The sequence below is a fragment of the Marinobacterium sp. xm-m-312 genome, assembly GCF_013283295.1.
Taxonomy (GTDB): domain Bacteria; phylum Pseudomonadota; class Gammaproteobacteria; order Pseudomonadales; family Balneatricaceae; genus Marinobacterium_E.
The window spans coordinates 173015-230303 of record NZ_WBYS01000004.1 but is presented as its reverse complement, the minus strand read 5'-3'; the positions used below and the strand labels follow the sequence as shown (position 1 = coordinate 230303).

Here is a 57289-nt window from a genome sequence, read left to right as displayed (position 1 = left end):
TAAACGCGATCAGCAGTGGGATTCGAGTATCCTTGTATCCGCGCAGTGCGCCATTCGCGGTCAGCTGGAGCGCATCGGAGAATTGGTAGAGTGCAGCGTAGCTAAGCAGGGTTGAGGCGATGGCGATGAGTTCAGCATCTTTAGAGAAGAGTGCAGCAATGCCATCGGACAGGATAAACAGAATCGTTGAGCTGAAGCAGGCTATCAAAAGGGCGATGCGCAGTCCCAGGAATCCTACTTGCTGGGCTTCAGCAAAGCGTTTAGCGCCATTGAGCTGGCCAACCCTAATGGTGACGGCCAAGCAGAGTGAGAGCGGCATCATAAAGATCAGGCTCGATATCGAGAGTGTGATCTGGTGAGCAGAGATCACCGTTGCACCGTAATCGGCCAAAAAGAGCGCAATCAGGCAGAACATGGTGGTCTCAACACCAAGGCTCGCGGCAATCGGTATGCCAATAGAGAGCTGATGTTTGATCTTCTCTCTGTTCGGTTTGAGCGTCTGTTTGAAGAGGTTCAACGGTTTGAAATAGCGGCTGTAGATCAGATAAGCAGCACCGGCTATGAACATGTACCAGAATACAATTGTTGTCGCCCATCCACAGCCTACACCGCCCATTTCAGGCATTCCCAGTTTGCCGAAGATGAAAATATAGTTAAGAGGTAGATTGAGCAGTACAGCGCTGATGCCTATTTTCATGACGATCTTTGTCTGCCCATGTCCCTCAGCAAAAGCCCTGATCGATTGATAGAGCAGCATGCCTGGTATGCCCCAGCTGATCGCAAACAGATAGTCATTGGCTGTGGATTTCAGAGCCGGTTCTACAGACAGTAGGGTAAGAATCCAGTCAGAGGCGCCATTGATGAAAAGCCAGCTGAGCACGCCGATCGCAAGTGTGATCAGAAGATTGTTAAACAATTCTGAGGCGGTCTCCTGTTCACGTTTTCCACCAACATGATGTGCCACGATCGGAGTCAATGCCATCATAGCGCCTGCTAAGGATAGCGAGAGTGGCGTCCATATACTGGAGCCCAGAGCGATAGCTGCCAGCTCTTCAGCGCCCGCCCAAGAGGCCATCAGAGTATCGGATAGACTCATCGCTGTTTGCGAGGACTGAGCCAGCAGCATGGGCCAGGCAAGGTGGAGTAGCTGCTTGATCTCTACTCTGGAGTTGGGCGGAAAAAATGACATGCTATTTCTTGTATCAGGGGCGCTTAAAGCTCTCCTGCCTCCTCAAGCACTGTCCGTGCAATACGAAAGCACTCAACGGCTGCAGGCACACCTGCATAGATGCCGACGGCATGAATAGCTGCTCGAATCTCGTCAACACTGCAACCATTATTCAATGCGCCCTTGCAGTGGGTTGCCCATTCGTGACTTTTGCCCATGGCGCCAAGCATCGCTAGATTCATTAACGAACGTGTTTTGGGATCAATGGCATCATCGCCCCAACCAAATCCCCAGCACCAAGCGGTCATCGCCTCCTGAAAGGGGCGGTTAAAGTCATCAGCAGCGGCTAGGTTTTTATCAACGTATTCAGCACCCAGTGTGCTGCGACGCATCTCTAAACCCTTATCAAAAAAGTTATCCATGTTGATCTCCTGATCGTTTCAGTCACACATAAAAAAACCGGGCACACAGTGTCCGGTTTTTTACATCGATTTGGAAGATTAATCGATACGAACTTTTACATAGCTACCAGGTGCGGCTTCAAGCGGTTTGTTCTCTTTGCTACCCAGAGTTTTCGGTGCATCCACTTTTTTACCAGCACGACGACGAACCCACTCAGCCCAGTTTGGCCACCAAGAACCTTCAACTTTTTCAGAGGTTTCAAACCAGTGGTCAGCGCCTTGGCCCTGCTCACCTTTAACCCAGTAGTTGCGACGGTTTTTAGAAGCTGGGTTGATTACGCCGGCAACGTGACCGCTTGCGCCAAGGACGAACTCGATCTCTGAACCAAAGGTCTCTGTCGCTTTGAAGGTCGCTTTCCAAGGTGCAATGTGGTCTTCAATGGTCGATAGGAAGTAACAAGGGATCTTGATCTCGCCAAGATCGATCTTCTCACCACAGATCTCCAGTGCATTCGGCTCAACCAGTTTGTTCTCTAGGTACATCTTATTGATGTAGTAGGTGTACATGGCCGCTGGCAGATTGGTGCTGTCCGAGTTCCAGTAGAGGATATCAAACGGCGGTGGTGTCTGACCTTTCAGGTAGTTATTAACAACGTAAGACCAGATGAGATCGTTCGAGCGCAACATGTTGAACGACGTCGCCAGTTCGCGTCCGTTTAGGAAGCCTGCTTGGCTCACTTTCTGCTCCAGCTGTTTGACTTGGTAGTCATCAATGAAGACGCAGAGATCACCTGGATCAGAGAAGTCAGTCAGCGTAGTTAAGAAGGTCGCGCTTGCGATACTGGTGTCTTTACGCTTCGCCATTACTGCTAGTGCAGTTGCTGTTAATGTGCCACCGACACACCAGCTCACCGTGTTGATCTTATCGCTGCCAGAGACCTCTTTGGTCACACGAACGGCTTCGAAGATACCCTCTGATACAAGATCATCCCAGCTGAGGTTTGACTGTTCGGAGGTTGGGTTGCGCCAAGAGACTAGGAACGTATTTTGGCCCTGTTCAACACAGTACTTAACGAATGAGTTGTGTGGCTGAAGATCAAGGATGTAGAACTTGTTGATGCTCGGTGGAATGATCAGCGTCGGGCGAGTGTAAACCTGTTCACCCTCTGGCTTGTAGTGAATCAGCTGAATGACATCGTTCTGGAAGATAACAGAGCCTTCGGTTGTCGCAAGGTTTTCGCCCAGCGTAAACGCGCTCTCATCAGTCATTGAGATGCGACCTTTCTCAAAGTCGGCTAGTAGATTTTTCATACCATCGAGCAGTGACTGACCCTTAGTATCAAGCGCCTGTTGCAGAACTTCAGGGTTAGTTGCTGCAAAGTTAGTTGGCGACATCGCATCGATGAACTGGCGAGTGTAGAACTCCAATTTGTTCTGATCTTGATCCGATAGGTTCGCGCTCTCAGCCATCTGAGTCAGCATCTTAGAGCTCAGTAGGTAAGACTGCTTGATGTAGTCGTAAATAGGATTAGTTGACCACTCTTCAGCCTGGAAACGACGATCGCCACGCTCTGGCTCAGCAACCGGTGCTTCAGTAGTATTACCGGTTAACAAGTTGCGCCATAGGTTAAACTGCGCGGTTTGGTAATCGGCGATTGCACGCATCCACAAGGTTGGATCTTGCAGTGAACGCGTCGCAAGTTCTGTCCATGACTTGGTGAATTGAGAGAACATATCCTCAGCACCCTTGCCAGAGAAGTTTTCAAGCATCTTGCTTGTCTCTTGGCTTACGTAATTGATGAACTCTTGAGGATCGGTCGGTCCGTTACCTTTAGTCGCCATGGTAAAACTCCAGTGTGAATGACGTTTAATGCAGTCAATGTTGCACCGCAAAATATTATCGTAGAATAACCCCAAGATTCGTAGGGAACAAGTTAGAGGTTAGTCTTACTCTATGGCTTTAATGTTAAGGGATTTTTAAATCGTGAAATTGTTGGAATTAATGACGACAGAGGGTTGCCATCTGTGTGATCAAGCACTCCCTCTGTTGGTCTCTGGTATTGATCCGTCAAAGTATGAAGTGGATCTGGTCGATATAGCCTTTGATGACGAGTTGATGAATCAATATGCCACCCGGATACCGGTCTTGGTCGATCCTCAATCTAAGCAGTCACTGGATTGGCCGTTTGATGCTGAGCAGTTGGCACAGTTTATCAGATCAGTTGAGGGCCAGTAGGGCCTGTTCGGTCGGTGTTAGCATCTGTCGTGTTTGGCCCTTACGCTGTGCGTAGATTACAGAGAAGCTGAGAACATTCTGCACATAGGTACGGGTCTCATCAAAGGGGATGAGCTCTATGAATATCTCCAACGGCAAATTCTCACGGCCCTTCAGCCAACGGCTGACACGGTGAGGCCCCGCATTATAGGCCGCCGTTGCATAGATTCGATTTTTATCAAATTGACGATACATCTGCGCTAGGTAAGCTGTACCTAGCTGTACATTGAAATCAGGATCGTAGAGGCGGTTACTACTTTTATACTTCACCTTGATAGATTTGGCAGTTCGCTTAGCTGTTCTGGGCATCAGCTGCATGAGCCCTCTAGCACCAACACTGGATCGAGCCCAGGGGAATAGGGCGCTCTCCTGTCTAGCAAGAGCCTGTGCCCAGATAGGGTCTATATTTCGCTTATTGGCATGTTTGATAAACAGATTCTCAAAGCCTTCTGGGAAGCGAAGGTCCATATCATTCCAAAACTCATGGTAAGCGGCGGCTAGAATTCCCTGTTGGTACCAACCTAGCTCATTCATCAAGTGCGCGGCGTGCTGGATCTCATTCGAAGACATCGTCTCTATCCAACGATTAAATTCAGATCGTGAGACTGTATAGCGATCAAGCGCTGTCAGCTCTTTAATGCGCAGGTAGTGTTTGGAGTCTCTTAATTTAGCTAGCAGGGTTGGATCAAGCGTGATCGGTTCATGATTCAAATCAGCGGGTTGCCCAAGATGATCAGCTGCTAGAAATCCGTAAAAACTGCGTTTGGTACGAAGTGTATCTAATATCTCTGTTCGCATTGGATTATTGGGGAGTGCGGCTAGCCAATATTGCCAACGAGGGGAGTCTTGCAGCTCTTTAGGGAGCTTGGCAATCAGGGTGGCGACCTCCTGCCAGTCCTGTTCAAGCAGGGCTAAGCGTATGCGCCATTCAGTGAGTTCAGCACTGGCAAAGGTTGGATCAAGCTTGGCGAGTTTGATTCGATCATGTGCATCAAGCTCCTTAGCGACCCTTACACCAACACGCGTGAGCTCTTGTAAATTATCCGCCAGACTCAGATCAAATCCTTTGCCCAGTTTTAGCAACAGATTTAACGCTTCATATGGGTCGTGACGATACGCACGTTCAATCGCAATGCGTTGAATTTTGGCGAGCTGCTTAGCTGAGTAACCGCTGCCCATTCGAAGGACTTTAAAGGGTGATCGATAGACCGATCGAGCCGCATCAGCAATGCGACGATCAGACTCTGACTTAACAAAGCGCAGCGCATAACCCGACAGTCCCCATTGGTTGGCATCCAACGCATTGAGAACCCGTTTGAGTGCGACATCGCTGGTCAGATCACCATTGGCTCTAAACAGTCTGAATAGATCATCACAACTGTCTGGCTGAGAGCGGCCCACACTCCAGAGTGATGCCGCAAGTTTAGAGGCTTCAGTTGTGCGCTTTTGTCGATAGAGAGCTTCGGCATAGCGACACTGCATCTCAGTATTAGGGGAATCGATCTCAGTGTAGTGGCTGAGGAATGCCCCCCAATCTCTCTTTTCCCCTAGATGCTCTGTGTAGTTGAAACGCAATAGCCCCTCTAAGTGTGAATCAGGGTACTGGTTGGTAAACTGTTGAATATCCTCTGGCTTGAGTCGATTCAGTTCGGCACTGTACTGATTGAAGACTAGGTAGGGGTAGAGGGGGTAAGACTCGAGCTGTTTAGCGGCGGGGTCATCAAGATCTAAGCGACCCAGTTTGGCGAGTCTCTCGGCTTTTAGAAATGCGAGTTGCTCTGCACTCTCTTTACCTTTGGCCATTGATTCTATGCTGATGGCAAAAGTGCTAAAGAGAATGGGGGCTAAGTATTTGTTCAATTTATTCGTTGTTAACAAAGCTCGCACTCAAATAAGTCTCTGCACTAACTATGGTTTAAATCTGCAAAAATTTCACCCCTTGTCAGGTTAATTTTTAGCAACTGAGTTAAACTACGCGACCAGTTTTACAATTAAGCGACTCACATGGCATTTATTCGATTTGATCAGGTCTCTCTGGCCTTTGGTACCCGAGCAATTTTAGACAACGCAAACCTGCAAATTGAGGCGGGTGAGCGAGTAGCGCTGGTCGGTATTAACGGTACGGGTAAATCAACCCTACTAAAAATCGTTTCGGGTGAAATGGACGTTGATAGCGGTGTCATTTGGCGCAGCCCAACCGCTCGAATTGCTCAGTTACCACAGAGCCTACCCGCGGCCGATGAACGATCGGTTCGCAGTGTTGTAGAAGCAGGTTTGGCTGATCTGGTTGAGTTGCGAGATCGCTACGAGACATTACTGGCTAACAGTAATGCTTCGCTCGATGAGTTGGAGCGTCTTCAGCATGATCTGGAAGCCCGTGATGCTTGGTCACTTGAGACGCGTGTGGATCGCATTCTTAGTCAACTTCAGCTACCTGGCGAAAAGCTGATGTCTGAACTCTCAGGTGGCTGGCGCCGTCGAGCTGCCTTAGGGGCTGCACTGGTTCAAAGCCCTGATCTGTTGCTGCTGGATGAGCCAACCAACCACTTGGATATTGAGACCATCGAGTGGTTAGAAGAGGTATTAGCCGCTTACAAAGGCGGGCTTCTATTTATCTCGCACGACCGTGCTCTAGTCGAGCGTTTAGCAACCCGTATTATTGAGTTAGACCGAGGTCAGTTGGTCGACTTTCCAGGCAGTTATGCAACCTACCTTACGCAAAAAGAGAAATTGCTCGAGGAGGAGGCCAAGCAGGCTGCTCTGTTTGATAAAAAATTGGCGCAGGAAGAGGCGTGGATACGTCAAGGTATCAAAGCTCGTCGTACCCGTAACGAGGGACGTGTTCGTGCTCTGAAGCAGCTGCGTGTTGAGCGATCCGAACGCCGTGAACGTCAGGGTAAAGCCAAGTTCGATGTGGAAGAGGCGGTTCGCTCGGGTAAGTTGGTGGCCGAGCTGCAGAATGTCTCGCTGAGTTATGCGGGACAGCCAGTCGTTAAGGATCTGTCAGTGCGTATTCAGCGAGGCGATCGCATCGGTCTGATTGGTCCGAACGGTATTGGTAAGAGTTCGCTGCTTAAGTTGATTTTAGGGGAGCAGGCTCCGGATCAGGGGGATGTGCGCCTTGGTAGCCAACTGGTGGTGGGTTATTTCGATCAGCTGCGTGGCCAAGTGGACCCCGAGAAGAGCATCATCGATAACGTCTCAGGCGGTCGTGAAAGTATCGATATTAACGGTCGATCACGTCATATCATCAGTTATCTTCAAGATTTCCTGTTCACACCAGAGCGTGCGCGCACACCGGTTAAAGCCCTGTCCGGCGGCGAGACTAACCGCGTGATGTTGGCTAAGTTGTTCAGTCAGCCCTCGAACCTGTTGGTGCTCGATGAGCCGACCAATGACTTGGATGTCGAGACACTGGAGCTGCTCGAAGAGATTCTGCTCGACTATCAAGGGACTCTTTTGTTGGTGAGCCATGATCGTCAATTCCTCGATAACATCGTCACCAGCACGCTTGCGTTTGAGGGTGAGGGTGTCATTCGTGAATATGTGGGCGGTTACAACGACTGGTTACGTCAGCGACCTAAAAATGTAGTGACTCAGAGTGTTGTACCAAAATCTGAGCCAGCTAAACCGGGTAAAAAGGAAGCTGCAGAGGCTAAAAAGCCCGTTAAACTCTCCTATAAACTGCAGCGAGAGTTGGACATGCTTCCAGAACAGATGGAGCAGACTGAAGCGGCCGTTGAAGCGCAGCAGGCCGTTTGTGGTTCAGCGGACTTTTATCAGCGACCTCATGAAGAGGTCACCGCTGAACTTGAAAAGTTAAGCACTCTAGAAGCCCAGCTGGAGACGCAGATGGAGCGCTGGATGGAGTTAGAGGCGATGGCTGAGGGTTAATGCCCCAATCGTACGGCCAGAATATCGCACTCTGCGCCGTGCAGAACGCCATTGGAGGTGGACCCAAGTAACAGCGATAGACCATGGCGACCGTGAGAGCCAATCACGATGAGATCCGTTTTAAGATCTTTCGCGACGGCATGAATCTCTGAACCCGTGTTGCCCGTTGCGACAATCGCTTTATTAACAGGGTAGCCAAGGCTGGTGGCAAGGGCGCTCAGTTTAGACTCGGCGTGGTTCTCAATTTGAGTTTGGATGTCGGCAATGTCGACAGGGATCTCACCGCCATAGGCGTAGCTGACAATCTCGACCACATGAATCAGATTGAGCTCAGCTTGATTCTGTTCGGCTAGCAGTTTGGCTCTTTCAAGCACAACACCAGACTCTTCAGAAAGGTCGATGGCAACAAGAATACGATTGTAGTGACTCATGGTGATTCTCCCTGTTTAGTCCCTACTACTATTAATAGCAGACAAGAAGGTTTTTAACATATGAAGTGGGCAATTATTGTTCTGATCATGCTCTCTTTGATCGGTTCTATGATGTGGGTCATGCCAAGTCCTCGTCAGCGCTTCCAATCTAAGCTCAGACTAGAGGCACGCAAGCTCGGTTTTCAGGTGCAGCTATCGCGTCTAGAGATACCCAGAGCCAAGGGCGAGATGGAGTCAGAAATTATCAACATGGCGGCTTACCGTATGCTGCGTGGCAAATTGGATCGATCAGCAAAAGAGCAGTGGGTTGAGTGGATGGTGGCTCGAGTCGACGCCATGGCCGCTGATGGCCTTCCTGAGGGCTGGTCCTGGGCAAAGGGTGAAAGATCTTTGAGTCCTACTAAGCTGAAAGCGCTCAGTGATTGGCTTGATCAGTTGCCTGAAGAGGTCGTTGCGGTTGAATCAACCGCCATTCACCTGACGCTCTATTGGCGCGAACCCGAGCGGGCTGGCGCACTGGATGAGCTAGGTGAAAAGGCCAATCAACTGTTAACGGAGATGATTTAATGAGCGGCGAGTTAACCCCAGGGATTTACAGACACTATAAAGGCAATGACTACGAAGTGATTGGAACCGCCAGACACTCAGAGACAGAAGAGTTGATGGTGGTCTATCGAACACTCTATGGCAACTTCGATCTCTGGGTGCGTCCCTATGAGATGTTTGTTGAAAAAGTGCGTTTAGAGTCTGGGGAAGAGGTTGATCGATTTTCACTGATCTAAACAGCTCTCTTAGCACTTATTATTAAGGCGTTTATTTGCATTTATTTTTTAGCGCTGTATTGTTGCGCCGATAAATTTTTTGCAATGCTCACTTGACGCTGAAGTCAGTTTCCACGTATTTGTAAAAAAAGACAGAGTTTTGAATAGGTAGATAAAAATGGGTAAAACCCTGGTAATTGTGGAGTCACCAGCCAAGGCCAAGACGATCAATAAGTATCTTGGTAACCAGTACGTGGTTAAGTCCAGTGTTGGTCACATCCGTGATCTGCCGACCAGTGGTAGTGCCCAGAAGTCTGATCCTAAAGAGCGCGCTAAACAGGCTGCTTTGACACGCAAACTCTCGCCAGAGCAGAAGGTTGAGCATAAAAAGCGCAAACAGAAAGAGCAGCTTATTGCCCGTATGGGGATTGATCCCAACAAGGATTGGGCAGCTCATTATGAGATCCTTCCCGGTAAAGAGAAGGTCGTTGATGAACTGCGCAAACTAGCTAAGAGCGCTGATCAGATCTATCTCGCAACCGATTTGGACCGTGAAGGGGAGGCCATTGCATGGCACCTTCGCGAAGCGATTGGCGGTGACGATTCACGCTACCGTCGTGTTGTCTTTAACGAGATTACCAAGAAAGCGATCAATGAAGCGTTCGAAAAACCGAGCGATCTAGACCTAAACCGCGTTAATGCGCAGCAAGCGCGCCGTTTTCTTGACCGCGTTGTTGGTTATATGGTCTCTCCACTTCTTTGGGAGAAGGTCGCTCGTGGTCTGTCGGCGGGTCGTGTTCAATCCGTTGCAGTACGCCTGGTCGTTGAGCGTGAACGTGAAATTCGTGCCTTTATTCCCGATGAGTATTGGGAGTTGCATGCGGATGCGCAGACCCAAGGTGATAAGGCGGTTCGTCTAGAGGTCGTTAAACAGGCCGGTGCGGCATTTAAACCGACCAATGAAGATCAGGCGATGGCTGCAGTCAAAGCGCTGCAAAGTGCCTCTTATGAGGTTGTTAATCGTGAAGATCGTCCAACCAGTAGCAAGCCCTCTGCGCCGTTTATCACCTCTACCTTGCAACAGGCCGCCAGCACCCGTCTAGGCTTCGGTGTTAAGAAGACCATGATGCTCGCTCAGCGTCTCTATGAAGCGGGTTACATTACCTACATGCGTACCGACTCGACCAACTTGAGTAACGAGGCGGTTGAAGCGGCACGAGAGTTTATTGGTTCTCAGTTTGGTGGTGAATACCTGCCACCTCAGCCGATTCGTTATAGCTCTAAAGAGGGCGCACAAGAGGCGCACGAGGCGATCCGTCCATCTGATGTCAATGTTACCTCTGACTCATTGAACGGTGTCGATGCCGACGCAGTTCGACTCTACGACCTGATTCGTAACCAATTCCTAGCCTGTCAAATGACACCCGCTCGTTACCTAAGTACCCGTGTCACAGTGAAAGCGGGTGCCTATGAGCTGACCACTAAGGGTCGTGTCTTGCAGTTCGACGGTTACACCCGTGTGATGAACTTCCGCGGTAAATCGGATGAAGATCAGATCCTACCTGACATGCAGGTGGGTGAATCACTAACACTTAAAGCCTTGGACCCTAGCCAGCACTTTACGAAACCGGCACCGCGCTACACAGAAGCGAGTTTGGTTAAAGAGCTTGAGAAGCGCGGTATTGGTCGTCCGTCCACCTACGCAGCGATTATCTCGACAATTCAAGATCGTGGTTACGTCGAAGTTCAAAACCGTCGCTTCTATGCACAAAAAATGGGCGATATCGTTACGGATCGTCTGGCTGAAAGTTTCCCAGACCTTATGGACTTCAGCTTTACCGCGCGTATGGAAGAGAAGCTGGATGATGTGGCAGATGGTGACATCAACTGGAAGGATCTTCTTAACAACTTCTACACACAGTTCGAAGGCGAACTGGAAGCGGCTCAATCAGCGGATGGTGGCATGCGTGCCAATGATCCAACCGAGACCGATATCAGCTGTCCAGCATGTCAGCGCCCAATGATGATTCGTACGGCAACGACGGGCGTCTTCTTGGGTTGCTCTGGTTATGCTTTGCCACCTAAAGAGCGTTGTAAAACGACCATCAACCTGATTCCTGGTGATGAGGTTGTCGCAGTGGATGCAGACGATGAGGCAGAGTCACGTCTGCTTCTAGAGAAGCACCGTTGTGGTAAATGTGGCTCCTCTATGGACTCCTACTTGATCGATGAGAAGCGCAAGTTACACATCTGTGGTAACAACCCAGATTGTGACGGCTTTGAGGTCGAAGAGGGTAACTACCGTATCAAGGGCTATGAAGGCCCTGTAGTCGAGTGTGATAAGTGTAGCGCTGAGATGCACCTTAAAACGGGCCGTTTCGGTAAGTTCTTTGGTTGTACCAACACAGAGTGTAAAAACACACGTAAGCTGCTCAAGAATGGTGAAGTGGCTCCGCCTAAGATGGATCCAGTTCCGATGCCGGAGCTTAAGTGTCAGAAGGTTGACGATACCTACATCCTGCGTGATGGAGCCAGTGGTCTATTCCTGGCAGCAAGCCAATTCCCACGTAATCGTGAGACCCGTGCACCTCTGGTCAAAGAGTTGATTCCACATAAAAATGCGATTGACCCTAAATATCACTTCTTAATGGAAGGACCTCAGCAAGATGAGCAGGGTAACCCCGCTCAAATACGTTACAGCCGCAAAACCAAAGAGCAGTACCTTATGACGGAAGTTGACGGTAAGGCGACTGGTTGGAGAGCTTACTTCACCAATGGTATGTGGCAAATTGAAGCAGCCAAAGCTAAGAAGCGTTAATGGCTGACCTATACTCCCAGCGTGTGAATCAAACACTCGCGTTTGCACAATACGCGCTGGTGGGTATCAACACTGAGTTGACCGGTGAATCGACCAATCGTATGAAGCTTCGTGGCCTGCAAGAGGCTGCGCTGTTTCATTTAGACAGCGCCTATAAAGCCTATCTTAATGAGTTGGCTGAACGTGAGCGTGTCCTGCTGACCCAGTCGACACCCTCTGAATTGAGCAAGGCTTTTAAGCAACAGGGAATCCATTCCAGTGAGTTGGATGAGATGGAGCTGCTCTGTCAGGATTCCGGTAGTTGGTTGTCTAAGTTGATCAGTGCCATCAAAGCTATTCATAAACCCCTACCTCCCTCGCAAGAGAGCGCTAGCCAATCTGACATAGCAATTATAGATTTGGCCAAAGAATCGAGCCTTGAGGAGCAACTGGAGACTGAGTTGCAGGGGTGGTTTGAGCAGTTACGAGCGATGATCCTAAGACATCGCTCTAACGCGCAAGAGTGGTAAACTCAGTTCATTCCTTTCGTTTCAACACCCTTCACAAAAAGATGATCATTTAGATAGTGTCCTGTTGCATCACCAAGAGGGGCTGATTTGCGACTGCTCACATCCATCTGAACAATGGTCGTCTCTGCCGTCGCGACACAGACATCATCTTGGAATAGCACCTGGTAGAGTCCAAATGAGCTGGTACCCACGCGAGTTACACCGGTGCCAATATCCAGACGTCCTGGCCAAGTGATCTCACCTAGAAAGTTCAAATGCAGACTGGCAATGACAAATTCGCAATTGTCATTGGCGAGTGGGTCTTTTGGATCGTAGAGAAATTCGACACGGCCTGTCTCTAGGTAGGTACTGAATGCGGCATTGTTCACGTGGCCCTGACGATCGGTATCGGCATAACGGATCTTATCAAATGTTTGGATAGGGAAGTCGGTTAACTGATACGGCTGCTGATTTGGCTTGTGCGATCCCACACTATTCTCCTTGTAAGTGGTACTCCTCTATTGAGCCTATGATGGTTCAGGGTCTGATTCAAGCTAAATAAAAAAGCCGCTCAAAGAGCGGCTATGGGGGTCTTTGCTACAACGCAGCAAAGGGGGAGGCTAAATTTTTTTACGTACCAATAGACACTCTGTTTCGCTAGAGATCTGAGTGCGTTTCAGTTGGCTGACTAACGCGTCATCGGCAGGGTCATTGTGCCAGCAGATCAGTGTGTGACAGGTTCCCGCTTGCAGTGCGCGCTGAGCAAGTTTGTCTAAACCATGGCGCTTATCACGACGAAGTATCCACACTTTTTTGAGGTCGACACCTGCATCCGCCAGCACCTGCTTAGTCAAAGATTTTGGCGGCTCTAACATAACCAGCCAGCTCTCTTTTTGACTTAATGCGGCAAGCATCGGCAGAAGCATGGTGTTCAGATTTACCTGTGAGGTGTGCTGAACCAGCTCAGTCAAAACCAGTGGTTTAAGACCCGCATCATTCTGTGCAAATTGATTGTAAGCAATCATGGTGATTACCTTTAAAAGTCATTCTGTTGACGAATTACGCCAACACCCAAGCCTTCGATGGTTAACTGCTCTTCACGAAGATCAACTTTAATCGGGTCGAACTCTTCGTTCTCTGCTATCAAGTAGACCATGTGACCATCGCGGTGGAATCGTTTTACCGTGACATCTTCACCGACACGAGCAACGACTATCTGACCCTCACGTGCTTCACGTGTTTGGTGAACTGCTAAAAGATCACCATCCATAATGCCGATGTCTTTCATACTCATGCCGCGGACACGGAGTAGGTAGTCTGCTCTTGGGCGAAAGAAGTCTGAACTGATGGTGCAGTAATCATCGATGTGTTGTTCTGCGAGGATGGGTTCACCTGCGGCAACTTGACCGATGATCGCTAGGCCCTCTTGCTCCTCCTCTTCACCGACGATACGGATACCGCGAGAGGTGCCAGGGATCATCTCAATGGCCCCTTTACGTGCTAAGGCCTTTAGGTGCTCCTCTGCTGCATTGGCAGATTTAAACCCTAGATCGCGAGCAATATCGACGCGTGTAGGTGGAAATCCTGTTTCATCAATATGGCGACGGATGCAATCAAGCACCTCTTCTTGACGATTTGTAAGCTTCATAAACGCCCCCTATGACAGTACTGATTGGAATTTAAATGACTGTCTGTTTATTCAGTATTTGTATTTTTATACAGTATTTTAAATGTCGTCAAGTTTTTTCTGTTTGTATATCCAGTATTTTTGTATGATGGCCAACTAATTCGGAGGCGATGTGCTTAACAAAGAGACCCAAACCACCATACAGACAGCTTATCGCGCATTTCTAAATGCTCGCGATTTAAAGGCTCGTTATGCACAAAAGCATATGATTGCAGCGGTCGCACGGCAGTTGGGTGGTATCTTGTCGGACGATGCGGGTCAGCGTCTGGGTGAAAATCATCTGGTCGCCGTAGAGGCTGGAACGGGCACCGGTAAAACCATTGCTTACCTGCTGGCCGCACTTCCAATAGCGCAGGCTAAAGGTAAAACGCTGATCATTTCCACTGCTACCGTTGCACTTCAGGAACAGCTCTTATTGAAAGATCTTCCTGAGTTGGCTGAGCACGCTGGTATTGAATTTAAGTACGAAATTGCCAAAGGGCGTCGGCGCTACCTCTGTGTTAGCCGATTAGAGTCTCTTCTTAGTAATCAGCAGGATCTTTCACAGTCAGCCCTGTTTGAAGATGAGTTGGCCCAAGTGTTGGGGCCTGAACAGATCAAAGAGTACAGCGGCCTGTTGGATGAGTTTGCCAGTGGTCGTTGGAAGGGTGATCGTGATGAGCTAGAGCGCAACCTGGATGATGAGACCTGGATGCCGCTTACCTCAGACCATATGCAGTGTACCAATCGTCGCTGTGCGCATTTCAACGCCTGTCCGTTTTATCGTGCTAGGGCCGATATTGAGACAACCGATCTCTTGGTGGTCAACCACGATCTTGTACTGGCTGACTTGGCGTTAGGCGGTGGTGCGATTCTTCCTGAACCGGCCGATTCAATCTACATATTTGATGAGGCGCATCATCTGGGTGATAAGGCGACTAACCACTTCGCGCTCTCTATGCGAGTTAAAGCGAGTGAAAAGGCCTTCAAAACCCTGGAGCGTCAGTTAAAAGGGCTGTTGGATGAAGCGGATTCTGCATTGGTTTTGCAAGATCCAATCAGTCGTATTCAATCCAGTCTCAATGTGGTTCAGGGGCATTTGCAGCGTCTGGACGATCTAGTCTCTGAACAGTTTTTGCCACTCCCGGTGGATGAGCGCAGGTTGCGCTACCCGCAAGGCAGGGTACCCGACAGTTTGGCTAGCCTGACACGTGAATTGGCTCAGTTTTTATCACAGGTTGATCCTCAGTTAGAGAAGATTATTAATGCCCTTAAAGGGGCGATGGAAGATGAAGAGTCTGCACTCGATAAGGGTGTAGGGGAGCGCTGGTTGCCACCGCTAAGTACCCAGTTTAGCCGTGTCCAGAAGATGATGTGGCTGTGTAGAAGTTTTTCGCAAGATATTGAAAATGAAGAGGATAAAGTTGCAAGGTGGTTGGTTCGTCATGAGTCTGAAGCGGGTCGCGATATTGAACTTCACAGCGCCCCTGTCTCCGCTCAAAACCATCTTCAAGATCTGCTCTGGGATCAGTGTTACGGTGCGGTTTTAACCTCAGCAACGCTAACGGCCCTTGGGCGGTTTGATTCCCTCTTTACTCAATTGGGTCTCCCTTTGGATACGCCAGCACTGCGAATGCCTAGTCCTTTTGACTACGCCAATAAGGCCGTTTTGCATGTCCCGAAAATGAAGTTCGATCCTTCAAAAGCGGATCTTCATACCGAAGAGGTTGCTGATTGGCTTAACCGAGAGTTACCCAATTTAACCTCTGTATTGGTTCTGTTTACCTCTTGGCGCCAAATGCGTCGAGTCGAGGAGTTAATCGATACCAAGCTGCTGTCACGGTTAACCGTTCAAGGTGAGCTCAGTAAGCAAGCGATGCTGGTAGAGCACAAAGCAAGAATTGATCGTGACGAACCCAGTGTTATTTTTGGTTTGGCGTCGTTTGCAGAGGGTGTAGATCTACCCGGTCACTACCTAAAAGATGTTATCATTACCAAGTTGCCTTTTAGTGTTCCAGATGATCCTGTGGATGCGACCTTGGCTGAGTGGATAGAAGCCCGCGGTGGTAACCCTTTCATGGAGATAAGTGTACCCGCAGCCTCTATCAAACTAACTCAAGCGGCAGGCAGATTACTGCGTACGGAGAATGATTCCGGTCGTGTTGTTTTACTTGATAGGCGTGTCGTGACACGTCGTTATGGACAGCAGTTGATCGATGCGCTTCCTCCTTTTGCGCGCCATTTTGAATGATCTATTGATTGAGAGATCCCGGTTTTGACTACAGATACCAACCCAGAACAGCAACAAGATAACCAAGATTCAAATGATAAGCGCCGTCGCACCCAGCGTCGTCGTCCCCGCAAAAGCCGTGACGACAAACCTCGTCGCTCACAAGAGTGGAACCTTGATCAGTTTGTTGTAGAGCCTCAAGAGGGTAAGGATCGTTTCCACGATTTCTACCTGCCAGATTCATTGATGCGTGGTATTCATGAACTTGGCTTTGAGTACGCAACTCCGATTCAAGCGGCAACGATTAAGCCTGCACTGCAAGGCCGTGACATCATTGGTAAGGCTCAGACCGGTACCGGTAAAACTGCGGCTTTTCTAATCGGGATCATTACCGATCTTCTCGACTTCAAGTTGGATGTTGAACCGCGCAAGGGTGAACCCCGTGCATTGATTATTGCACCGACACGAGAGTTGGCTCTGCAAATTGCAGCCGATGCTGAAGGTCTATGTAAATACACCGGTTTAAGCATCGTCTCGCTGGTAGGTGGCATGGATTATGACGTGCAGCGCGCAGCACTCGCCAAAGCGCCTGTCGATATTTTGGTCGCGACACCGGGTCGCTTAATCGACTTCGTCAGAAATCAGGATATTGATCTCTACAACGTAGAGGTGTTGGTGCTGGATGAGGCTGATCGTATGTTGAGCATGGGCTTCATCCCAGATGTACGTACCATCATTCGTTCAACACCGCGTAAGGGCGCTGAGCGTCAAACGCTGCTCTACAGTGCGACCTTTACCGATGAGATTATGCGTTTGGCGGCGCAGTGGACGCGTGATCCGGTCACGATTGAGATCGAATCAGAGCATCAAACTACGGATAACGTTTCTCAAACGGTATTTCTTGTCTCCAGTGATGAGAAGTACAACTTGCTGCGTAACTACTTACGTATCAATGGCGTCGAGAAAGCGATCGTATTCTGTAACCGTCGTCATGAGACGCGTAAGTTGGCAGAGCGTCTAGAGAAAGACGGTGTCAAAGCGGCCATGATGTCGGGTGAGATCCCACAGAACAAACGCATCAAAACCCTAGAGGGTTTCCGCAGTGGCAAGATCGAAGTCCTAGTGGCTACCGACGTTGCTGGTCGCGGTATACACATTGATGGTGTGAGCCATGTTGTGAACTATCAGCTTCCTGAAGATGCGGATGACTATGTTCACCGTATTGGTCGAACCGGCCGTGCAGGCGCTACCGGTGAATCAATCTGTTTTGCCTGTGAAGACGATTCGTTCCTTATCCCAGACATTGAGTCGATGACCGGTGTTAAATTGAACTGTATCCACCCTGATGCTGAATTGCTGGTTGATCCAAACAGTGTTGTAGTGGAAGAGGCTGTTGAAACAGAGTCGACCGAATTGGAAGCGACAGAGACTGAAACTGAAACCGTTGTTGACGCGCCAGTGGCGGAAGAGCCTCTAGCAAATGAGTCAGTCGACCTAACGGAAGTCTCATCAGAAGAGACGGCTGGCGAGATTGATGTGCTACCCCTTGAAACAGCTGCTGAGACAAGCGAAGAGCAGTTAGATTTAGAGATCACTGAAGAGAACGACGATAAGGAGTCTCGCAGTTAATGAGTGGTGATCGTCACGGCCTAGCGGGTATTCAAAAAATAGTGGCCATGATTGTCAGTGCGTTTTTCGCAGTGATTGGCTTGCTAGGCTTTAGCAATAGTGGAGATCCGGTTCAACTGATCCTCTTTCTCGTTGCAGCGATCATCTCTTGGTATGTGATTGCGATGTTGTTCAAGTTGGTTGAACGAATTTTAGACTCCTTAGGTTAGGTTGAGTTAGGTAAAGGTAATGCAGACAGTGACTAAGGTTGCCGTGTTAGGCGGTGGGAGTTTCGGTACCGTCATCGCCAATATGACGGCTGAAAAAGGTATCCCGACCTCCTTGTGGGTACGTCGAGCTGAACTGGCTAATGATATTAACCAGCAGCGTTGTAACGATCGCTATGTGCCCAACTACCCATTAGCCGACTCCTTGGTTGCGACTGATGATATCGAGTCCGCATTAAAAGACGCTCAGGTTGTCTTTATTGCGATTCCAAGCAGTGGCTTTCGAGCGGTTCTGAATCAAGCTAAACCCTACCTCAACGATGAACAATTGATCGTTAGCACGACCAAAGGCATCGAAGCTGTTAGCTTCAGTCTGATGAGTCAAATCATGGAGCAGGAGTGCCCAGCGCATCGATCGGGTGTGATCAGTGGCCCTAACCTGGCTAAAGAGATCGCCAAGCGTGAACTGACCGCTACGGTCATTGCCAGTACCGATGAGAATCTTCGAGAGACGGTTCAAGAGCTTCTTCAGTCTAGCTATTTCCGTGTCTATGCCAGCGCTGATACCTTCGGTGTGGAGCTCGGTGGCACCTTGAAGAACATCTACGCCATTGCGTCCGGCATGAGTGCTGCGTTGGGTATGGGTGAAAACACTAAAAGCATGCTGATCACGCGCTCTCTAGCAGAGATGAGTCGTCTTGCGGTGAGCATGGGCGCTAATCCATTGACCTTCCTTGGATTAGCGGGTGTGGGAGATCTGGTCGTGACCTGTCTATCACCTCTGTCACGTAACTACCGAGTTGGTTATGCGTTGGGGCAGGGTAAGTCGTTGGATCAAGCAGTGGCTGAGCTGGGAGAGGTCGCTGAGGGTGTCAATACACTGAAGTTGGTGAGCGAGCACGCAGAGCAGCAAGATGTCTACATGCCTCTTGTGCGTGGCCTCTACGAGGTAGTCTTTAATCAGGCGCCCGTCAAAGTGGTCATCGGTAAGATGATGGAAGGTGCCCACAGTGCCGATGTTGAGTTTACACTGTCGGGTTCCTGAACATGCGAATCCTATTGATGCGTCATGCGGAGGCTGCCCCTGGCTTCCCAGACGAATCACGTCGCTTAACCCCTTATGGGGAGGCGTCACTGCAAAATCGCCCTGAAGGTCTACAACCTTTCTTAGATGAAGTGACCCACATCTTTGTCAGCCCCTATCAGCGTACTCAGCAGACATTAGCTAACCTTCTGCCCAATCGGGAGGCTCTGCTTCTTGATCTGATTACCCCTGAGGGTGAGCCTGAAGCCGTGTTTAACTATCTGCAATCTCTGCCCGATGAGAGCAGGGTTCTATTAGTGACACACATGCCCTTGGTGGGTCGTCTATTCAGCTCGCTCGTTGAGGGTGAAAGTCGCTTTGGCGTTGGGTTTATGCCCGCTCAAATCGAGGTGGTCGATTGTGATCTGCCTGCAGCGGGGCTGGGTCGCTCCATTGCTCAGTTTACTCATTACCCCTGAACCTACCGCTTACATTTGATAGAAAACAGCATGATTCATCCAAGAGAGATTAGGTTTACCGTTCACAGTCGAACCATTACTGCACTGCAGTGGGGTGAGGATGACCAACCGTTGATTTTGGCACTACACGGTTGGCTAGATAATGCCGAGAGTTACTACAAATTAGCGCCTCACTTGGCGGGTTTTCGTGTTGTCGCTATCGATATGGCAGGGCATGGTCAGTCAGATTGGCGCAGTGCGGATTCGGGCTATCCTGTTTGGGGTTATGTAGAAGATCTTCATGCGGTTAAGCGCCAACTTCAACCCGATGGGGCAATTCGAATACTGGCTCACTCGTTAGGTGCTGGTGTGGCGTCTCTCTACGCCGGGACATTTCCGGATCAGGTGTTAACACTTGGCTTGATAGAGAACCTAGCTCCGTTTACAAACGCCCCCGATCAATTTGCTGAGAATTTAAGCCAGTCGATAACGGATAACTTGTCGATTCAAAAACAGGCTTCTGCTAAATCCAAAGCATTGCTGACCAAGTTAAGAGCAACGGGTCGCTTCCCTGTGCCAGTGGATGCGGCTGAGCGCTTAGTGGTGCGCAGTAGTGAACAACTGCCCAATGGAGAGCTCAGAATACGAGTGGATCCCAGACTCAAATTGCGCTCTTCAGTGCGTTTAACAGAAGAGCAGGTTCGTACTACTCTTGCTCGGATAGAGTCGCCCGTTTTGGTGATTGCGGGTCAGTCAGGTTTGAGTCAGGAGCTGACCCAAGCACGCTTACCCTTCGTAAAAAATATTGAATTTATATGGATGCCGGGTGGGCATCATCTACACTTAGAGGATGAGGTCGTGCCACAGATGGCTGCGGCATTTAATGAGTTTTTTGGTTGAGCGAGTGTGTTGAATGATTAGGCTAGAGTTACAGCGACTGTTACCCCTGTTTCTATTCTCCTCCATGGCGTTTGCGAATGGGGCTGCTCCTCTGCCCAATGGCATCACTATTGACCCATCCGCTGAGCTAGATAAACAGACCACGCAAACCGTTCGAGATTATCGCTTTCCTTTAGGCGCTGTCGTTAAGATCAATCGAGATGTTCGCATCGATAAAGAGCAGCAACTGTCGGGCCGACTCACGCGTTCAACCTGGGAGATGCCAAAATCATTTGATCCCCATGAACTGCTGCAGGTGCTTCGTGATCAAGTAATCACCCAAAAAGGTGAGATCCTGTTTGAGTGTGATGGTAGAGATTGCGGAACCAGTAATATCTGGGCGAATGACCTATTTAATAATGCCGATCTCTATGGTCGTGATGACTACCAACGCTATTTTGCTGCCAAGCTGGGCGACCAATACCTTGCGGCTTACGCGGTAAGGCGGGGTAACCGACGTGTCTATCTTCACCTCGATCAGATCACTGAAGCGGAACAGGCGGTGCCTTGGTTGGTGCTACTAGAAGATCGTGGCTGGGTTAAACTACCCAACATCGAAGAGCCAACCCTTAAGCTGTTAGCTGATCATCTAAAGCAAAACAGTTTGCCCATTCGATTGGTCGGTCATCAGCAGGGCAGTGATCAAGGAATTGCTGAACAGGAATCAATGCGCTTAGTTGAACAGGTGAGGGCTTATCTGGATAGGGCAGGCGTAGCCACTGGCCAACTCGAAGTACACGGATTAGGGGCATTAGCACCCAGTGTGCTGGGTGCCGACCAATCTGCTGTGGTCGTGATCGCTAAATAGAAGATCCGATTGGGTGTCAGACTGGAAGTCAGACACCAAACAGCTGAGGTGATTAGTTTACCAGTGACAGGAATTCTGCACGTGTTGCGGGGTTAGATCGGAAGCTACCCAGCATCATCGATGTCTTCATCATCGCGTTTTGCTTCTCGACACCGCGCATCATCATGCACATGTGTTGCGCTTCAATCACCACGCCTACACCCAGAGCACCGGTAACCTCTTGAAGTGCTTCGGCAATCTCTTTGGTCATGTTCTCTTGGATCTGAAGACGGCGTGCGTACATGTCGACGATACGCGCTATTTTCGACAGACCAATCACTTTACCCTGTGGAATGTATGCAACGTGGGCTTTGCCAATGAAAGGGAGTAGGTGGTGTTCACACATTGAGTAGATCTCAATATTTTTCACGAGCACCATCTCAGAGTTGTCTGATGGGAAAAGCGCACCGTTTACCACCTCTTCAAGCGACTGGTCGTAGCCTTTGGTCAGAAACTTCATCGCTTTTGCAGCGCGTTTAGGCGTATCTAACAAACCTTCGCGGTTAAGATCTTCGCCAATCGCTTCAATGATGTTTTCGTAGGCTTTTTCCATGACTCTATTCCTTTCTCGGGCCCTTTTATGCCCGTTAACAACTAAGCGGGCAAACATACGCCAATGTCTCCCTTGGGTAAAGGTTTACCGGTTGGATTTATGACGCTCATCCGATTTAAGAAGCACGTAGAGTGCTCCGGTTCCGCCATCTTTTGGCTGAGCAGAGCAGAACGCTAGCACGCCCTCTGTCTGTTGCAGCCACTCGCTGACGTAAGTCTTCAAAAGGGCAGGTTTGTTAGGGTCAGTATAGGATTTGCCATGGACGATCAGTATCGATTTGAGGCCCTGCTTGCGACAATCCCTAATAAACAGATGCAACTCGTTGCGTGCTTCATCAACAGTAAATCCGTGCAGATCAAGACCAGCATCCCAACCTAAATGACCCGATTGCATCCGTTTGATCAACTTCAGTTGAACACCGGGTACGGCAAAAAGAATGCTCTCTTCGGCACTGAGTAATTCGTGATGGATAGAGTTTAGCCCGTCGACGATGAGCTCCTCTTTTTCGGCGGCCGCCAGTCGACGATATTCAATCGATCCCTCATCGGGTTTGTTGACGGGGCGTTGAATATCAGCGCGATTCTGCTCAATCGGCGTCACATCCTTAAAAAGCTCCTTTAGAGAAGCGAAATCACTGATCTTATCACTCTTATCAGACATGTTGATTACAGGTAAACTATGGCAACTTTTGATTCGGATATTATCAGGTTAGCCATGAGCTCAGATCAAGCAGTGATCGAACAACTTCTCACTCTTCGCGATTACGTTCGCTGGACCCTCAGTGAGATGAACCGTCACCAAGTCTATTTTGGTCATGGCCATGTAGACGCTTGGGATGAGGCGCTGCAGTTAGTTTTTAATGCGGTTGACCTTCCGTGGGATAGTTCAGCAGAACTGTTAGACGCAAAACTTCTGCCCTCAGAAAGAGAGCGTGTCATCGATTTTGTGCAGCAGCGCTGCCAGCAACGTAAACCACTACCGTACATCACCGGTGAGGCTTGGTTTATGGGACTGCCATTCACTGTTGATGAGCGTGTCTTGGTTCCGCGCTCGCCGATCGCACAGTTGATCGAGCAGCAGTTCCAGCCTTGGCTTGGCGATGTGGATGTTGAGCGCGTTCTGGATCTTTGCACCGGCAGTGGTTGTATCGGTATCGCTTGCGCCTATGCGTTTGATCAAGCTGAGGTGGATCTTGCGGATCTATCAGATGACGCACTTGCGGTGGCTAATATCAATGTGGCACGTCATGAGATGGAAGAGCGTGTCCGCGTTGTCCACAGTGATCTGTTTAACAATTTAGAAGGTGAGGTTTACGATCTAATCGTCACCAATCCCCCGTACGTTGATGCTCCCGATGTAGCGTCAATGCCTGCTGAATATCAGCATGAGCCTGAAATGGCGTTAGGCTCAGGTGATGATGGTTTGGATATTACTCGCCGCATTTTGAAAGAGGCGGGTCGTCATCTGAGTGAACAGGGGCTACTGGTGGTGGAAGTGGGCAATTCAGAGGTGCATCTGATGCAGGCTTACCCTGAGCTTCCACTGATATGGGTTGAGCTCGATCAGGGCGGCAATGGTGTCTTTGTTATTGATGCGCCCAGTCTTCGTGCACACCAAGAATTTATTTAATGACTGAGCCGAGGCTCAAACAGAAGGATTAGGACCATGTCCGGTAATACATACGGAAAGCTTTTCACAATCACCACCTTTGGCGAGAGCCATGGCCCAGCACTGGGGGCCATTGTCGATGGTTGTCCTCCTGGGATTGAGTTGTGTGAAGAGGATCTGCAGCTGGATCTTGATCGTCGTAAACCAGGAACATCACGTCACACGACGCAGCGTCGCGAACCGGACCAAGTGAAGATTCTGTCTGGGGTTTTTGAAGGTAAGACAACCGGTACATCCATTGGTTTGCTGATCGAGAATACTGATCAACGTTCAAAAGATTACGGCAACATCAAAGATCAATTCCGTCCTGCTCACGCCGACTACACCTATCATCACAAGTACGGTATCCGTGACTACCGTGGTGGTGGTCGATCTTCTGCTCGTGAGACTGCGATGCGTGTAGCAGCCGGTGCTATTGCGAAGAAAGTACTGGCGAAGCAGGGCATTGAAATTCGTGGATACCTGTCACAACTCGGTCCTATTGCTATTGATCACACTCAGTTTGATTGGAATGAAGTGGGTAATAACCCCTTTTTCTCACCTGATGCTGATGCTGCAGCAAAAATGGAAGTCTACATGGACGAGTTACGCAAAGAGGGTAACTCAGTGGGCGCTAAGATCTCTGTCGTTGCTTCGGGTGTTCCTGTCGGGCTGGGTGAACCTATTTTCGATCGCTTGGATGCCGATCTTGCCCACTCACTGATGAGTATCAATGCCGTGAAAGGGGTAGAGATTGGTGATGGTTTTGCATCGGTTGCGCAAAAAGGGACTGAGCATCGCGATGAGATGACGAAAGAGGGCTTCCTTTCGAATCACGCGGGTGGAATCTTAGGCGGTATCTCCAGTGGCCAAGATATCATTGCGCACATCGCGCTTAAGCCAACCTCAAGCATGCGCCTGCCTGGACGCAGTATTGATAAGTTTGGTAATGAAGTGGAGGTGGTTACCAAAGGCCGTCATGACCCCTGTGTCGGTATTCGTGCCACACCCATTGCAGAAGCGATGATGGCTCTGACTTTGGTTGATCATCTGCTGCGTCATCGCGGCCAAAATGCGGATGTATCGGTTGATACGCCGGTGCTGGGTCAGCTTTAAGATGTTAAAGACCCCTTACTACCTTATCGATCGATCGAAACTCCAAAAGAACCTGGAGAAGATCGCCTACGTACGTGAGCATTCGGGTGCTAAATCACTGCTTGCACTGAAATGCTTCGCGACCTGGTCCGTGTTTGATCAAATGTCGCAGTATATGGACGGTACTACATCATCCTCACTCTATGAAGTTAAATTAGGTCATGACAAGTTTCCAGGTGAAACACACGCCTACTCGGTCGCCTATGACGATCATGAGATTGAGGAGGTGCTCGCTAACTGTGACAAGATCATCTTCAACACCATCAATCAGTTTGAACGCTTTGAAGAGCAGAGCCGTGACAAGACGCGTGGCTTGCGCGTGAATCCGGGTATTTCAACCTCTGAGTTCATCATTGCCGATCCAGCACGTCCGTATAGCCGCCTGGGTGAATGGGACCCTGAGCGTATCGAAACGGTAGTCGATAAAATTTCCGGTTTCATGTTCCACAACAATTGTGAAAATGGCGATTTTGAGCGTTTCAGTGCCATGCTCAGTGATATCGAAGCGCGCTTTGGCCACCTGATTGCCAAAATGAAATGGATCAGTCTAGGGGGTGGTATCCACTTTACCGGGGATGATTATCCGCTTGATCAATTCTGTCAGCGTTTGAAGTCCTTCTCTGAAACCTATGGTGTTCAGGTCTATTTAGAGCCTGGTGAAGCGGCCATTACCAAGAGCACAACGCTCGAAGTATCGGTATTAGATACACTCTACAACGGTAAGCACCTAGCGATTGTTGATAGCTCGATTGAAGCGCATATGCTCGATCTTTTGATCTATCGAGAGGACGCTCGTATGTCACCTTGTGATGGTGAGTACAGCTATCAACTGTGCGGTAAGTCTTGCTTGGCAGGCGATATTTTTGGTGAGTTTAATTTTAATCATGAGCTTAAAGCCGGTGATCGACTCTCAATAGAGGATGCGGGTGGCTACACCATGGTTAAGAAAAACTGGTTCAATGGTGTGAAAATGCCCTCTATAGCCATTAAAGAGTTTGATGGTTCGATCAAACTTGTTCGTGAATTTGGTTATCAGGACTTTGTCGATAACCTCTCTTAATAGTGTTAAGTAACGCATCGGAGTGCGCGATCTTATGAAAAAGAATGTACTAATTATTGGCGGCGGTGGTGTTGCCCAGGTGGTGGCGCATAAATGCGCCCAACACAACGATATCCTCGGTGATATAGCGATCGCTTCAAGAACCAAATCGAAGTGTGACGCGATCATCGACAGCATCCACGAGAAGGGTGCAATGAAGGTGGATGGCAAGTTAACGGCTCATGCACTGGATGCAATGGATACAGCCGCGACGGTTGCATTGATCAAAGCGACGGGCTCTGAGATCGTGCTTAATGTCGGTTCAGCCTTCGTCAATATGTCGGTACTTGAAGCCTGTATTGAAACGGGTGTCGCTTACCTAGACACCGCTATTCACGAAGACCCACTTAAGATTTGTGAAAACCCACCTTGGTACGGTAACTACGAGTGGAAACGTCGCGAGCGCTGTAAAGAGACAGGCACCACGGCTATTTTGGGCTGTGGCTTTGATCCAGGTGTCGTAAACGCTTATGCGGCACTGGCTAAAAATGAGTACTTCGATACGCTCGAGTCAGTCGACATTATCGACATCAATGCGGGCGATCACGGTCACTGGTTCGCCACCAACTTCGACCCTGAGATCAACTTCCGTGAGTTTACCGGACGTGTCTACTCTTGGCAGAACAATCAGTGGCAAACCAACCAGATGTTTGAGATCAGTCGTACTGACGATCTGCCTGTGGTGGGTGAGCGCACAAGCTACATGACGGGTCACGATGAGATCCACTCTCTATCAGCCAACCTAGGTTGTCCTAATGTACGTTTCTGGATGGGCTTTGGGGAACGTTACATCACCGTATTCACGGTTCTAAAGAATCTGGGTCTTCTCTCTGAGCAGCCAATCGAAACGGCTGAAGGGCAGAGTGTTGTCCCTCTTAAAGTGGTTAAAGCTTGTCTTCCAGATCCTGCGTCACTTGCACCCAACTACACCGGTAAGACCTGTATAGGTGATCAGGTGAAAGGAACTAAAGATGGTCAAGAGCGTGAAGTGTTCATCTACAACGTTGCTGACCATAAAGATGCCTACAATGAGGTCGGTAGCCAGGGTATCTCCTACACCGCTGGTGTTCCACCGGTTGCAGCTGCGTTATTGATTGCGACGGGTGAATGGGATTGTAAAACGATGGTTAACGTAGAGGAGTTGGATCCACGTCCATTCCTGAATCATCTTAACCACATGGGTCTGCCAACATGGATCCGTGACGAAAATGGAGAGCGTCCGCTCGATTTCTCTTAATATCGACTAGCTCCCATCAAGCCCAGATGTTATAACGAAAACTTGTTATCGCACTGGGCTTTTTTAATGCTTGAACTCTTCCCTTGGGCCGCGTTTCTGGTGGCCATTACCCTATTAACACTGACCCCCGGTGTCGATACGATGATGGTATTGCGACGCTCTGTAGGCAGTCGAAGCCAGGGGTTTTTAGCCAGTCTTGGTATCTGCTTGGGGCTGTTTGTGCACGGAACATTGAGTGCATTAGGCGTGGCTGCCATTCTGGCCAGTTCAGAAACACTGTTCTTTTACATGCAGATGTTAGGAGCAGGCTATTTGATCTATCTTGCACTGCAAGCGTTTAAAGATCTGTTCAGAGGACGCGCATTGATTTTGGAAACTGCTACTAATGAAAGCGCTCTACGCTCGGCCTTCTACCAAGGTTTTCTCAACAATCTGTTAAACCCGAAAACCTTACTCTTCTATATGGCTCTGTTACCGCAATTTCTGGTATCGGGCTATTCACCATTACTGCAGTCTCTGATGATGGCGTTAATCCATTTTTGTATTGCCATGGTCTGGCAGGGTGGTTTGGTATTAGGTGTCGATCGAGCCCGTCATCTTCTGTTCAATAGAGGTGTGATCAGAGCCTTAGATGGCTTAAGTGGAACTGTTTATCTGATGTTCGGACTACGCCTCTTACTTGGTGAGCGTAGTTAACGATGCGCCTTGAGCTGAGACTTTCGCTTTTCTACTACACCTTCTTCTCGCTGTTAGGGGTGGTGATGCCCTTTTGGGCTCCCTACCTGAGTCATGAAGGTTTCAATGCTGAGGAGATTGGACTCCTGTTGGGCGCGTTTCACCTCTCTAGGCTTTATGCTCCCAGCATTTGGGGCTATGTGGCCGATCGTCATATGGAGCGCATGCGGGTTGTTAAACTGGGTGCGCTGCTGGCTGTATTAGCCTTTATTCCGGTGCTGTTCATTGAGGGGTTTTGGCCGCTGCTGCTTGCGATGCTCTGCTTCTCATTTTTCTGGAATGCGATTTTGCCGCAATTTGAAGTAGTGACCTTAAGTCATCTAGGTGAGAAGCGAGATCGCTATGGGAAAATTCGTTTGTGGGGCTCCGTTGGGTTCATAGCGGCTACCTTGATCGGTGGTGAGTTGTTCATAGACGATCAGATCGAGTGGGTGCCTATTGGGTTGTTGGTGGTATTAATTGCTATCTACTTTGCAACCTGGACGGTTCCCAAGCCGGCTGCCGCACCGATCAATTCAGCCAAATCTGTCTCTGTTGCAAAGGTGATGAGACGTCCTGAAGTGATGCAGTTCTTTGCGCTGATCTTTTTTGCACAATTGGCTCACGGCCCCTACAACGGTTTTTACACGCTCTTGCTGCAACAAGAGGGGTACAGCGGCTTATCCATAGGTTTATTGTGGTCTTTAGGTGTTCTGGCTGAGATAGCGATGTTCGCTGTGTTGCACAAATTGTGGCAACGCTTTTCGCTCGTAAGTGTCTTTATGGCGAGTTTAATGCTGGCAGTGCTGCGCTGGTTAATGATGGCAACCCTGTCTGACTCACTGTTAATGATCATACTCTCTCAACTGCTACATGCGGCCAGTTTTGCGGTGCTGCATGCCAGTGGTATTCGTATTGTGCAGCAGCTCTTTCCCGCTGGAAGCGAGGGCAGGGCGCAGGCTCTGCACTCTAGTCTCGGCTTTGGTTTGGGTGGTCTGTTTGGTTCCATCATTGCCGGCTACCTTTGGCACCACTTCGGTTCTGGCGTTAGTTTCATCTTTGCGGCGGCGGCCAGTCTCGTAGCTCTGTTGTTGATATCCTTCGGAAAGTTGCCGGCAAAAGTGCAGCAAAATAGCTAAAAAGGTTTTTTTGCAGTGCGAAAATAAACGCGTTATGCTCAAGCCTACAGGCTTCTTAAAAGTGCTGCATGGAGATCGTTATGAAAATCAGTGTAGATGTTGATTTAACCCCAGAAGAGTTTCGCCGCACCCTAGGTCTACCCGATGTGTCCGAAATTCAAAAAGAGTTAGTTGAACAGTTTAGACAGCAGATGCTTAATGGCGCAGATGGTTATGACGCTCTCTCTTTAATGCAGCCCTATCTAAATTCAGGCCTAAATTCGATGGAGGCCATGCAAAAGGCTTTCTTCGGAATGATGACCAGCAACACTAGCGATAAGAACGATAAATAATTGTTGAGGTACTTTTGTGCGCATTCTTCGTAAATATACAAACCGCCGTCTCTACGACACATCTCGCAGCTGCTACGTTACCCTAGAAGATGTAAAGCAGCTGGTAATGAACGGTGAGACCTTTCAGGTTCAGGATTCTAAAACAGGCCAAGATTTAACGCGCAACATTCTCCTGCAAATCATCTCTGAGCAAGAGGCTGATGGGGGTGGTACCTTGCTAACCAATCAGGTGCTTCAGCAACTCATCCGCTTTTACGGTGATAGCATGCAGGGCATGATGAGCCAGTACCTAGAACAGAGCATCAGCGCCTTCCTAGAGCACCAAGATCGTATCCGTGATCAGATGGAGACGATGATGGGCGCAGCCAATCCATTAACGATGATGAACAAATTGACGGATCAGAACATGGCCTTCTGGAATATGTTCAATCCAACGGCTAAACAAGAGGGTGAGAAAGAGGAGAAATAGCTCTTTTCTTGGTTTCTCATTCGACAAAAAAGAGAGCTTTTGCTCTCTTTTTGTTACTTAAGTGCCTGTTCTATCTGATCCAATGAGATCGGCTTGGGGATAACCTCTTTGGCGCCTTTAATTATCATCTGCTCTGTCTCATTACCCGTAATCGCTGCCGTGCATCCCAAAATCGTCCCTTTGAAATCTTGTTTCGTGAGTTGCTCGATCAGTTCTAAGCCATTCATTTCTGGCATGTTCAGATCCGTAATCACCAGATCAAAACTATCTCTTTTTACAAGCTGCAACGCATCACGACCGTTATCAGCAACCTCTACATGTGCACCAACTTTACTTAACATCTTTTGGGTCAGTAGCTGAAGCGTCTTATTATCCTCTGCTATCAGAATTCGCATGTCTGAAAAGTTGATTGAATCTCTTATCTGCGATGAATTTTTAATCTCAGGTTCATTAACGGCAAATTCCAGTATGAATTTTGCACCCCCTAGTTCTGAAGTGCTGTAGTCCAATTTAGCCTCAATAGCATTGGCAATCTCTTTTACGATGTACAACCCAAGTCCTGTACCGTCCGCGTCTGTTTTGCCTCGATTAAATGGCTTTAATAGATCCTCTAATGCTTCTTTAGGGATGCCTACGCCGTCATCTTCAACAACGATTTGCAACAGGTTTTGATCGCTTGCATGTGTCAGAGAGACAGCAATCTGGTTACCCCCGCTGTGAATCGATGCATTCTTGATTAGGTTTGTGCAGATTTGTCGAATGGCTTGTACAGGCAGTACAAATTGACCGCTCTCTTGTAAGCTGAGAGTCAATTGCTGTTGGCGTTGAAGCAGAAGTCCATGAAGCGATCCGCAAACACCATTGAATAATGGATTCCGGAGTTGCTGTTTTAAATTGAACTACTCGTTTTTCTGGTTCGCCAATAAAGCGAAGATCTTCTAAAACATCGAGTAAGTTGCTGGCAGTCGATTTTAAATAGGTATCGATCTCTTCGCGGGGTATCGATTCATCTTTAAGTAGCATGTTGATCGATGCAATAGGGGTACGCAATTCATGTCCAACCACTGCGAAAAACTGTTTTTGTTGTTCCTGTTTAGCTTTGAGTTGTTCTAACGCAAGTCTGAGCTCTTTCTCTCTGGCTAATCGCTCTGTTTGATCCAGTACCACGCTTACCCAATGTTCATTCATTAGACTGTCCGCTGGGTTACAAATCGTTCTCACTTCAACAGGGAACTGACGATCATCATCTAGCTTATACAGGGACTCATGAGACAAGTTTTGGTCAAAAACCCTATTCTTGATCTGGTTCTCTGAGCTGAGTAGATCCATTTCCCAGATTGGCACAGCCTGTTGAGCATTAATCTTAATCCCTGTTTTTTCTGACAGATAAGGGTTTATCTCAACAATTTTTCCGGTTGCAGTCTCGGTGCGGTGAATGCCGATTTCTAGGTCGCTGAATAGGTCAACGACACGTTCTGCACGCAACGCATGAATTCGCCAGTATTCCCGCTCAATGAGCGTTTGAAGGAGGCAGAGGGTCTCCTCTTTGATGTCATCAAAGTGATTGGGTTGACTGTCATAGACGGCAAACTGAGCTAGGGTACCCGCAGTGGGGTGGTTGATCGGTAAGCCAAGAAAGCTCTCTAATCCTGAACCCTCTTTTTTGATGAAGTCTTTCTGGACATCACAGGGTATAGAGACCTTTTTCCCTTTATAAACCAGTGCACAGGGTTGATCGGTCATGCAGTACACCCAGGGTTCAGAAGGCTCCTCCCCACGAAAAGCGGCATGGCCTTCAATCAGCTCAGCGTGGCTATCAACTAACACACCTACAAAAACCAGAGAGGGTGAATAGGCTTCGCTGAAAGCCTGTGTGATCTTACTCAGAATATCGTGATGATCTGCTGTTTTTGACAGTTCAATCAGACGGTTTATCAAGTGTCGGTTTCGCATCTATTGACTCTAGTAGGGAATTAGGAAACATCAATAAACAAATGCAAAAAATAGGCCAGCTTTGGAAATGTTGAGGAGTATTTAACACTATTGGCCTTTGAGAATTGATCACTGTTCTGAACATTTACGTAAGCAAATCATAAATTGAGGACTCTTAAATTGAATCATATACGCGGTATTGTTTTTGACCTTGATGGAACGCTTGTGACATCCACACTGGATTTCAATCAAATTCGTTTGGATATCGGGTGTCCAGCTGATGTAGATGTGTTGAGTTTTGTTGAAACACTTTCATTGCCAGAGAGGGCTGACGCCGAAGCGATTATCCACCAACACGAAGTTGAGGATGCAGAACTTTCTGAATGGCTTCCTGGTGCAAAAGAGTTTGTCGATCAATGTCAGACATCGGGAATGCCTCTCGCTATTTTGACTCGAAACTCTGAGTTCTCCTCTAACAAGAAGATTGCGAAAAACAACATACCGATTTCGCTTGTGTATACTCGTGAAAATTCAGCGCCCAAACCAGACCCAACTGCATTGAATGAAATTGCAAAGAATTTTTCTCTGCCTAACCCGTCCATCATGATGGTGGGTGATTACAAATACGATCTAGAGGCTGGACGCAACGCGAACATGTCTACCTGTTTGGTAAATTGTGAAGGCGAACCCGACTACCTACATCTTTCAGATCATCGTTACTCGAGTTTTATCCACCTTCACAGTGCGTTCTTTGCAGGTCGATAAATGCCTTACAGGTTAAATGAAGCGAAAACCACGTAAATATTTTTCGCAACGAAAACCGCAGGTGCTGTTAGTAGAACGCCTACTGTTAAAAAGACACCAAATCTGTTCATTTTGCTTGGAAGGACAAGGTCTTTCAAAACAACAAACACCATGAACAAAACCAGTGCAAAAACAAAGATACTGGTTATCAGCATATCCAGTTCGTGAGGGGCTGGGTTCAACTTAGTACTCCTATGTGAGGGTTTTAAATCACTGTGATGTACGATCAGAGTTTGAAACAAGTTCAATATGTCACATTAGTCATGTACCGTTTAGCGTTGGCTTGTTGTAAGTGAATGCTTCTAATATTCTCACCATGTTAGAAAAAAGGTAGGTCACAAATGATGGATTTCATCAAAAGAGTTAAGTCGGATGCTGCTGACATTCCGGGTCTGTTTTTAACAACGTTTTCCGCATCCGAAGGTGAGGGTGAGGGTGAGGGTGAAGGCGCATTAATTCGTGAGCTGGTTACTGATCTATTTACCCTGCCAGAAGAAGATGTCCTGTGCTTTATGGCTCTTGAGGATGATCAGCTTCTTGGGGCAGTGCTATTCTCGAAGTTTATCTACACCGATCAAATACATGGCTTACTTCTCTCACCGATGGCTGTAATTCCTGAGGCTCAAGGTAAGGGGGTCGGTCAAAATCTAATCAGATTTGCAATCGAGCAGTTGAAGGAGGCGTCTTACCCATTTCTGGTTACTTATGGCGACCCCAATTTTTACTCCAAACTGGGGTTTCAATCGATCAGTGAGAAACAGCTTCCGGCTCCATACATGCTTTCCATGCCGCAGGGGTGGTTGGCTTTATCATTGGATGGCAAAGCTCTGCCAAGGTCTACCAACAAACCACAGTGTGTTGAACCTTTTTGCAATCCTGGTATTTGGTGATTTACGAAAAAATGAGTGCTTTTGCTATTTTTGGCTCAAGTGCGTCTCGATGGCATCAATCACTTGGCCACGACAGCGATCACTGATGAAGGCGCCGATGTGGCCGGCAGGGAGAGCCAGCTCTTGGTAGGGGGTGTTGGGAGTAATGGCTGTTTGTAACGCTTGGCTTGAGGCAGGTGGTACCAAGTGGTCTTTAGTGCCAAAGATATTCAAAATGGGAGATCGAATGGAGGTTAGTTTTACGGCTTTGGAGTCGACATAGAATGATCCTTGCATCAGTCCATTCCCTTTAAAAAACGTCTCTGCAAACTCTATAGCGGCCCGGCCTGCTAGATCAGGACTGTCATTGATCCACTGCTCCATGCGTAAGAATAGCTCGGCGCTTGTCGCGTCTTGAATCGAGCGGCTCAGCCCCATCTCTTTTACGACACCCAGTTGCAGTGGTTTAAGCGCAGCGTAGATCTGATTGAGAAACTGACCAGGAAGGTTTCCATAGGCTTTGACCAGCTGTTCAATGTTCGTCTCTCGGACCATTTCGCTAAGGGTAAACCCTTCGACATCAGTTTCCACGGGTGTGACCAAAGTGACCAGTTTACGAACACGCTCTGGTTTTAAACTCGCATAAGCGAGAGAGAATACGCCACCCTGGCATATGCCCATTAGGTCAATCTGTTCAAAACCGGAACGCTCTATAACGCACTGTACGACGCTATCTAGATAGTCGCCAATGTAATCATCAAGTCCAATATGTCGATCACACAGATCAGGATAACCCCAATCGATCAGATAGATATCACGCCCTTTGGCACGTAAATCCTGAACCAGAGAGCGATCGGGGGCTAAATCGAGAATAGTGGGTCGATTAACCAGCGCGTAACAGATAATCAGCGGTGGCTGTCTGCGTCGTCCAGACTGTTTAAAGTGCAGTAGTCTCATCTTATCGAGGGTTAACACAACCTCGGCTTTCAGTGAGCTATCCTCCAAAGGGGGGAGTTCACTGAGTACCGCCATAGCCTTAGCCAGCTCTTTTTGTGAATCGAGCAGGGCTTGGTTATGCCGATTAGCCATTGTGATCACCTGATTCTAGGGCAGAGAGTCGCTTCTCTAGCTGTCGAATGCGTCTGCGTTGTTGATCGAGCTGTTCAATCAGGCGATCGAGTTGCTCAGGTGAGGGGAGTCCCGCTTGTTCTGTCAGTTGCGTCAGAAGTTGTTTCCAAGAAAGTTTTAGATCGGCCCATCCATTCAGCCACCCGCTTTGCGCTAGCTGCATCGATGGCTCTTGGAATTGAACCTGGTAGGTGTTGTCGTAGATCTTACCCCAGAGCTCAATCTGATCCTTGGCAGAGAGTGAGTCATCGAATTGCTCTTGCCAGGTCTGCGTTGCCTGCTCAGTAATTTGATTCATCTCTTCGGTCAGTGTTTGGCCTGCTTGCTGCCACTGCATAAAGGATTCGATCAGTTGGTTAAGTTTTTCAAACTGAGGAGTGTTCAATGAGGATTTTAATTGCTCAAATTTAGCGAGTTGCTCCTCATTAAAGAGTGTCGATAAGTGGGTGTGAGTGAACAAGAGCGGTGCCATCTGCTGTGGCAAACTAGCTTGTTGCAGAAGCAGCTGGACATTGAATTGATGCAACTCCTCTCTTAGCTTTTTCAGTTGCTCACTGGAGTCGGTCGCTTGATCCTGCAGTGCTTCTACTACACTCATCATCGCTTTGGAGTTTTGAGCAAGCGTTTTGATCCACTGGGCATGATTACTAGAGAGTTGCTCAGGGTGCGTTTGGAACTGATCCATTAGATGGTTCCACTCATTTAAACGAGTGGTATCGATAACAGATCCTGTCTGCTCGAACTGCTGCAGCCATTGATTGAACTGATCTAGAAGCGGATGGTTCACGCTAAGCCCTTATTTACTCTTTGACTCATACTAATTCACCCTGATTCAGTTATGAACCCTTCTGCGCATCCTCTTTTAGTAGATTGAGCAGTTTGCCCGCCGCATTAGAGAGTGTTCTGTCACGGTGGTAGATAAACCCAAGCGGCCGTTCAATGGCGTCACTGTCGATCACCACCTTATGCAGGTTGTTATCAATCATCGATTCTGGAAGTAGGCTCCAACCTAGACCAACACTGACCATCATACGAATGGTATCAAGGTAGTTGGTGCTGATACCTAAATTAGGCGTTAAACCTCGCTGGGCTAACTGCTCGTGCACAATCAGCGAGGTGAAGGTATTAGGTGCTGGCAGAATACCCGGGTACTGGTTCAAGGTTTCAAAATCGGTTGAGCCATGCTTAGCGATAGGGTGGTCGGTAGAGACACAGTAAAAGAGTCGATCTAGCCACAACACCTCCGAGTAAAGACGTGGGTCTGACTCTGGTGAAAGCGTGATCAGTGCCAGTTCAATGTCACCATGAAGCACCGCCTCATAAGCGACCTCTGATTCGTAAAAACGAAGATCTAATTCTACCTCAGGGTAATGAGTGGTGAAGCTGCGCAGGGTGTTTGGCAAACGATGAAGGCTAATATGGTGGCTTGCTGCGACAGACAGACGACCAGAGATGTCGCCCTTTATATTGTCGACGACGCGTTTGGCGTCTTCTAATTCCGCCAAAATACGGCGTGCCTGGGGGAGCAGTGCTTTACCGGCATCGGTCAATGCTATGGTTCGGCCAATTCGATCAAACAGCCGAGCTCCAACCTGTTCTTCTAGTTGAGCCACGCGTTTGCTGACCGCTGACTGAGTTATAAACAGTCGCTGTGATGCTTGCGAGAAGCTGCCTAGCTGAGCGGTCTCAACAAAGGCTTGTAGGGTAGAGGTATCCATAAGCCTAAGCTTACAAGAGAGCGGTTGAAATAGGCATAAAAAAAGCACCACAGAGGGTGCTTTTTGATCAAAGACTTATCTCAGGATTCGTCTTCTTCTAGTAGCTCTTCGCGAACGATGTGCACATCTTTTGGTGCTTCTATGCCGAGACGAACACTGCCGCCACCTGCTTCAACCACCATTACTTCAATGTTGCCATCAATAATCAATTTTTCGCCGACGTTACGTGTAAGTACAAGCATGGATAAGAGTCCCTTCTTAGGAAAAGTTAATCTGTTTTTTTTATGTGTTACCAATGAAATGTAGACCATATTTTGAACTTTACAAAAAAAAGATTAATTTTTTTAAAAATAATTTAACTATTCTTATTTGGAATGGAAATTATAAATAATAAGAGTTTGTCTATTGAAAGAGGTGTGGATAAAATTTAGACACTTTTAAATCCTTACGGATAGGTCACCAACCAGGAGAGAGAGATGGCTGGTAAAACACTTTATGACAAATTATGGGATGCCCATTTGGTGCGTCAGAACGATGATGGCAGTTCATTAATCTACATCGATCGTCAAATTCTTCATGAGGTCACTTCACCTCAGGCTTTTGAGGGCCTGCGTATGGCGGGTCGCAAACCTTGGCGTATCGATGCTAACCTAGCGACGCCTGATCACAACGTACCCACCACTGAACGAGCTGGCGGCGTCGATCAAATTGTCGATCCCGTTTCTCGTATTCAGGTAAAAACACTGGATGAGAACTGTGACGAGTACGGCATTGTTGAGTTCAAGATGCTTGATGAGCGTCAGGGTATCGTTCACGTTGTAGGCCCAGAGCAGGGTATGACTCTGCCAGGTTCTACCGTTGTCTGTGGTGACTCGCATACCTCTACCCACGGTGCTTTCGGTGCGCTAGCGCATGGTATTGGTACTTCTGAGGTTGAGCACGTTCTTGCGACTCAGTGTCTGATCGCTAAGAAGATGAAGAACCTTCTGATTAAAGTAGACGGTGATCTTGGTGTTGGCGTCACCGCTAAAGACGTTGTACTTCATGTAATCGGTGTTATCGGTACGGCTGGTGGTACAGGCTATGCGATGGAGTTCGGGGGTTCTGCAATACGCTCGCTCTCTGTTGAGGGTCGTATGACTATCTGTAACATGGCGATCGAAGCGGGTGCTCGTGTAGGTCTTGTAGCGGTTGATGATAAGACGATTGAGTACTTTAAAGGTCGTCCATTCTCACCAACTGCGGATCAGTGGGAAGCGGCTGTAGCAAACTGGAAAAATCTAGTCTCTGATGATGATGCTCAGTTCGATAAGGTCGTTGAGATCAACGCCGCTGATATCAAACCTCAGGTGACTTGGGGTACCTCGCCAGAGATGGTGGTTGCTGTCGATGGCACTGTGCCAAATCCAGCGAACGCTAAAGATGCAGATGAAGCGAACTCTATTACTCGTGCGCTTGAGTACATGGGCTTGAACGCGGACCAGGCGATTACCGATATCAAACTTGATCGTGTCTTTATCGGTTCTTGTACTAACAGCCGTATCGAAGATATGCGCGCTGCCGCTGCAGTTGTTAAAGGCCGTAAGGTTGCAAGCACAGTGAAGCAGGCGCTTGTTGTTCCTGGTTCTGGTCTTGTAAAAGCGCAGGCAGAAGCGGAAGGTTTGGATAAGATCTTTGTTGAAGCGGGTCTTGAGTGGCGTGAACCGGGCTGTTCAATGTGTCTTGCGATGAACCCAGATAAGTTGGGTAATGGTGAGCACTGTGCATCAACCTCTAACCGTAACTTCGAAGGCCGTCAGGGCTTCGGTGGTCGTACCCATCTAGTGAGCCCAGCAATGGCGGCGGCTGCTGCGATTACAGGCCACTTCGTTGATGTGCGCGATTTTGAGTTGAACTCTTAAGTTAGGGCGGAGATAGAGATATGAAAAAGTTTACGACTCACACCGGTGTTGTTGCTCCGCTTGATCGCGTCAACGTTGATACCGATATGATCATTCCAAAGCAGTTCCTTAAATCGATTAAGCGCTCTGGCTTTGGTCCTAATCTATTTGATGAACTTCGTTACCTTGATGAAGGTCAGCCAGATCAAGACTGTTCTGGACGTCCTATCAACCCAGACTTTGTTCTAAACAAACCAGAGTACGCTGGTTCTAGCATTCTGTTAGCACGCAACAACTTTGGTTGTGGTTCTAGCCGCGAGCACGCTCCTTGGGCATTAGATGACTACGGTTTCCGTGCAGTGATTGCACCAAGCTATGCCGATATCTTCTTCAATAACTGTTTCAAGAATGGTCTATTACCGATCATTCTTACAGAGGATGAAGTGGAAGAGCTTTTCCAAGCCGTTGCTGCAGCACCCGGTATGAGCCTAACGGTTGATCTTGAAAATCAGAAAGTGGTTAGCCCAGACGGCAAAGAGTATAGCTTCGAAGTTGATGACTTCCGCAAGCACTGTCTGCTAAACGGTTTGGATGATATCGGCTTAACGCTTGAGCATGCTGATGATATCCGTGCGTACGAAGCGAAACGCCGTGCCGAAGCGCCTTGGTTGTTCGACGCGATTAAGTAATTGATTTGTTCGCGGCTATTGATGGTGACTGGCTTTAGCCTGTCATCCGCTATTAATTTACGCTCGGTAGTCTGGAAGACGCTGAGAGAGTCGTGTCAGGCTGAAAGCCAGACACGGTAAATAAGGAATAGAAAAATGAACGAAAACAAAGTTTTGATTTTGCCAGGTGATGGCATTGGTCCTGAGATTGTTGCTCAGGCGCGTCGTGTGCTTGAACTGGTTAACGATCAAGATAACCTTGGTCTTGAATTTGATGAAGCACACGTTGGTGGTGCTGCGATCGATGCGACAGGTGTACCTCTTCCAGAAGAGACCCTAGCTAAGGCGCATGACTCCAAAGGCATCCTTTTGGGTGCTGTGGGTGGTCCTAAGTGGGATACAAACCCTGATTTTCAGATTCGCCCAGAGAAGGGGCTTCTAGGTCTTCGTACTCAGCTTGGATTGTTCGGTAACCTGCGCCCAGCGATTCTTTACCCACAGTTAGCTCACGCCTCTACTTTGAAGCCAGAAGTGGTTTCAGATCTAGATATTCTTATCGTTCGTGAACTAACGGGTGGTATCTACTTCGGTCAGCCACGCGGCATTCGCACCACTGAAGATGGCCTACGTGAAGGTTACAACACTTACGTATACAACGAAGATGAGATCAAGCGTATCGGTCGTGTCGCTTTTGAAGCGGCAATGGCACGTGGTAAGAAACTCTGCTCTGTCGACAAAGCAAACGTACTAGAAGTGACGGTGCTTTGGCGTGAAGTGATGGAAGAGTTGAGCGCTGAGTACCCTGAAGTTGAACTAAGCCACATGTACGTAGATAACGCTGCAATGCAGCTAGTACGTGCACCTAAGCAGTTCGATGTGGTGGTAACAGGTAACATGTTTGGCGACATCCTTTCAGATGCTGCTGCAATGCTGACGGGTTCCATCGGTATGCTGCCTTCATCGTCTATGAACGTGAAGGGTCAGGGTATGTTTGAACCTTGTCACGGTTCTGCTCCGGATATTGCGGGTCAAAACATTGCAAATCCATTGGCAACCATCCTGTCTGCCGCTATGATGTTGCGCTACTCGCTTGATAAGGGCGAAACTGCGGATCGAATCGAAGCCGCGGTAAGTAAGGTTTTGGATCAAAACCTGCGTACTGCCGATATCTTCTCTGAAGGCATGACGAAGGTTTCGACAACTGAAATGGGTGACGCGGTGATTGCTGCGCTAAGCGCATAATCAAACGTTAACCGAGAAGGCCGGTTAGATCCGGCCTTTTTTGATAGAGCTATTGAATAGCGAAAAAGTTTTTTGAGGGTAAATATGAATCGTGTAGGTTTTGTTGGCTGGCGCGGTATGGTGGGTTCCGTTCTTATGCAGCGTATGCAGGAAGAGCGTGACTTCGATCAGATCGTTGAACCGGTATTTTTCACCACTTCTCAGGTAGGTGCTGCTGGTCCAGACATTGGTAAAGAGATTGCTCCACTTAAAGATGCATCTGATATTGATGCGCTAAAAGAGATGGACGCGATTATTACCTGCCAAGGTGGCGACTACACGAAAGAGGTTTATCCTAAGCTTCGTGCTGCTGGCTGGAATGGCTACTGGATTGACGCTGCTTCTGCTCTGCGAATGGATGATGAAGCGATCATTGTTCTGGATCCAGTCAATAGCGATGTAATTGAGAAGGGTCTAGCGAAAGGGATCAAAACTTACGTTGGCGGTAACTGTACTGTCTCTCTCATGTTGATGGGTCTAGGTGGTCTATTTAAAGCGGGTCACGTTGAGTGGGTCTCTTCAATGACTTATCAGGCTGCATCAGGTGCTGGCGCACGCAATATGCGTGAGTTGATCACTCAAATGGGGCAGATTCGCGATGGTTCAGAAGCGCTTCTGAATGACCCTGCATCGGCAATTCTTGATATTGATCGTCAGGTTGTTAGCACCATGCGTAACGATCTAGCCGTTGATAACTTTGGTGTGCCGCTTGCGGGCTCGTTGATCCCTTGGATCGATGTACCTGTTGCCGATGGTCAGTCTAAGGAAGAGTGGAAGGGCTATGTTGAAACAAACAAGATTCTTGGCCGTAACTCTAACCCGATTGCTATCGATGGTACCTGTGTTCGTATCGGTGCAATGCGCTGTCACAGCCAGGCATTTACAATCAAACTGAATAAAGATCTTCCAATGGATGAGATCGAGCAGATGGTTGCTGAAGCGAATGATTGGGTAAAAGTGGTGCCTAATGATCGTCAGATCACTATGGAAGAGCTATCACCAACCAAAGTGACCGGTACATTGAGTATCCCTGTGGGTCGTCTTCGTAAAATGAAGATGGGCAAACAGTACCTGAATGCCTTTAGTGTGGGTGATCAGTTGCTATGGGGTGCTGCAGAGCCTCTTCGCCGAATGCTTCGTATTCTACTGGCTCAATAAGCGTAACGAATCAATTAACGGCCCGCTCATTTGCGGGCCGATCTTTTTGGAAAAGCTATGAAACTATTTTTTGTTGGTGTCTCATCTCTAGTAGCCGACCAGTTTTTTGAACTCTTCGAAGATCACCCTCTAGCGAGCGAAATTGAGCTCTCTTTATGGGATGACGAGAGCGAAGCGGGTCGTTCATTGATGATTAACGGGCACTCCACACTGGTGCGTCCCGTTGATCAAGCTCCGTTTGCTGAAGCGTCTGTGGTTATTCTGGCTCAACCTGAGGCGAGTGCGGATCTTTTGGAGCGCGCTTCATCGGGTGCAACCTTGATCGATCTCTACTCTAACCTGTCTGCTGAATCGTCTCAGTTGGCCGTCGCGGGTCGTGACCGTCTGGAGTCTGGCGAGTGGTATCAGCTCGCTGAGCCTGTGCTAGTAGCAGTCTACAAGTTCTGCCAGGCGATTAGCGCTAAAGTTGAGCCTCTTCGTATGCACATTGCCGCGACTTTGCCTGCCAGTGTTCATGATCGCAAAGGCGCTGAGGCTTTAGCACGTGAAACAGCCGCACTGCTTAATGGTCGTGAAGCGACAGAGCAGTTTTTAGATGCAACCCTAGCCTTTAATGCATTGGCTCAGCCGTTTGTATTGGACGAACAAGGTGAATCAGGGTTAGAGCGTCGTATTGCTGAGGGTGCTGATGCACTGTTTGACGATGCCGAAGTAACGGTATCAACCGTTCAAGTGCCGATGTTCCACGGTACCTCTGCAATGCTGATGGTTGAGACACAAGCGGACCAATCGGTCTCTGATCTAGTAGCGCTCATTGATCGAGATAATGCGTTGCGTTTCAGTCACAGCCCCAACGCCTCTACTCAATCGATGATTGGGCAGACTGAGTGTTTGGTATCGCGCCTGCGTGTCGATGCACGTGTGGACCAGACGATTCAAGCTACCCTGATGTTTGATGAGAACCGTTTCGGCCGTGCCTCAGCACTTTTAGAGCTGCTTGCTACATTGGTAACTAAGCACTAATTTAAAAAATCTGCCCGGTAAACTTGACCCATTACCGGGTAGCAACAATACTTCATTCAATAGAGAGAGATTAATCCTTTCGGATTAATAGAGTGGAGTGAAGTTATTGTGCGTCGTTTAGCACTCAGTATTGCCGTTTCATCCGCATTGTTAGCCAGTCAGGCTAATGCCCTAGGCCTAGGTGAACTCAATGTAAAATCTGCATTGAACGAGCCGCTTCAGGCTGAAATTCAACTGCTACAAGTTCGTGATTTAAAAGCATCCGATATTCGTCCTAAATTGGCTGATGATGACGCCTTCAGTCTGGCTGGCTTAAGCCGATCTGGCGTGTTGAGTTCGGTTGATTTTGACGTTGAGCTCAATGCCCAGGGTGGTGCTAAAGTCGTCATTAGTTCGGACACCCCTGTTCGTGAGCCCTTTATCAGCTTCTTGATGGAAGTGAATTGGCCCAATGGTCGTCTTGTTCGAGAGTACACCCTGTTGTTGGATCCTCCTCTGTTTGTAGAGGCTGCAGCTCAACCGACACCCATATCCGTGCCGTCCACTCCAGTAACTGACTCACTTCAGAAAGAGGGTCTTAAGGCTGAACCGGAAAAGGTTTTAAAAGCGAACCCGGCGCAAACTGTCCAAACCACACTGAGAACTGAGACCTCATCAGCGAATCAGGTTTATGTCGATGTAAATGATACCCTGTTTGCATTGGCTCAAAGTAATCTTCCTGATGAATCCGTCTCGGTCAACCAGATGATGCTGGCGATTCAGCGTCTAAACCCTAGTAGCTTTCCGACCAACAATATCAATGTTCTTAAAGCCGGTACGGTCGTCACGCTGCCCAATAGTGCGCAAGCGAATGAGCTATCAGTTAGGCAAGCGGCTATCGAAGTTCGCAAGCAGTATGAAGATTGGAAAAATGGCAGACGTTCCTCCGCTTCTGCAGCTATTGAGAAAGCGGACGTTACTCCAGTTGCTAAACCAGAGAGTGAAGCTCCCTCGGCTCAAACCTCTGAAGTGGTTAATCCATCAGAGGCTAAATTGAAGTTGGTCTCTGTTGACGAGACACAAGATCAACCTCTATCAACCAGCAGTTCAGAAGCTGAGGCTAGTCAGACGGTATCAGATTCAGTAGAGGTCCGAGTTGATAGCGAACCCTCTAACTCTGTGGTTGAAACTGAAGAGGAGGGAGCTTCTCTCTCTTTAGATCAAGATTCTGTTGCTACGCCCGTTGAATCAACGCCTCGCGAACAGGAGCTTCAAGCACTCAATCGAGACTTGGAAAATCAGCTGCTTGTAACTCAGGAGAGTGTCGAGAAAGTTGAACGTGACAATGCTGATCTCTCTGCAAAATTGGACTCTATAGCTGAGCAGCTACAGACCATGCAGCGTCTAATTGAGCTAAAAGATCAACAGGTTGCGCAACTGCAACAGCAGTTGGAACAGCAGATGCAGCTAGCTCAACAGCGTAATGAGGACCCAGTCGCTGCTGTGATCGACTATGTTCGAATGAATCCTGAAATCGTTGGTGGCAGTGCTGTAGCCTTTCTATTGTTGCTGCTGTTGTTAATACGATCTTCAAGAAAGCCTGCGCCTTATCGTGAACCCGCGAGCAGTGCGGCAAAAGAGGATGAGGTTATCTCTGAAGCGCCTCTAGTACCTTCAGCATCGTCGACCCCAACTATGGCTGTCGTTGAGCCATCAGCTGTTGAACCCGCTTTGGAAACGTCGATTGAGCCAGTCATCGATCCAAAGCCTGATTCTGATTCAGAGAGTATCGCTAAGGCTGAAGCTGAGATTCAGTCGATGATCGATGAGGTGCTTCGAGCTCGTGCCAGTGAGCAGGCGGCCCAAGCTGAGATGGAAGCGATCAGCGATGAGGTTGCTGAAGAGTCACCGCCAAATGAATCCGTTGATGAATCATCAAATACAGGTGATCTCGCTTCAGTTGAACCTCAGCCTGAGGTCATTGATGATAATGAACTGGAAACAGAAACAGAAACAAGTTCTGACGCTGATGATTTTCTCTCCAGAGCTAATGCAGCTATGTCATCACCTGAAGAGCAAGAGGCGATGGTTAACGAAGCCGATGAGTCGCAGCCGGAAGATGATGATTTAGAGGAGTTTCTTGACTCTGAGCTAGAAGCCTCACTGGCAGATGCCGATTCGGTTAAATCGATTGTGGAGCCTGTAGAAGAGGAGAGTGCAGAGCTGCAAGACCTCGATTTTGTTATCGAGCCGTTTGATTCAGAATCTGACGAAGAACCACAAGAGAGCCAAATTCCGGGCGTTGATATGCCGCAAGCAGACTCAACGGATGAACCAGCGCACACTGACTCCATTGATGAGGACCTTGTCGCTCTAGAGGCAATGATGGGCGATGCCAGCGTTCCCGATGAGGCATTTGATATCGAGGTGGATCAAGATGTTGAAGCTGACGGACAGTCTGACGATCATTGGGAATTTGTCGTAGAAGAGAGTGATTCTGGGGCGCTGGACGGGGAGATCGAAAAGATTTTCGATGAAGTTGATGGCGATCTAGAGGTGGTAGAAGAGATTAATGACACCGCAGAGTCAGAAGATTTTGATACCCACTTCTACAGTGGTGCAGATGAAAACGAAACCCGATTAGATCTAGCAAGAGCTTACATTGAAATGGATGATTATGAGGCTGCTCGTGATATCCTTGTCAGTATGAAAGACAAAGGCTCTTCTGCTCAGCAGCAGGAGGTCGCAAACCTCTTGGATCAATTGGATAAAGCTTAGTTAATGAGCGATATTGAAAACATCAAAGGGGCGACGGAAGTCGCCCTTTTTCGTTACGCCCTTGGGATTGAGTACGCTGGTGCAAACTATCATGGCTGGCAGATTCAGGCAGATGAAGGGGTTGTCACGGTTCAGGAACGTCTGCAGCAGGCGTTAGCAAAGATTGCGAATCACGATGTGCATCTGGTCTGTGCTGGCCGCACCGATACCGGGGTGAATGGCTGTTATCAAGTTGTTCACTTTGATACACCCAATCAGCGAATCGATCGTGCCTGGGTGATGGGTACGAATCGACACCTCCCTGATGACATTGCGGTGCTTTGGGCAAAACCGGTGTCGGATCAATTTCACGCCCGTTTTTCTGCTCAAGCAAGACGTTACCGCTATCTGATCTACTCGGCACCTGTTAAACCGGCGATTCTCTCTAGAGGGGTTACTTGGACTCACAAGAGTCTTGATGTTGGGCGAATGCAATCGGCAAGTCGTTGTCTGATCGGTGAGCATGATTTCAGCTCTTATCGAGCGGTTGCCTGTCAGGCGAACAGTCCCGTTCGTACGGTGCATGATCTGCAGGTTTATAAAAGCGGTGAGATCATTGTGATCGATATTCAAGCCAATGCTTTTTTACACCATATGGTTCGAAATATTGCCGGTGTGTTAATGAAAATTGGTTCTGGAGAGGCTGAGGTAGAGTGGGCGGCTGAGGTGCTAGAGGCCAAAGATCGTCGCAAAGGTGGGGTGACCGCTCCGCCTTGGGGACTCTATTTTTGTGATGTTGAATACCCTGAAGAGTTTGCACTGCCGAAGGGTGGTACAGGGCCATATTTCTTGGGCCATTAGACTGACTAACTCTCTCTGTTTTGGTAGACTTTCCAACCGATAAATTGAGTGATCAACTCAGTTGTCTTTAACGACCTAATTTAGAGCCTCTATTGTGCGAACTCGTGTAAAAATTTGTGGTATCACCAATATAGATGACGCGCTATCGGCCGCTGATGCTGGGTGTGATGCGCTTGGCTTTGTTTTTTACGCTAAAAGTCCGCGAGCTGTTACTCCTGAACAGGCTGCTGAAATTATTTCCAAGCTGCCTGCGTTCGTTACCAGTGTGGCTCTGTTTGTGAATGAATCTGCTGAGGTCGTTAATCAGGTTATCGCCACAGCAGGTGTTGATCTATTGCAGTTTCACGGTGATGAGAGTGCTGAGTTTTGTTCCAGATTCTCTCGACCTTACATCAAAGCGCTTCGCATGAAGCCGGAGTTAGATCTAACGGCTCAGTTTGAGACGTACGCATCCTCACAAGGGATTCTTTTGGATGCTTATACCCCTGGGATACCTGGGGGTACTGGTGAAATGTTCGACTGGTCCAGAATACCAACTGAACTGGCAACCAAGATTATTTTGGCGGGTGGCTTGTCGGCAGAGAATGTTGCTGAAGCCATCGCTCAGGTGTCTCCCTACGCTGTTGATGTGAGTGGGGGTGTTGAGGCATCTAAAGGGATTAAAGATTCAAATAAAATGACAGATTTTATGAACGAGGTTTACCGTGCCAACAACAGATAATACACAGGTGCAGCTACCCGATGAGAATGGACACTTTGGCCAATTCGGTGGTCGATTTGTCTCTGAAACGTTAATGGGTGCTCTGGAAGAGCTTGAAGAAGTTTACAAAAAACTCTCTAACGACCCAAACTTCCAAGAGGAGTTTGATAAAGACCTCGCTCACTACGTGGGTCGTCCCTCGCCACTCTATTTTGCTGAGCGCCTCACAGACAAAGTGGGCGGTGCAAAGATCTATTTGAAACGTGAAGATCTTAACCATACGGGTGCACACAAGGTGAACAACACCATTGGTCAGGCACTTCTGGCTAAGTTTATGGGTAAGCCGCGTGTTATCGCTGAGACAGGTGCTGGTCAGCACGGTGTTGCCTCGGCAACGGTTGCTGCTCGTCTGGGTCTTGAGTGTAAGGTCTACATGGGTGAAGAGGATGTTCGCCGACAAGCGCTAAACGTCTACCGCATGAAGCTGTTGGGTGCTGAAGTGATTCCAGTTACTTCGGGCACTAAAACGCTAAAAGATGCGATGAACGAAGCGATGCGTGATTGGGTAACCAATGTCGATAATACCTTCTACATCATTGGAACTGCTGCAGGTCCGCACCCCTATCCAATGCTTGTGCGTGATTTTCAGTGCGTCATCGGGCGTGAAACAAAACAGCAGTGTATGAATCAGATTGGTCGTCTACCGGATGCTGTTGTGGCTTGTGTGGGCGGTGGCTCGAACGCCATCGGTATGTTCCACCCATTCATTGAAGATGAGTCGGTTCGTATGATCGGTGTTGAAGCGGGTGGTCACGGTCTTGAAACGGGTGAACACGCAGCACCGCTAAGTGATGGTCGTCCAGGCGTACTGCATGGAATGCGTACCTACCTGATGGAAGATGATAACGGTCAGATTATCGGTACACACTCTGTCTCGGCCGGTCTTGATTACCCAGGTGTAGGTCCTGAGCACAGCTACTTGAAAGATATTAACCGTGCAGAGTACGTTGCGATCAATGATGACGAGGCACTCGATGCATTCCGTACGTTGACGCAGGTTGAAGGTATCATGCCAGCACTTGAATCCTCTCACGCGGTTGCTTACGCCATGAAGATGGCAAAAGAGATGAGTCCAGATCAAGTGATTGTTGTAAACCTATCGGGTCGTGGTGATAAAGATATACATACCGTCGCAGGCATCGACGGCATTGAGATGTAATTGGAGAGTTAAATGAGTCGTATTGAAGCCTGCTTTGCTGCCATGAAGGCAGAGGGACGTAAAGCGATTGTCCCTTATGTAACCGGTGGTGATTCAAACCCAAGCGTTACCGTGCCTCTAATGCATGCACTAGTTGAAGCGGGAGCGGATGTCATTGAGTTGGGTGTGCCTTTCTCGGATCCAATGGCCGATGGCCCCGTGATTCAGTTAGCCTGTGAGCGTGCCCTTGAGCACGGCACCAGTTTGACCGATGTATTGGCAATGGTTGCTCAGTTCCGTGAACAGGATCAGACAACACCGGTGGTTCTAATGGGCTACCTTAACCCTATCGAAGTGATGGGCTACGAAACCTTTTCTAAAAACGCTAAAGCGGCAGGTGTCGATGGTGTGCTAGTGGTCGATATGCCACCGGTTGAGTCTGCTGGCCTAATGGCGGCAATGAAGGCTGAGTCACTTGATATCATCTTCCTCATTGCACCGACAACCTCTCCAAAACGTCGTAAGGCGATCTGTGAGCAGGGCAGTGGTTATCTCTACTATGTATCGGTTAAAGGTGTGACTGGATCAAAAGCATTGAATGTAGATGAAGTAGGGGCCTACATCAGCGATATGCGCCAGGATACAGATCTGCCAATCTGTGTAGGCTTCGGTATCCGTGATGGTCAGTCGGCTGCAGCCGTCTCTAAAGTATCCGATGGTGCCATTGTCGGTTCCGTGCTGGTTAATCAAATTGCAGAACTGGCGAACACGCCAGAGAAGATTCCTGCTGCAGTTGCAGGTATAGTTAAAGAAATGCGTCAAGCGATCGACGCTTAAGTCGATCATTTAGGGAGTACCATGAGTAACTGGTTGGAAAAGATCGTACCGTCACTGGCACGTAATGATGAGAAAAAACGTAACAGCATTCCAGAAGGGCTTTGGGAGAAGTGTCCAAAGTGTGAAAGTGTGCTGTACAAGCCAGAGTTAGATAAGACCTTACACGTCTGCCCTAAATGTGATCACCACCTACGTATTGGCGCCCGTCAGCGTTTGAACTACTTCCTTGATGAAGGGTCAACGAAAGAGATTGCAGCTGATATTGAGCCAATCGATCGTCTTAAGTTCAAAGACTCTAAAAAATACAAAGATCGTCTAACGGCTGCTCAGCGCGATACCGGCGAGAAAGACGCATTGGTTGCTATGAAGGGTACCTTAGAGGGCAACCCAGTCGCTGCGGTCGCTTTCGAGTTCCGTTTCATGGGTGGTTCAATGGGTACCGTTGTAGGTGAGCGCTTTGTACGTGCTGCTGAAGTCTCATTGGCTGAGGGTATTCCTCTGGTCTGCTTCTCTGCGTCGGGCGGTGCTCGTATGCAAGAAGCGCTATTCTCCCTTTTCCAAATGGCTCGTACATCGGCCGTACTTGAAGAGATGCGTACCAAAGGTATCCCTTTCATCTCTGTTCTTACTGACCCTGTATACGGTGGTGTCTCTGCCAGCCTTGCTATGCTGGGTGATTTGAACGTTGCTGAGCCTCGTGCACTGGTTGGCTTTGCAGGTCCTCGAGTTATAGAACAGACCGTTCGTGAAAAACTTCCTGAAGGGTTCCAGCGCAGTGAGTTCCTTTTAGAGCACGGGCAAGTTGATATGATTATTGAGCGCGGTGAGATGCGTAGCCGTCTTGCTAAAATGCTTCGTCAAATGCAGGGTCAGCCTGCTCAACAACTCGCCGACTAAGCGCTCAGAAGACGATTGGGTTATGAGCAAATTGAGCTCAACTAACAGTTTGGAAGAGTGGCTCGCAGTCATTGAGGCCGCTCATCCGTCTGAGATTGATTTGGGTTTAGATCGTGTTGCTGAAGTGGCCGGTCGCCTGAATCTGGATTTTTCTCGCAGTAAAGTCATCACTGTAGCGGGTACCAACGGTAAGGGTTCAACCTGCGCGATGTTGGATTCTATTCTTCGCGCCTCAGATTTTACCACCGGTGTCTACAGCTCCCCTCATTTTTTAAACTACAATGAACGCATAAAGATCAACGGCTTAGATGCATCTGATGAAGTCATTGTTGATGCATTTTGTCGGATAGATCAAGCTCGAGAAGAGATCTCTTTAACCTACTTTGAGTACGGCACACTGGCTGCGCTGATCATCTTTTCAGACCTGGCTCTTGATTATGTGATTTTAGAAGTTGGGCTCGGCGGGCGATTGGATGCCGTTAACATTGTCGATGCTGATATCGCTGTGATTACCTCCATTGCGTTGGACCACATTGATTGGTTGGGCGACGACATCGAGTCCATCGCGCGCGAAAAAGCGGGTATTTTTCGACCTAATAAACCAGCGGTCTGTGCGATGTCACCGGCAGCTCGATCGATTGTTCAACACTCGGCTGAACTGAATGCTCCGCTCTACCTGTTTGACCAAGATTATCGATTAGATGACGCTCAGAAGGTCTGGAACTGGTCGGGTGTTGATCTGAAGGGTGAGCATATCGCTTACTTTGATCTGCCAGTGCCTCCTTTGCCACTGATTAATGCTGCGACTGTCCTGCAAGTATTGACGCTGATTGCTCCTGAGGTTTCCATTGAGTCGATCGCTAGTGGATTAGAGAGTGTACAACTCACCGGTCGCATGCAGAGTGAAACAATCGGTGTAACCGAGTGTCTGCTCGATGTGGCACACAATCCGCAAGCGGCTGAGTACTTAGCGGATCGATTGCAGCAACAGCCAAAGCCGTCGAAACGAACCCTAGTGCTGGGTATGCTTAATGATAAAGATCGACAGGGTGTGATTGAAGCACTGAGGCCGATCACCGATGAGTGGTACTTGGTTTCACTACAAGGACCGCGCGCCAGTCAAGCTGAAGAGCTTGTGAATCTGGTTGGGGCAAACAACCCTCATCAATGTTTCGCGTCTGTATCCGAGGCGCTTGATCAATTATCAAACTCTACTTCAGAGAGTGAGCAGGTTCTGATCTGCGGCTCTTTTCTAACCGTTACGGAGGCCCTTAGTTGGCTCAAGACGCATTAATTCAGGCAAGTATTCGCCGTCGATTGTTAGGGTTGGGAGCGCTCTTGGTAATCTCACTCTCTATCGCTCCGCTGATCTTCGATGCCGCAGGCTATAAAGAGCGTAAAATTGTGGATCGTATTCCTCCTGCACCGACCTTGCCGCCCGTTATGGAAGCGGCTCCAGCGGTTGTTTTGGATGAGACAATCAACGAACCCGAGGTGATTAACGAGCCAGCGCCAGTGGCTCAGCCCGTTGTGATCAAAGCACCGCCAGTAGAGGTGGTCGAAAAGATGAAGCAACGTGCTCCTGAAGAGGTCTCGCCGGCAGAAGATATGCCAGCTTTGGATGAGAACGGAATTCCGGCGGCCTGGTCTTTGCAGTTAGCAAGTTTCAAAGATGAGCGAAATGCTAAGTCTCTTCGCGCTGATCTGACAAAAGCGGGATACAAGGTCTATATCCGTCGTGCCAACGACCTAGTTCGTGTCTACATCGGGCCAGAAATGCAACGTACCCGTTTAGAGTCGCTAAAAGAGTCGATCAAAGAGCAGTACTCATTGGATGGTATGATTGTGCGCTTTACAACTCAGTAAGCGATGATAAATAGATCAAGAGTTCATTGGGTAAACCGATCCACTCTGATAAAATGCAGCTGTTTTTAACTTTGGATAGAGAAGATGATCTGGACTGATTGGCTAATTATCGGCATCGTTGCCGTGTCCAGTCTATTAAGCCTCAAGCGTGGATTCGTGCGAGAAGCTCTATCACTTGTCACTTGGGTCAGTGCTTTTATAGTGGCGCGCCTGTTTTCAACCAGTCTGAGTGCCTATCTGGTTGATTACATCGAGACCCCATCCCTCCGTATGTTGGCAGCCTTTGCCGCTCTATTTGTATTAACACTGATCGTGGGTGCTCTTGTCGGTAAATTGATTACCGCTTTGATCAGTGCGACTGGTTTGTCTGCAACCGATCGTATCCTTGGAATGGGCTTTGGTGCCGTTCGTGGCGGTCTGGTTGTTGTTGTCATTGTTGCTCTGTTGGGGCTAACCCCAGCCGTTGAGGATCAATGGTGGAAAGATTCTCAGCTCATTCCTCACTTCGTTTTGATGGAGGAGTGGACCAAAGAGACTGCAAAAGAGATAGGTGGTGTAATCTGGACACTCAGCAGTGATCCAGCCAGCGCCAGTGCCGTGAATTAGTTCGATATAGGTAGATCGGATGTGTGGAATAGTTGGCATCGTAGCCAAAACCTATGTTAACCAGACAATTTTTGATGCGTTAACAGTCCTACAACACCGTGGCCAAGATGCTGCGGGTATGGTTACTTGTGAAGGTAACCGCTTTTATCTGCGTAAGGATAATGGCTTAGTCAACGAAGTCTTCCGTACACGACACATGAAAAAACTGAATGGCGAGATGGGTATTGGCCACGTGCGCTACCCAACAGCCGGTAGCTCAAGCTCAGCAGAAGCTCAGCCATTCTATGTCAACTCACCTTACGGTATTGCGTTGGCACACAACGGTAACCTAACCAACTCTGAGCAGTTGGCTGATGAGGTGTTCCGTTCTGATCTTCGCCACATCAATACCACCTCTGATTCAGAAGTGTTACTGAACGTTTTTGCCCATGAGCTGCAGTTGTTGGGCAAGTTACACCCAACCTCTGAAGATATCTTCAACGTCGTGGAAACGGTCCATAAGCGTTGTCAGGGTGGTTATGCCGTTGTTGCGATCATCACCGGTCTGGGTCTGGCCGCTTTTCGTGATCCTTTTGGCATACGCCCACTGGTTTACGGTAAGCGTGAAACCGAAGCAGGCGTTGAATACATGGTGGCCTCAGAGAGTGTTGCGTTGGATACTGCCGGCTTCGAGATGGTGCGTGATGTGGCGCCTGGTGAAGCGATCTTCATTACTCAAGAGGGTGAGATCTTTACCAAGCAGTGTGTTGAAACACCCGTGCTTGCTCCTTGTCTGTTTGAGTACGTCTACCTCGCTCGTCCAGACTCGATCATTGATGAGACACCGGTTCACAACGCGCGCATGGCGATGGGTGTGAAATTGGCGGATAAGGTGCGCCGTGAGTTCCCAGAGCACGATATCGACGTCATCATTCCAATCCCTGATACCAGCCGTACAGCGGCACTTGAGATGGCGAAAAGCCTGAAAGTGACCTACCGCGAAGGCTTTATCAAAAACCGTTACATCGGCCGTACCTTCATCATGCCTGGGCAGACTCAGCGTAAGAAGTCGGTTCGTCAAAAACTGAACCCGATTCAATCTGAGTTTAAAGACAAAGTGGTTATGCTGGTTGATGACTCTATTGTACGTGGTACTACGTCCGCTCAGATTGTTGAAATGGCACGTGATGCAGGTGCGCGTAAAGTCTACTTTGCCTCAGCAGCCCCTGAAGTTCGTTACCCCAACGTATTCGGTATCGACATGCCCAGTGCCAGTGAGTTGATTGCACATGGTCGTACTGCGGAAGAGGTGGGTAAAGAGATCGGTTGTGATTGGATGCTCTACCAAGATCTTGATGATCTAAAAGCCTGTGTCACAGATCTTAACCCTGCGATTACTCAGTTCGATACCTGTGTCTTCAATGGCGAGTATGTCACTGGAACAGTGACCAGCAGTTACCTTGATAACATCGATGCTAAGCGCAACGACGGTGCTAAGGCGAGTGCTGATGATGAACAGACCGAAGGAAACGAGTCTACCAACCTACATAAAGCTTTTTAAGGATGAAGCATGGGAAGTAAGCAGTTCGAACGACCTGAAAGGATTCAGTTCAGTGATGATCACTACGCGGTAGAGACGCTCGCAGTTAGAGCGGGTCAGTGGCGTAGTGAAGAGGGTGAACACTCCGACGCAATCTTCCCAACCTCTAGTTTTGTCTACAGCTCAGCAAAAGAGGCTGCTGATACCTTTGCCGGCAACATCGAAGGCAATGTCTACTCACGTTTTACCAATCCAACGGTTCAAGCCTTTGAGCGTCGTATTGCGGCGCTAGAGGGTGGGGAGCGCGCCATCGCGACCAGTTCAGGGATGGCGGGCATTATGAGTCTCTGTTTGTCATTAATGAAACATGGCGATCATGTGGTCTGTTCTCGCTCTGTGTTTGGTTCAACCGTATCACTATTTGAAAAGTACGTGAGTCGAGCGGGGATCGAAACGACCTTTGTTGACCCTAAAGATTTAACCGCATGGCAAGCGGCCGTGCGCCCTACAACCCGTATGTTCTTCTTAGAGACGCCTAGTAATCCTTTAGCCGAGGTGACGGACATACAGGCCGTTGCTGACGTGGCACATGCAGCGGGCGCTAAGTTGGTGGTGGATAACTGTTTTCTAACACCCGCTTTGCAAAAGCCACTGTCGCTCGGCGCGGATATTGTCATGCACTCGGCTACTAAACACCTTGATGGACAGGGGCGTGTTGTCGGTGGCGTTGTGGTTGGTTCAGACGCTGATATGGAAGAGGTGTTCGGGTTTATCCGAACAGCGGGCTCTTGTCTGAGTCCATTCAACGCATGGGTTTTCCAAAAAGGCTTAGAGACACTTCCACTGCGAATGAGAGCGCACAGCGAGGCTGCACTAGAGATTGCACAGTGGCTAGAGGCCCAGCCTAAAGTAGCGAGAGTCTACTATTCAGGTCTCGCTTCGCATCCACAACATGAACTGGCTGCTCGTCAGCAATCAGGATTTGGTGCGGTACTTGGATTTGAAGTTGCGAGCGATACCCTGAGCCAGCAAGAGGCGGCTTGGTCGTTTATCGACGCAACCGAAGTCATCTCGATTACCGGTAATCTAGGCGATGTTAAGAGCACAATCACTCACCCTGCAACGACGACTCACGGACGTATGTCAGCTGAAGCTCGTGCAGAAGCGGGTATTCAAGATAGCTTGATTCGTCTCTCTGTAGGCCTAGAGAACGTTGACGATCTCAAGCGCGATCTACAGCGTGGCTTAGACGCCATTTAAAATCGACTTTTATGCGTCTGATTGTTGCGCCGATGGAGGGCGTTGTTGATTACAGCATGCGTCGCCTCATCGCTCGAGTGGGCGGCGCCGATCAGATGGTCTCCGAGTTTGTGCGCGTTAACGACACGCTGCTTCCCCCTAAAGTCTTTCATAAACTGATCCCAGAGCTGAAACAGGATTATTGCGGTTACGGCGATACCCCTCTGGTTGTTCAGTTATTGGGTTCTGATCCTGAATCCCTGGCTAAAAATGCTTTAACTGCACTTGAGTTGGGCGCGCCTGCTATTGATATGAACTTCGGCTGCCCCGCCAAAACCGTTAATAAGAGTAGGGGTGGATCGATTCTCCTTAAGGAGCCCGAGGTCGTTCATGATGCCGTTAAAGCGGTGCGTGATGCGGTTCCTAGCCATATCGAAGTCAGCGCTAAAATGCGCCTAGGGTATGAAGACAAATCATTGGCAATCGATAATGCGCAGGCGATCGAAGCGGCTGGTGCGAGCTATCTTACTGTGCATGCCCGCACAAAGGTAGAAGGGTACAAACCGCCGGCACACTGGGAGTGGATCGCCAAGATTCGAAATGCGGTCTCGATCCCGGTGATTGCCAATGGCGAAGTCTGGAACGTCGAAGACTATGACCGATGCCGAGAGGTCAGTGGGTGTGAGGATGTCATGATTGGGCGAGGCTGGGTCGCTAACCCACTGCTACCGCTTCAGATTAAAGATAGAAGCTACCCGACCGATTTGGATGAGTGTTGGCAGCTGCTAAAGCCGAATATCCTTGAGTTTTATGATGATGTCTTCTCGTTAATTGAAGAGCGTCATGTGCATGGTCGTATTAAACAGTGGTGCAATATGCTGGGCTGGCACTATCCGCAAGCCAAAGAGCTATTCCAAGAGCTAAGAACAGAGCGGGATGCTGTGAAGATTGGGGATGTTCTTAAAAGCCGACTCCAGTAATCAGTTTTGGCTTTCATAACAGATCGCGGTTTATCGCTTCGCGCTAATTCGCTCCTACATCTCGTGACGGTGACTGGCTTTCAGCCTGTCATCCGCTGGTAGATTTTGCTCTATCTTCTGGAAGAAGCGGCAAGGGTCGATGACAGGCTGAAGGCCAGTCACGGTTAAAAAACGCGGCAAATGCCGCGTTTTTTTAAGTCTATTCTTAGCTAATCTCAATCCGACGTGCTTTCATCGCTTCTGGAATTTCACGGATCAATTCAACGTGAAGCAGTCCATTTTCCATCGACGCATTTTCAACGCGGACGTGATCGGCTAGTTGGAATCTGCGCTCAAAGTTACGGGCTGCGATGCCTTGGTAGAGGTAGGTACGCTCTACTTGATCTTCCGCTTTGTTACCACGAATCACTAGGTTGCCGCTCTCGCTGGTAATCTCAATCTCTTCGCGAGTAAAGCCGGCTACAGCCATAGTAATGCGGTAAGAGTTCTCTCCGGTCGCTTCGATATTGTACGGAGGGTAAGCTGATTGTTCGCTTCGGTTAGCGGTATCAATCATGTTGGCTAGGCGATCGAAGCCAATTGCTGAACGGTATAGGGGTGTTAGGTCAAAATTACGCATGGTCATATCCTCAAATTAAGCAATATGTAGTTCAAAGTTAAACCACCCAATCGGCGTGGTTAGGAAGTGCAGTACCTCATGGTCACTGCCTACATAGATTATTTGGGGATAGTAACTAGAAAATTCAAGAGCGGAATTTAACTGAATCGCGACCCAAGGGAGTAGGGTAAAAAGGGTCGCGATTAATAGAGATTAATCAGTGGGTTGTTTCGTTACCGAACTGATCCACATCATTGGTGATCTCGACATCGACGTTAGCACTTGGAATCTTATAGTCGTAGACACGCTCCCAGCCTTCGGATTCAGGTGCACGCTCCCAGACAGTGCCAGCGTTGTACTCAAGCAGGGGCTCTAAGGAGGGGTCTATTTTCACGACTTTCTCTGTGGGCATGGGAATCATATTCACCTGTTCGTTGGCTAGAAACTCATCATCTTCATACCCAGTGAATAGTCGCCATCCGGTATCATTTAGATGCTCAGGGACGGTTTTATACATAAAACGCACCGGCAACTTTTCATCAATTACTAAACGAGACATCAGTGTTAAAAAGCCATTTTTGGTCTGGTTGGTTTCACCTTGGTAGGGCTTGTTGTCATCGTTGCTCATAATGGATCCTAGTAGTCTGTTTTCTTTTTGAATTCACACAAATCTTCAATGTTACAGGCGCCACATCGAGGCTTTCTAGCGACGCAGACATAGCGGCCATGCAGTATCAACCAATGGTGGGCATCGATTAAATACTCCTTTGGCACAAGGCGCAGCAGTCGCTTCTCGACCTCTAATACATTTTTACCTGGGGCGATCCCGGTCCGGTTGGAGACACGGAATATATGGGTATCAACTGCCATGGTGGGTTGGCCAAAGGCGGTATTTAGAATGACATTGGCGGTCTTGCGTCCAACGCCTGGGAGCGCTTCAAGATCTTCTCGGTTGTCTGGAACCACTGAGTTATGAAGATCGACCAGCATATGGCAGGTCTTCATCAGATTCTCAGCCTTGGTATTGAATAGGCCGATGGTCTTAATTTTCTCTTTAAGCCCTTCAATGCCCAAATCAATGATCGCCTGCGGTGTGTTGGCGATAGGGAATAGCTTGCGAGTCGCTTTGTTCACTCCAACGTCAGTAGCCTGAGCCGATAGAAGCACGGCTGCCAGCAGCTCAAACGGCGAACTGTACTCTAGTTCGGTTG

Annotated in this window: 58 protein-coding genes and 1 pseudogene (2 of these 59 cut by a window edge); 40 read left to right on the top strand and 19 right to left on the bottom strand. The window is 48.6% G+C overall.

Annotated features, from left to right (window positions below; all coding sequences use genetic code 11):
- From XMM312_RS06800 to XMM312_RS06790, 3 genes are all read right to left on the bottom strand, one after another.
- Positions 1-1189: the 5' portion of an MATE family efflux transporter gene (locus XMM312_RS06800; protein WP_173488936.1), read on the bottom strand. 179 nt of this gene lie to the left of the window's left edge; 1189 of the gene's 1368 nt are visible here — the first part of the coding sequence; its start codon is at positions 1187-1189; the stop codon falls past the left edge of the window.
- 23 nt (positions 1190-1212) lie between these two features.
- The gene (locus XMM312_RS06795) at positions 1213-1590 is read right to left on the bottom strand and encodes a carboxymuconolactone decarboxylase family protein (protein WP_173480796.1); all 378 of its coding nucleotides are present in this window, start codon (positions 1588-1590) and stop codon (positions 1213-1215) included.
- Between the two features lie 78 nt (positions 1591-1668).
- A complete protein-coding gene (locus XMM312_RS06790) occupies positions 1669-3411 on the bottom strand; it encodes an alpha/beta hydrolase (protein ID WP_173488935.1) in 1743 nt (580 codons plus the stop codon).
- Positions 3412-3553: 142 nt separating this feature from the next.
- On the opposite strand from XMM312_RS06790, the gene XMM312_RS06785 reads away from it, so the two are divergent.
- Positions 3554-3805, top strand: coding sequence for a glutaredoxin family protein (locus tag XMM312_RS06785; protein ID WP_371731430.1), 252 nt, complete (start codon positions 3554-3556; stop codon positions 3803-3805).
- On the opposite strand, the gene XMM312_RS06780 is transcribed toward XMM312_RS06785, so the two are convergent.
- The gene (locus XMM312_RS06780; RefSeq protein WP_173488934.1) at positions 3788-5647 is read right to left on the bottom strand and encodes a transglycosylase SLT domain-containing protein; all 1860 of its coding nucleotides are present in this window, start codon (positions 5645-5647) and stop codon (positions 3788-3790) included. The two genes, XMM312_RS06785 and XMM312_RS06780, sit on opposite strands and share 18 nt — an antisense overlap.
- Positions 5648-5848: 201 nt before the next feature.
- Here XMM312_RS06780 and XMM312_RS06775 point away from each other — a divergent pair, with 201 nt between their 5' ends.
- Positions 5849-7738, top strand: coding sequence for an ATP-binding cassette domain-containing protein (locus tag XMM312_RS06775; RefSeq protein ID WP_173480800.1), 1890 nt, complete (start codon positions 5849-5851; stop codon positions 7736-7738).
- On the opposite strand, the gene XMM312_RS06770 is transcribed toward XMM312_RS06775, so the two are convergent.
- Positions 7735-8169, bottom strand: a complete 435-nt coding sequence (locus XMM312_RS06770) for a universal stress protein (protein WP_173480801.1) — start codon at positions 8167-8169, stop codon at positions 7735-7737. The two genes, XMM312_RS06775 and XMM312_RS06770, sit on opposite strands and share 4 nt — an antisense overlap.
- A gap of 60 nt (positions 8170-8229) precedes the next feature.
- Here XMM312_RS06770 and XMM312_RS06765 point away from each other — a divergent pair, with 60 nt between their 5' ends.
- The 4 genes from XMM312_RS06765 to XMM312_RS06750 all read left to right on the top strand — a co-directional run bounded on the left by XMM312_RS06765 (position 8230) and on the right by XMM312_RS06750 (position 12257).
- Positions 8230-8736 carry a hypothetical protein gene (locus XMM312_RS06765; RefSeq protein WP_173480802.1) on the top strand — a complete coding sequence of 169 codons (507 nt, stop codon included), beginning with the start codon at positions 8230-8232 and terminating at the stop codon, positions 8734-8736.
- Positions 8736-8951, top strand: a complete 216-nt coding sequence (locus tag XMM312_RS06760) for a DUF1653 domain-containing protein (protein WP_173480803.1) — start codon at positions 8736-8738, stop codon at positions 8949-8951. The genes XMM312_RS06765 and XMM312_RS06760 overlap by 1 nt, the downstream gene beginning before the upstream one ends.
- Before the next feature lie 157 nt (positions 8952-9108).
- On the top strand, positions 9109-11748 hold the full coding sequence (topA, locus tag XMM312_RS06755; protein WP_173488933.1) for a type I DNA topoisomerase: 2640 nt from the start codon (positions 9109-9111) through the stop codon (positions 11746-11748).
- Positions 11748-12257, top strand: a complete 510-nt coding sequence (locus XMM312_RS06750; RefSeq protein ID WP_173480805.1) for a DUF6586 family protein — start codon at positions 11748-11750, stop codon at positions 12255-12257. Before topA ends, XMM312_RS06750 begins: the two co-directional genes overlap by 1 nt.
- Positions 12258-12259: 2 nt before the next feature.
- Here the strand turns inward: XMM312_RS06750 and XMM312_RS06745 are convergent, their stop codons facing one another.
- The 3 genes from XMM312_RS06745 to lexA all read right to left on the bottom strand — a co-directional run bounded on the left by XMM312_RS06745 (position 12260) and on the right by lexA (position 13884).
- Positions 12260-12727 carry a thioesterase family protein gene (locus XMM312_RS06745; RefSeq protein ID WP_173488932.1) on the bottom strand — a complete coding sequence of 156 codons (468 nt, stop codon included), beginning with the start codon at positions 12725-12727 and terminating at the stop codon, positions 12260-12262.
- 129 nt (positions 12728-12856) lie between these two features.
- Entirely contained in the window at positions 12857-13261 is a 405-nt protein-coding gene (locus XMM312_RS06740) for a SulA-like leucine-rich domain-containing protein (protein ID WP_173488931.1), read from the bottom strand.
- Between the two features lie 11 nt (positions 13262-13272).
- Positions 13273-13884, bottom strand: coding sequence for a transcriptional repressor LexA (gene lexA, locus XMM312_RS06735; protein ID WP_173480808.1), 612 nt, complete (start codon positions 13882-13884; stop codon positions 13273-13275).
- A gap of 151 nt (positions 13885-14035) precedes the next feature.
- On the opposite strand from lexA, the gene dinG reads away from it, so the two are divergent.
- The 7 genes and pseudogenes from dinG to XMM312_RS06700 all read left to right on the top strand — a co-directional run bounded on the left by dinG (position 14036) and on the right by XMM312_RS06700 (position 21196).
- Positions 14036-16153: an ATP-dependent DNA helicase DinG gene (gene dinG, locus XMM312_RS06730; RefSeq protein WP_173480809.1), complete on the top strand. Its 2118-nt coding sequence runs from the start codon at positions 14036-14038 to the stop codon at positions 16151-16153.
- 24 nt (positions 16154-16177) lie between these two features.
- Positions 16178-17491: pseudogene (locus tag XMM312_RS06725) on the top strand (DEAD/DEAH box helicase); the annotation flags it as partial.
- Positions 17492-17760: 269 nt separating this feature from the next.
- Positions 17761-17970: a hypothetical protein gene (locus XMM312_RS06720; protein WP_173480811.1), complete on the top strand. Its 210-nt coding sequence runs from the start codon at positions 17761-17763 to the stop codon at positions 17968-17970.
- 19 nt (positions 17971-17989) lie between these two features.
- Positions 17990-19012: an NAD(P)H-dependent glycerol-3-phosphate dehydrogenase gene (locus XMM312_RS06715; protein WP_173480812.1), complete on the top strand. Its 1023-nt coding sequence runs from the start codon at positions 17990-17992 to the stop codon at positions 19010-19012.
- Between the two features lie 2 nt (positions 19013-19014).
- Positions 19015-19470: a histidine phosphatase family protein gene (locus XMM312_RS06710; RefSeq protein ID WP_173488929.1), complete on the top strand. Its 456-nt coding sequence runs from the start codon at positions 19015-19017 to the stop codon at positions 19468-19470.
- Between the two features lie 30 nt (positions 19471-19500).
- A complete protein-coding gene (locus XMM312_RS06705) occupies positions 19501-20349 on the top strand; it encodes an alpha/beta fold hydrolase (RefSeq protein ID WP_173488928.1) in 849 nt (282 codons plus the stop codon).
- Positions 20350-20362: 13 nt separating this feature from the next.
- On the top strand, positions 20363-21196 hold the full coding sequence (locus tag XMM312_RS06700) for a DUF4892 domain-containing protein (RefSeq protein WP_173488927.1): 834 nt from the start codon (positions 20363-20365) through the stop codon (positions 21194-21196).
- 52 nt (positions 21197-21248) lie between these two features.
- Here the strand turns inward: XMM312_RS06700 and folE are convergent, their stop codons facing one another.
- Together folE and XMM312_RS06690 are read right to left on the bottom strand one after the other, a co-directional pair.
- On the bottom strand, positions 21249-21788 hold the full coding sequence (gene folE, locus XMM312_RS06695; RefSeq protein ID WP_173480816.1) for a GTP cyclohydrolase I FolE: 540 nt from the start codon (positions 21786-21788) through the stop codon (positions 21249-21251).
- A gap of 84 nt (positions 21789-21872) precedes the next feature.
- A complete protein-coding gene (locus XMM312_RS06690) occupies positions 21873-22448 on the bottom strand; it encodes a Smr/MutS family protein (protein ID WP_173488925.1) in 576 nt (191 codons plus the stop codon).
- A 54-nt stretch (positions 22449-22502) separates the two neighbouring features.
- On the opposite strand from XMM312_RS06690, the gene prmB reads away from it, so the two are divergent.
- The 8 genes from prmB to phaR all read left to right on the top strand — a co-directional run bounded on the left by prmB (position 22503) and on the right by phaR (position 29580).
- Complete coding sequence (prmB, locus tag XMM312_RS06685; protein ID WP_173488924.1) at positions 22503-23417, top strand: 50S ribosomal protein L3 N(5)-glutamine methyltransferase; 915 nt, start codon at positions 22503-22505, stop codon at positions 23415-23417.
- 36 nt (positions 23418-23453) lie between these two features.
- On the top strand, positions 23454-24551 hold the full coding sequence (aroC, locus tag XMM312_RS06680; RefSeq protein ID WP_173480819.1) for a chorismate synthase: 1098 nt from the start codon (positions 23454-23456) through the stop codon (positions 24549-24551).
- A gap of 1 nt (position 24552) precedes the next feature.
- A complete protein-coding gene (gene nspC, locus XMM312_RS06675) occupies positions 24553-25650 on the top strand; it encodes a carboxynorspermidine decarboxylase (protein ID WP_173488923.1) in 1098 nt (365 codons plus the stop codon).
- Positions 25651-25684: 34 nt separating this feature from the next.
- The gene (locus XMM312_RS06670) at positions 25685-26926 is read left to right on the top strand and encodes a saccharopine dehydrogenase family protein (protein ID WP_173480821.1); all 1242 of its coding nucleotides are present in this window, start codon (positions 25685-25687) and stop codon (positions 26924-26926) included.
- A gap of 66 nt (positions 26927-26992) precedes the next feature.
- A complete protein-coding gene (locus XMM312_RS06665; protein WP_173480822.1) occupies positions 26993-27622 on the top strand; it encodes a LysE family translocator in 630 nt (209 codons plus the stop codon).
- A 2-nt stretch (positions 27623-27624) separates the two neighbouring features.
- Positions 27625-28779: an MFS transporter gene (locus tag XMM312_RS06660; protein WP_173488922.1), complete on the top strand. Its 1155-nt coding sequence runs from the start codon at positions 27625-27627 to the stop codon at positions 28777-28779.
- Between the two features lie 80 nt (positions 28780-28859).
- Positions 28860-29111, top strand: a complete 252-nt coding sequence (locus tag XMM312_RS06655) for a DUF6489 family protein (protein ID WP_173480824.1) — start codon at positions 28860-28862, stop codon at positions 29109-29111.
- A 16-nt stretch (positions 29112-29127) separates the two neighbouring features.
- Positions 29128-29580, top strand: coding sequence for a polyhydroxyalkanoate synthesis repressor PhaR (gene phaR, locus XMM312_RS06650; RefSeq protein ID WP_173488921.1), 453 nt, complete (start codon positions 29128-29130; stop codon positions 29578-29580).
- A 53-nt stretch (positions 29581-29633) separates the two neighbouring features.
- Here phaR and XMM312_RS06645 read toward each other — a convergent pair whose 3' ends face one another.
- On the bottom strand, positions 29634-30392 hold the full coding sequence (locus XMM312_RS06645) for a response regulator (RefSeq protein WP_173488920.1): 759 nt from the start codon (positions 30390-30392) through the stop codon (positions 29634-29636).
- Positions 30286-31533, bottom strand: a complete 1248-nt coding sequence (locus XMM312_RS06640; RefSeq protein ID WP_173488919.1) for a hypothetical protein — start codon at positions 31531-31533, stop codon at positions 30286-30288. Before XMM312_RS06640 ends, XMM312_RS06645 begins: the two co-directional genes overlap by 107 nt.
- Before the next feature lie 159 nt (positions 31534-31692).
- On the opposite strand from XMM312_RS06640, the gene XMM312_RS06635 reads away from it, so the two are divergent.
- Together XMM312_RS06635 and XMM312_RS06630 are read left to right on the top strand one after the other, a co-directional pair.
- A complete protein-coding gene (locus XMM312_RS06635; RefSeq protein WP_173488918.1) occupies positions 31693-32277 on the top strand; it encodes an HAD family hydrolase in 585 nt (194 codons plus the stop codon).
- Positions 32278-32657: 380 nt separating this feature from the next.
- Entirely contained in the window at positions 32658-33206 is a 549-nt protein-coding gene (locus XMM312_RS06630; RefSeq protein ID WP_173488917.1) for a GNAT family N-acetyltransferase, read from the top strand.
- Positions 33207-33230: 24 nt separating this feature from the next.
- Here XMM312_RS06630 and XMM312_RS06625 read toward each other — a convergent pair whose 3' ends face one another.
- The 4 genes from XMM312_RS06625 to XMM312_RS06610 form a co-directional block, all read right to left on the bottom strand.
- The gene (locus tag XMM312_RS06625; RefSeq protein WP_173488916.1) at positions 33231-34274 is read right to left on the bottom strand and encodes an alpha/beta fold hydrolase; all 1044 of its coding nucleotides are present in this window, start codon (positions 34272-34274) and stop codon (positions 33231-33233) included.
- On the bottom strand, positions 34267-35100 hold the full coding sequence (locus XMM312_RS06620; protein ID WP_173488915.1) for a hypothetical protein: 834 nt from the start codon (positions 35098-35100) through the stop codon (positions 34267-34269). The genes XMM312_RS06625 and XMM312_RS06620 overlap by 8 nt, the downstream gene beginning before the upstream one ends.
- A gap of 49 nt (positions 35101-35149) precedes the next feature.
- On the bottom strand, positions 35150-36031 hold the full coding sequence (locus XMM312_RS06615) for a LysR family transcriptional regulator (RefSeq protein WP_173480829.1): 882 nt from the start codon (positions 36029-36031) through the stop codon (positions 35150-35152).
- A gap of 80 nt (positions 36032-36111) precedes the next feature.
- Positions 36112-36273, bottom strand: coding sequence for a carbon storage regulator (locus XMM312_RS06610; RefSeq protein WP_173480830.1), 162 nt, complete (start codon positions 36271-36273; stop codon positions 36112-36114).
- Positions 36274-36507: 234 nt separating this feature from the next.
- Between XMM312_RS06610 and leuC the strand changes: the two genes are divergently transcribed.
- The 17 genes from leuC (at position 36508) to XMM312_RS06525 (ending at position 55480) form a co-directional block, all read left to right on the top strand.
- A complete protein-coding gene (leuC, locus tag XMM312_RS06605; protein WP_173488914.1) occupies positions 36508-37932 on the top strand; it encodes a 3-isopropylmalate dehydratase large subunit in 1425 nt (474 codons plus the stop codon).
- A gap of 20 nt (positions 37933-37952) precedes the next feature.
- Positions 37953-38600 carry a 3-isopropylmalate dehydratase small subunit gene (gene leuD / locus XMM312_RS06600; RefSeq protein ID WP_173482428.1) on the top strand — a complete coding sequence of 216 codons (648 nt, stop codon included), beginning with the start codon at positions 37953-37955 and terminating at the stop codon, positions 38598-38600.
- Positions 38601-38735: 135 nt separating this feature from the next.
- Positions 38736-39821: a 3-isopropylmalate dehydrogenase gene (leuB, locus tag XMM312_RS06595; RefSeq protein WP_173480833.1), complete on the top strand. Its 1086-nt coding sequence runs from the start codon at positions 38736-38738 to the stop codon at positions 39819-39821.
- A gap of 84 nt (positions 39822-39905) precedes the next feature.
- Complete coding sequence (gene asd, locus XMM312_RS06590) at positions 39906-41018, top strand: aspartate-semialdehyde dehydrogenase (protein WP_173482429.1); 1113 nt, start codon at positions 39906-39908, stop codon at positions 41016-41018.
- A 57-nt stretch (positions 41019-41075) separates the two neighbouring features.
- The gene (locus XMM312_RS06585; RefSeq protein ID WP_173488913.1) at positions 41076-42041 is read left to right on the top strand and encodes an Asd/ArgC dimerization domain-containing protein; all 966 of its coding nucleotides are present in this window, start codon (positions 41076-41078) and stop codon (positions 42039-42041) included.
- Positions 42042-42149: 108 nt separating this feature from the next.
- Positions 42150-44798, top strand: a complete 2649-nt coding sequence (locus XMM312_RS06580) for a FimV/HubP family polar landmark protein (protein ID WP_173488912.1) — start codon at positions 42150-42152, stop codon at positions 44796-44798.
- Positions 44799-44801: 3 nt separating this feature from the next.
- Positions 44802-45638, top strand: a complete 837-nt coding sequence (gene truA / locus XMM312_RS06575) for a tRNA pseudouridine(38-40) synthase TruA (RefSeq protein WP_173480837.1) — start codon at positions 44802-44804, stop codon at positions 45636-45638.
- A gap of 94 nt (positions 45639-45732) precedes the next feature.
- The gene (locus XMM312_RS06570) at positions 45733-46359 is read left to right on the top strand and encodes a phosphoribosylanthranilate isomerase (RefSeq protein WP_371740246.1); all 627 of its coding nucleotides are present in this window, start codon (positions 45733-45735) and stop codon (positions 46357-46359) included.
- A complete protein-coding gene (gene trpB, locus XMM312_RS06565) occupies positions 46343-47557 on the top strand; it encodes a tryptophan synthase subunit beta (protein ID WP_173482431.1) in 1215 nt (404 codons plus the stop codon). Before XMM312_RS06570 ends, trpB begins: the two co-directional genes overlap by 17 nt.
- Before the next feature lie 12 nt (positions 47558-47569).
- Positions 47570-48373, top strand: coding sequence for a tryptophan synthase subunit alpha (gene trpA / locus XMM312_RS06560; RefSeq protein WP_173482432.1), 804 nt, complete (start codon positions 47570-47572; stop codon positions 48371-48373).
- 21 nt (positions 48374-48394) lie between these two features.
- Positions 48395-49270 carry an acetyl-CoA carboxylase, carboxyltransferase subunit beta gene (gene accD / locus XMM312_RS06555; protein WP_173480840.1) on the top strand — a complete coding sequence of 292 codons (876 nt, stop codon included), beginning with the start codon at positions 48395-48397 and terminating at the stop codon, positions 49268-49270.
- 22 nt (positions 49271-49292) lie between these two features.
- Positions 49293-50564, top strand: a complete 1272-nt coding sequence (gene folC, locus XMM312_RS06550; RefSeq protein ID WP_173488911.1) for a bifunctional tetrahydrofolate synthase/dihydrofolate synthase — start codon at positions 49293-49295, stop codon at positions 50562-50564.
- Positions 50546-51136 carry an SPOR domain-containing protein gene (locus XMM312_RS06545; protein ID WP_217363888.1) on the top strand — a complete coding sequence of 197 codons (591 nt, stop codon included), beginning with the start codon at positions 50546-50548 and terminating at the stop codon, positions 51134-51136. The genes folC and XMM312_RS06545 overlap by 19 nt, the downstream gene beginning before the upstream one ends.
- Before the next feature lie 84 nt (positions 51137-51220).
- Positions 51221-51742 carry a CvpA family protein gene (locus XMM312_RS06540; RefSeq protein WP_173482434.1) on the top strand — a complete coding sequence of 174 codons (522 nt, stop codon included), beginning with the start codon at positions 51221-51223 and terminating at the stop codon, positions 51740-51742.
- Positions 51743-51761: 19 nt separating this feature from the next.
- Entirely contained in the window at positions 51762-53282 is a 1521-nt protein-coding gene (purF, locus tag XMM312_RS06535; RefSeq protein WP_173480843.1) for an amidophosphoribosyltransferase, read from the top strand.
- A gap of 9 nt (positions 53283-53291) precedes the next feature.
- Positions 53292-54521 (top strand): O-succinylhomoserine sulfhydrylase, encoded by a 1230-nt coding sequence (locus XMM312_RS06530; protein WP_173480844.1) that lies wholly within the window; start codon positions 53292-53294, stop codon positions 54519-54521.
- 11 nt (positions 54522-54532) lie between these two features.
- A complete protein-coding gene (locus tag XMM312_RS06525; protein WP_173482435.1) occupies positions 54533-55480 on the top strand; it encodes a tRNA-dihydrouridine synthase in 948 nt (315 codons plus the stop codon).
- Between the two features lie 205 nt (positions 55481-55685).
- Here the strand turns inward: XMM312_RS06525 and XMM312_RS06520 are convergent, their stop codons facing one another.
- The 3 genes from XMM312_RS06520 to nth all read right to left on the bottom strand — a co-directional run.
- Positions 55686-56099, bottom strand: coding sequence for an Hsp20 family protein (locus XMM312_RS06520; RefSeq protein WP_173480846.1), 414 nt, complete (start codon positions 56097-56099; stop codon positions 55686-55688).
- A 196-nt stretch (positions 56100-56295) separates the two neighbouring features.
- Positions 56296-56706 (bottom strand): DUF2185 domain-containing protein, encoded by a 411-nt coding sequence (locus XMM312_RS06515; protein ID WP_173480847.1) that lies wholly within the window; start codon positions 56704-56706, stop codon positions 56296-56298.
- An 8-nt stretch (positions 56707-56714) separates the two neighbouring features.
- Positions 56715-57289: the 3' portion of an endonuclease III gene (gene nth, locus XMM312_RS06510; RefSeq protein ID WP_173480848.1), read on the bottom strand. It continues 61 nt past the right edge of the window; only the last 575 of its 636 coding nucleotides appear in the window; its start codon lies off the right edge, out of view; its stop codon occupies positions 56715-56717.

Coding starts and splice junctions, on each gene's coding strand:
- XMM312_RS06690 (WP_173488925.1), bottom strand. CDS start 22,448: ATGTCTGATAAGAGTGATAAGATCAGTGATTTCGCTTCTCTAAAGGAG.
- accD (WP_173480840.1), top strand. CDS start 48,395: ATGAGTAACTGGTTGGAAAAGATCGTACCGTCACTGGCACGTAATGAT.
- XMM312_RS06625 (WP_173488916.1), bottom strand. CDS start 34,274: ATGGCTAATCGGCATAACCAAGCCCTGCTCGATTCACAAAAAGAGCTG.
- XMM312_RS06655 (WP_173480824.1), top strand. CDS start 28,860: ATGAAAATCAGTGTAGATGTTGATTTAACCCCAGAAGAGTTTCGCCGC.
- leuC (WP_173488914.1), top strand. CDS start 36,508: ATGGCTGGTAAAACACTTTATGACAAATTATGGGATGCCCATTTGGTG.
- XMM312_RS06660 (WP_173488922.1), top strand. CDS start 27,625: ATGCGCCTTGAGCTGAGACTTTCGCTTTTCTACTACACCTTCTTCTCG.
- XMM312_RS06610 (WP_173480830.1), bottom strand. CDS start 36,273: ATGCTTGTACTTACACGTAACGTCGGCGAAAAATTGATTATTGATGGC.
- XMM312_RS06770 (WP_173480801.1), bottom strand. CDS start 8,169: ATGAGTCACTACAATCGTATTCTTGTTGCCATCGACCTTTCTGAAGAG.
- XMM312_RS06780 (WP_173488934.1), bottom strand. CDS start 5,647: ATGGCCAAAGGTAAAGAGAGTGCAGAGCAACTCGCATTTCTAAAAGCC.
- XMM312_RS06640 (WP_173488919.1), bottom strand. CDS start 31,533: ATGCGAAACCGACACTTGATAAACCGTCTGATTGAACTGTCAAAAACA.
- XMM312_RS06670 (WP_173480821.1), top strand. CDS start 25,685: ATGAAAAAGAATGTACTAATTATTGGCGGCGGTGGTGTTGCCCAGGTG.
- XMM312_RS06615 (WP_173480829.1), bottom strand. CDS start 36,031: ATGGATACCTCTACCCTACAAGCCTTTGTTGAGACCGCTCAGCTAGGC.
- XMM312_RS06665 (WP_173480822.1), top strand. CDS start 26,993: ATGCTTGAACTCTTCCCTTGGGCCGCGTTTCTGGTGGCCATTACCCTA.
- leuB (WP_173480833.1), top strand. CDS start 38,736: ATGAACGAAAACAAAGTTTTGATTTTGCCAGGTGATGGCATTGGTCCT.
- asd (WP_173482429.1), top strand. CDS start 39,906: ATGAATCGTGTAGGTTTTGTTGGCTGGCGCGGTATGGTGGGTTCCGTT.
- nspC (WP_173488923.1), top strand. CDS start 24,553: ATGTTAAAGACCCCTTACTACCTTATCGATCGATCGAAACTCCAAAAG.
- trpA (WP_173482432.1), top strand. CDS start 47,570: ATGAGTCGTATTGAAGCCTGCTTTGCTGCCATGAAGGCAGAGGGACGT.
- XMM312_RS06765 (WP_173480802.1), top strand. CDS start 8,230: ATGAAGTGGGCAATTATTGTTCTGATCATGCTCTCTTTGATCGGTTCT.
- XMM312_RS06710 (WP_173488929.1), top strand. CDS start 19,015: ATGCGAATCCTATTGATGCGTCATGCGGAGGCTGCCCCTGGCTTCCCA.
- XMM312_RS06520 (WP_173480846.1), bottom strand. CDS start 56,099: ATGCGTAATTTTGACCTAACACCCCTATACCGTTCAGCAATTGGCTTC.
- prmB (WP_173488924.1), top strand. CDS start 22,503: ATGAGCTCAGATCAAGCAGTGATCGAACAACTTCTCACTCTTCGCGAT.
- aroC (WP_173480819.1), top strand. CDS start 23,454: ATGTCCGGTAATACATACGGAAAGCTTTTCACAATCACCACCTTTGGC.
- XMM312_RS06540 (WP_173482434.1), top strand. CDS start 51,221: ATGATCTGGACTGATTGGCTAATTATCGGCATCGTTGCCGTGTCCAGT.
- XMM312_RS06760 (WP_173480803.1), top strand. CDS start 8,736: ATGAGCGGCGAGTTAACCCCAGGGATTTACAGACACTATAAAGGCAAT.
- XMM312_RS06530 (WP_173480844.1), top strand. CDS start 53,292: ATGGGAAGTAAGCAGTTCGAACGACCTGAAAGGATTCAGTTCAGTGAT.
- folE (WP_173480816.1), bottom strand. CDS start 21,788: ATGGAAAAAGCCTACGAAAACATCATTGAAGCGATTGGCGAAGATCTT.
- XMM312_RS06715 (WP_173480812.1), top strand. CDS start 17,990: ATGCAGACAGTGACTAAGGTTGCCGTGTTAGGCGGTGGGAGTTTCGGT.
- folC (WP_173488911.1), top strand. CDS start 49,293: ATGAGCAAATTGAGCTCAACTAACAGTTTGGAAGAGTGGCTCGCAGTC.
- purF (WP_173480843.1), top strand. CDS start 51,762: ATGTGTGGAATAGTTGGCATCGTAGCCAAAACCTATGTTAACCAGACA.
- XMM312_RS06585 (WP_173488913.1), top strand. CDS start 41,076: ATGAAACTATTTTTTGTTGGTGTCTCATCTCTAGTAGCCGACCAGTTT.
- topA (WP_173488933.1), top strand. CDS start 9,109: ATGGGTAAAACCCTGGTAATTGTGGAGTCACCAGCCAAGGCCAAGACG.
- XMM312_RS06525 (WP_173482435.1), top strand. CDS start 54,533: ATGCGTCTGATTGTTGCGCCGATGGAGGGCGTTGTTGATTACAGCATG.
- lexA (WP_173480808.1), bottom strand. CDS start 13,884: ATGAAGCTTACAAATCGTCAAGAAGAGGTGCTTGATTGCATCCGTCGC.
- truA (WP_173480837.1), top strand. CDS start 44,802: ATGAGCGATATTGAAAACATCAAAGGGGCGACGGAAGTCGCCCTTTTT.
- XMM312_RS06775 (WP_173480800.1), top strand. CDS start 5,849: ATGGCATTTATTCGATTTGATCAGGTCTCTCTGGCCTTTGGTACCCGA.
- XMM312_RS06705 (WP_173488928.1), top strand. CDS start 19,501: ATGATTCATCCAAGAGAGATTAGGTTTACCGTTCACAGTCGAACCATT.
- XMM312_RS06515 (WP_173480847.1), bottom strand. CDS start 56,706: ATGAGCAACGATGACAACAAGCCCTACCAAGGTGAAACCAACCAGACC.
- XMM312_RS06790 (WP_173488935.1), bottom strand. CDS start 3,411: ATGGCGACTAAAGGTAACGGACCGACCGATCCTCAAGAGTTCATCAAT.
- XMM312_RS06795 (WP_173480796.1), bottom strand. CDS start 1,590: ATGGATAACTTTTTTGATAAGGGTTTAGAGATGCGTCGCAGCACACTG.
- XMM312_RS06700 (WP_173488927.1), top strand. CDS start 20,363: ATGATTAGGCTAGAGTTACAGCGACTGTTACCCCTGTTTCTATTCTCC.
- XMM312_RS06720 (WP_173480811.1), top strand. CDS start 17,761: ATGAGTGGTGATCGTCACGGCCTAGCGGGTATTCAAAAAATAGTGGCC.
- XMM312_RS06740 (WP_173488931.1), bottom strand. CDS start 13,261: ATGATTGCTTACAATCAATTTGCACAGAATGATGCGGGTCTTAAACCA.
- XMM312_RS06630 (WP_173488917.1), top strand. CDS start 32,658: ATGATGGATTTCATCAAAAGAGTTAAGTCGGATGCTGCTGACATTCCG.
- leuD (WP_173482428.1), top strand. CDS start 37,953: ATGAAAAAGTTTACGACTCACACCGGTGTTGTTGCTCCGCTTGATCGC.
- XMM312_RS06750 (WP_173480805.1), top strand. CDS start 11,748: ATGGCTGACCTATACTCCCAGCGTGTGAATCAAACACTCGCGTTTGCA.